This window comes from Novispirillum itersonii subsp. itersonii ATCC 12639 (assembly GCF_000381985.1).
GTDB lineage: Bacteria > Pseudomonadota > Alphaproteobacteria > Rhodospirillales > Rhodospirillaceae > Novispirillum > Novispirillum itersonii.
On sequence record NZ_KB907350.1, the window covers coordinates 1 to 57671 of the forward strand.

A 57671-nucleotide genomic window follows, 5' to 3' on the forward strand; every position below is an offset into this window, starting at 1 on the left:
TCGTCAATCGCCTGCTTGCCCACCAGAACCAGATCCGGCTTCTCGCGGTCGATCAGCGCCTTCAGCGCCTTCGCAACCCCCAGCGGCTGTACCTCTTCGTCGGTCTGCACATGAATGCCCCGGTCGGCCCCCATCGCAAGCGCCGTGCGGATGGTTTCCTGCGCACCCGCAGACCCCAGCGAAACCGCAACGATTTCCGTCGCCGTTCCCGCTTCCTTCAGGCGCACCGCTTCTTCAACCGCGATTTCGTCGAACGGGTTCATCGACATCTTGACGTTCGCCGTCTCGACACCGCTCTCGTCGGCCTTCACGCGGATCTTCACGTTGTAGTCAACGACCCGCTTCACTGCTACCAGGACTTTCATTGGTCCGTCTCACTCCCAGTCAGGTGATGCCCAGCGTCTCACAGGGCTGTTACAGGGGCTGTTACAGGGGCTGTTACAGGGGCTGTTCTTCGGTCAGCGTCTCCGCACCATAGCGGTTTCGCAGTTCCAACTTCAACAGCTTGCCGGTTGCGGTATGTGGCAAATCCTCGACAATCACCACATCGTCAGGAATCCACCAGTGGGCCACCTTCCCGTCAAACCACGCCCGCATCTCAGCCGGTGTCAGATCTGCCCCGTCTTTCAGCGCGACAATCAGGCGCGGTCGCTCGCCCCATTTCGTATCGGTCCGGGCAATGGCCGCGGCTTCCCGCACTGCCGGATGCCCGACCGCAACGTTTTCCAACGTGATTGAGGAAATCCATTCGCCACCGGATTTGATGACATCCTTGGTCCGGTCAACAATTTCCATAAAGCCGTCCGCGGTCAGCGTTGCCACATCACCGGTTTTGAACCAGCCATCCCCCGTAAAGGCGCTGCGGTCTTCCAGACCAAAATATCCGGCGGCAATCCACGGTCCACGTACCTGCAGCACACCGTAAGAAACACCATCCCACGGCAGCACTGTGCCTGCATCATCGCAGATCCGCACCTCCACCCCATAGGGGGCCCGCCCCTGCTTGAGTCGATAGCGCAGCTGTTCTTGTTCCGACAGCGCGGTTTCCTGCTGCGGGGTCAGAACCGCAAAAGCCCCGAGCGGACTGGTTTCAGTCATCCCCCAGGCATGCAGCACCCGCACCCCTCTGGCGGCAAACCGGGCCATCATACTTTCCGGGCAGGCAGAGCCGCCGATAACAACCCGCTGCAGGGGGGCCAAAGATAGCCCGGCGGCCTCGGCATGATTCAGCAGCATCAGCCAGACAGTGGGCACGCCGGCGGTAAAGGTCACCCCTTCGCCAACGATCAGATCATGCACACTGGCCCCATCCAGCCGCGCTCCGGGGAACACCAGCTTGGCCCCGGTCAGAGGCGCCCCGTAGGGAATGCACCAGGCGTTCACATGGAACATCGGTACAACCGGCATAATCACATCATGCCCGGAGAACCCGAACAGATCAGGCATATTGGCCGACAAGGCATGCAGCAGGGTTGAACGGTGCGTATAGAGAACCCCTTTCGGGTCACCGGTGGTGCCGGACGTGTAGCACAGTCCCGAAGCGGTATTCTCATCGAGCTGCGGCCACTCAAACGTCTCAGCGTGACCGGCGATAAAGGTCTCATACGCCACTACGTCCGGCAGCGTTGTTGCCGGAACGGCATCCGCCATGACGATGATCTTCGGAACCGCCTTCAGGGACGGAGCCACCTTTTCCACCAGCGGCAGAAACATCGGCTCAACAAACAGCAGACGGTCTTCGGCGTGATCAATGATAAAGCGGATCTGATCGGGAAACAGGCGGGGGTTGATGGTGTGGCAGACAAACCCTGCCCCCGGCACCGCGTAATACAGCTCAAAATGACGGAACCCGTTCCACGCCAGCGTCGCCACCCGGTCCCCCGGCTGCAAACCGGCCGCGGCCAGAGCATTGGCCAGCTGGCGGGTCCGGCGGGCAGCGTCCGCATAGGTGTAGCGATGCAGGCTGCCATCATCCTGACGGGACACAATCTCTGCCTGCGGATGGTAACGGGCAGCATGTTCCAGCACCCCCGAAATCAGCAGCGGGGCCGACATCATCTGACCAAGCATTTTATCCTCCCTGACCCGGCGTGGTTTTGCCGCCGGCTTTCTTTATGCGCGGATCCCTGTGGGTGGGGGTGCGGCCTTGCCTGGCCGTCTTTCCCCCGGATTAGTCAGCTGAAGGAGACGGGCCGATTTTGCTCAGGGCCTCGTCTTCCAGCACGTGCAGCTCTGCAATAATGGTCTCGACCTCCTGCCGCATCCTTTCCATCTCAGCAAGACGGCGGCGGATCTTATCCAGACCGACGCGGTATTGCTCGGCGCCGTCCTGTCCGGAGCGGTAGAGATCGAGGTATTCCGCAATGTCTTCCAATGAAAAGCCCAGACGGCGGAAGCGCTGGATCATCTGCAGGCGGGCCCGGTCGCGGTAGGTGTAAAACCGCGCCCCGCCCATCCGGCCGGGAGCCAGCAGGCCCTTTTCCTCATAAAAGCGCAGGGCCTGCGGGGTCAGATCAAACAGCTTCGCCAGTTCCGAAACGGTATAGGTATGGTCACGGTCCATAGGCATACTCCTGACAGAAACCAAGCGTGCCTGAGCTCATAGTTAAAGTCAACTTTAACTATGAGCTCATAAGACAGATGTTTTCCCTATAGGGAATGCTTATCCCTTATAGGATCCCGGCGCGCAGAACATCCAGCAGGGGCTGGACTGCCGGATTCTGCCCTGTCCGCAGGGTCTTCAGCACCACCGGCAGCCCCGGTGCCGCCTGTAACGGTCGGAAGACCAGATCCGTCATGCCGGGCCGGAGACTCTCCGGGACCAACGCGACACCAAGATCAGCCGCCACCAGACGCAGAATCGTATGCTGGAGCTGTGGCTCAAAACGGTACACCGGCTCTATACCACCGGAAACGCAGTAGTCCTGAATCGCATTCCGCAGAGCCGGAGCAATATGTGCCGGGGCCGCGATCAGCGGCTGTCCGGCGAGATCCCCCGGCACGATCAGATCCCGTGCGGCCAAAGGATGCCCGGCAGCCACCGCCAGACACAGGCGGTCGGTAAAGACCGGCTCAACCGCAATCTGTGGCAGATCCCGGCCAGAGAATGTGATCGCCGCATCCAGCACCCCGGTCAGCAGGGCACTTTCGATCTCCATCGGCGTGATTTCAGTCAGAGACAGGCGCACATCCGGCCTCGCCGCGCTGTAACGGCGTACCAAGGCCGGGACAACACTCTGGGCAGCATGCATCATGAAACCAAGATGCAGCGCCCCGGCCTTTCCCTCCGCCACCAGCCGCGCATCGCGGCAGGCATCCTCGAACCTGGCCAGCACCGCGCGGGCATCGCTTAAAAAGCGCTCTCCCGCCGGGGTCAGGCTGACCTGACGCGATGACCGCTCCACCAGCCGCACGCCAAGATCCCGCTCCAGATTGGCAATCTGTCGGCTGAAGGGGGGCTGCGTCATATTCATCCGCGCGGCGGCATGCCCAAAATGCAGGGTCTCCGCCAGTGCCACGAAATACCGCATCTGTCGCGTATCCATTGATACCTTTTCTGCATTTATGGGCTGATCAGAATGGATTGGATCGTATCGAAACCCCTTGCTATGGGAAAGAGGGTTCCCCCTTCGTGACAAGAGTCTCCCCCCATGCTGGTTAACCTTGGTATCGTCCTGCCGATCTTTGCCTTGATCCTGACCGGCTGGATTGCCCGCCGATCCGGCATTCTTGGGCCCAATGCCACGCGGGAGGTCAACCGCGTTGTCGTCTATCTGGCCTTGCCTGCCCTGCTGTTTGACATCATGGCCCGGGCAAAACCGGCCGAAATCTGGCAGCCGGGGTTCATCATTGCCTTTACCGGCGGCTGCGCAATCATCTTTGCCGGAACCCTGTTCTGGCGTCTGTGGCAGGGCCATCATCTGGCGGATTCCGCGATTGACAGCCTGAATGCCAGCTATGCCAACACCGGTTTCATGGGGTTCCCGCTGGTGCTGGCGGTGCTGGGGCAGGAGGCCATGGCCGCAACCCTGATTGCCACCATCATCACCGTCTGCATTCTGTTCGGGTTCGCAATCGTGCTGATCGAGATCGGACTGCAATCCGAAACCCGTCGACGGGATATTGTCCGCAAGACAGCTCTGTCTCTGGCGAAGAACCCTCTTTTGATCGCCCCCGCCCTCGGCGCGGGAGTGATGCTGACCGGCCTCCCCCTGCCGCAGCCGGTGGAAAGCTATCTGAAACTGATGGGCGGGGCGGCATCACCCTGCGCGCTGGTTGCTCTGGGACTGTTCCTCGCCCAGAACTCCGGCCACAGTCCCAAGGCAGGCAATATCGTACAGTCGGCCCTGATCGCGCTGAAGCTGTTCATCCATCCGGCAGTTACCTGGGTGATTGCTTTTCCTCTGCTCGGCCTGCCCCCAGCGGTCGGCGGCACCGCCGTGCTGCTGGCGGCCCTGCCGACCGGTACCGGCCCGTTCATGCTGGCGGAGTTTTATCAGCGGGAAGCGCTGCTGACCGGGCGGGTGGTGCTGATCACCACCCTTCTCTCGGTCGCAACCCTGTCGCTGTATCTGGCCTTGGCCTGAAGCAAAAGCAGGGGGACCGGCCATCGGTCCCCCTGCTCTTCCCTCTCTGTGATCCGGGCTTCTTTATGCCGCCTGACCATGCTTCAGCACACGCAGCATCCACTCTGCCGCCACCGTCGCGTCGGTTTTCGCGCTTTCCTGTTTCAGATCCGCCAGCGCCGCATCGGCCAGCGGCTCCGGAATCAGGCCCCGGCGCAGGGCCACCAGATCCGCCTCAAAGGGAATGCCGAATTCCGGATGCCCCTGAAAACTCAGCGCCGTGTCGCCATACACCAGCACCGCATTCGGGCAGAATTCTGAACTGGCGACCACCGTCGCCGACGGCGGCAGCTCCACCACCTGATCCTGATGCATCGCTGACAGCTTAAGCGCCGACGGTGCCCCGTCCAGCAGCGGCGGTACCATGGTCAGCGGGTATTCATGGATCCCCACACCCCAGCCCTTCGCCGATTTTTCAACCCGCCCGCCGAGGGCCTGCGCCAGAATCTGGTGCCCGAAGCAGATACCGACCACCGGGCGGCGCGCCGCCACCAGCGTGCGCAACAGATCCTGCAGGCGCAGCATCCACGGCAGGTTTTCATACACCCCATGCCGTGATCCGGTGATCACCCAGCCATCACAGGCATCAGGGCTATCCGGGAACTGATCTTCCAGCACCGGATAGACCACAAACTCAAGCCCCGGATCCGCCGAGGTCAGCAGCCCCCGGATCATATCCGCATAAGAGCCGTAGGCCCCGATCAGGTCCGGCGGCGTCCGCCCGGTTTCAAGGATACCGATACGCATAGAAAGCTCCCGCTTTTACAGATCACCGACCGGCTGACGCACCGCGCCCCGGGCTTCCGCCAGCAGACACAGATAATCATGCGCAACCGTCGCCGCCGCAATGGCCGTAATTTCCGACACGTCATAGGCCGGGGCGACTTCCACCACATCCATCCCGACAAAGGCCAGCCCACCCAGACCGCGCACAATCTCCAGCGCCTGCGCCGAAGACAGGCCGCCCGGCACCGGGGTGCCGGTCCCGGGGGCAAAAGCCGGATCAAGCACGTCAATGTCAAAGGTCAGATAAACCTTCCGGTCCCCGACCCGCTGGCGGATGGCATCAATCGCCGCCTGCACGCCGTTGCGGTGAATCCACGGCGCCGACAGGATTTTGAAGCCATGGTCACTGTCATTATAAGTCCGCAGCCCGACCTGTACCGATGCCCCGGCATCAATCAGCCCCTGCTGTTTGGCGCGCAGGAACATGGTGCCGTGGTTCAGGCTGGTTTCGCTGCCATCATCCCAGGTGTCACAGTGGGCATCGAAATGGATCAGCGCCAGTGGCCCATGCACCGCCGCATGAGCTTTCAGCAGCGGATACGTGACAAAGTGATCGCCACCCAACGACAGCAGGGATGTGCCCTGACGGATAATCTTTTCCGCTTCCGCTGCAATGGTCTCGATGATGGTTTCCGGATGGTGGGGATCAAGGAACACATCGCCGTAATCCGCAACCGCCAGCGTCGCAAACGGATCAAACCCAAACGGAAACGCCAGAAGCTCAGCCAGCTGAACCGATGCGGCCCGGATCGCCCGCGGCCCCAGACGGGCCCCGCTGCGGTAGGTGACCGCACCGTCATACGGCACGCCCATCACCGCCACATCAATCCCGGTCAGGTCCCGCCGGTAAGGACGCCGCAGAAAGCTCAGCGCACCGCCATAAGTCATCTCCGCCGCCCGGCCATACGGGTCGGATTTACGGAACGCCTGATCACCGAGAATATCGTCTGTCACGTTTGCAGTCCTTTTGTGTTTGGTGGCTTGTTTGTTTGGCCCTCAGATGCCGGGCGCGGGCATCCGCCCGCTTGGCTTACGCGCGAATGGTCGCGCGGGCCCTCAATGGGCCAGTCGCTGCGCTCCACTTTTCATTCGGCTCCTCTGGCGGCAGGCGGGGGCATCCGCCCCCTTACCTCACGCGCGAATAGTCGCGCGGGGTCGCCACGGTCACAGTCCTGCCGCCGCGGCCCGTTCCTCCCGCTGGCGCATCCGGTGCAGGCGGGCTGCATTCCAGGTGAACAGCACCACCCCAATACCGACCACCACAATCATCATCGTCGCCAGCGCATTCACTTCCGGGCTGACCCCCAGCCGCACCTTGGAGAAAATCACCATCGGCAGCGTCGAGTATCCCGGCCCCGAAACGAAGGCGGAAATCACCAGATCATCAAACGACACCGTGAACGACAGCAGCCAGCCCGACACCAACGCCGGAGCAATCATCGGCAGGGTGATATCAACAAACACCCGCCACGGCCTCGCCCCCAGATCCAGCGCCGCTTCCTCAATCACCCCATCCATATCGGCAAGGCGGGACTGCACCACCACGGCCACATAGGCCATACAGAACGTGACGTGAGAGATGATCAGCGTCACCACCCCGCGCCCCTTTGGCCAGCCGAGCAGCCCTTCCATCGCCACAAACAGCAGCAGCAGGGCCAGACCGGTGATCACCTCCGGCATCACCAGCGGGGCTGATACCATGCCGGTCAGCGCCACTTTGCCCCGAAATTTATTGAACCGGGACAGCGCAAACCCCGCCAGCGTCCCCAGCACCACCGCCAGAGAGGCACTGATGAAAGCAATCTTCAGGCTGATCGCCGCCGCGCCCAAAATCTGGTCATCCTGCAACAGCTCGCCGTACCACTTCGGGGAAAAACCACTCCAGACCGTCACCAGACGGCTTTCGTTGAAACTCAGGACCACCATGGTCACAATCGGCAGATAGAGAAAGGCAAAGCCGGTCAGGGCCAGCACCTTCAGCGATGTGCTGCGGCGTCTCATCATCCATGCTCCGCTGTTTTGTTCTGGCCGTTCCGCAGCAGCATGACCGGGATCACGAGGACCACCATCATCACCACTGCCACAGCCGAGGCCATCGGCCAGTCGCGGTTATTGAAGAACTCATCCCACAGCACACGCCCGATCATCAGCGTGTCGGGCCCCCCCATCAGGGCCGGGATGACAAATTCCCCCACCGCCGGAATGAACACCAGCATACTGCCAGCCACCATCCCCGGCCGCGACAGTGGCAGGGTAACGGTCAGAAATGCTTTCCACGGTGCGCTGCCAAGATCTGCCGCCGCTTCCAGCAGCGTATCATCCAGCTTCTCCAGCGTGGCATACAACGGCAGCACCATGAACGGCAGATAGGTGTACACCACGCCGAGGTAGACTGCGAAATCCGTCTGCATCATCACCAGCGGCTGGTCGATAATGCCAAGGCTGATCAGGATGTTGTTGATCACCCCGTTATGCTGTAACAGGCCGATCCACGCATAGACCCGCAGCAGCAGCGAGGTCCAGAACGGCAGGATCACCAGCGCCAGCCACAGCGGCCGCCGCTCCGCCGGTTGGCGGGCGATGAACAGCGCCATCGGATAACCGATCAGCAGGCAGAACAGCGTCGACACCGCCGCCACCTTCAGCGATCCGGCATAGGCCGCCAGATACAGCGTATCTTCCAGCAAAAACAGATATTTTCCGAAGTTAAGCTGTAAGGTGGCCACCGCCTCGCCGTCCCAGTCCAGCAAAGCGGTATAAGGGGGCATCGCAATGGCGGTATCAGCCAGAGAGATCTTCAGCACCACCGCAAACGGCAGCAAAAAGAACACCAGCAGCCACCCCAGCGGGATCCCCGAGACCACCCCCCGCCCCAGCCCTTTCGGCACCCGAAGGCGGAGACGTTGCCCCAGCCATGACACAGCCGGTCCGGGACCGGGGCGCGACGCCACCCCCTGCCCCGGCGCGGCCTGCGCCGCCGTATGGTCGCCGCCGCTCATGCTGACAGCACCACGCCGCTGGCCGGGCCCCAGCTGCAGAACACCGGCTCCTTCGGCTGCAACGGCATCTCGTCGTAACGGTCCAGATTGGGCCGGGTGACGCGGATCATCTTTCCGCTGTTGAGGCGGATCTGAAAGATGCTCAGGTTGCCCATATAGGCAATCTCATCAATCACCCCAGCGCTGACGTTGTCAGTCTGGCCCGGGTGCTGCCGCGACAGGCGGATCTTTTCCGGGCGGATCGCCACCTCCACCTGCTGGGCCGGGGCACTGCTGATGCCATGGTTGACATACAGGGTGCATCCGGCGTCAGGGGACTCAATCCGCACATGATCCGGCTCATCCTCCACCAGCGTTCCCTCAAACAGGTTTACCGATCCGATGAATTCGGCAACAAACCTGCTGCCGGGGAATTCGTACAGATCATGCGGCTCGCCCACCTGCACGATGTGACCGTGGTTCATCACCCCCATGCGGGACGACAGCGTCATCGCCTCTTCCTGATCATGGGTGACAACGATAAAGGTGATGCCCAGCGCCTGCTGGATCTTCATCAGCTCAAACTGGGTTTCCTCACGCAGTTTCTTATCCAGCGCCCCCAGCGGCTCATCCAGCAGCAGAAGCTTGGGGCGCTTGACCAGACTGCGGGCCAGTGCCACCCGCTGCCGCTGACCGCCGGAAAGCTGATGCGGCTTGCGGCGGGCGAAAGAGCCCATCTTCACCAGATCCAGCATCTCCGCCACCCGGCGGGCGATATCGGCTTTCGGGACCCCGTCCTGCTTCAGCCCATAAGCAACGTTCTGCTCAACACTCATATGCGGGAACAGCGCGTAAGACTGGAACATCATGTTGATCGGCCGCTCATAAGGCGGCACATCGGTCATATCCTGCCCGTCAATGATGATCCGGCCAGAGGTCGGGGTTTCAAACCCGGCCAGCATCCGCAGCAGGGTACTTTTGCCCGACCCTGACCCGCCCAGCAGGCAGAACAGTTCCGAACGGTAAATATCCAGCGACACCGCATCGACAGCGGTAAAGTCGAGGAACTTTTTGGTGACCGCCTCAATCCGCACAAAGGGCTGTGCTGCCGGGTCAGTCCAAGGTTTTCGCGGATCGGCTGCCTGAGCCAAAGACGCCTGAGTCATGATCCATCCTCTCCCGCCGGTGGGTCAGCGCCCGGTTTTCAGTTCAGTCCACGCCCGGGTCAGCAGGCGGTCAAACTTCACGGTGTGGGATTTCTGTGCGAACAGCTTTTCCCGCACGGCATCAGAGGGATAGATACCCGGGTCGGTCCGCACCGCCTCATTCACCAGTGCGGTGGCGGCCTTGTTGGCATTGGCGAAATTGACCGTGTTGGTCACCGCCGCAATCACGTCCGGCTGCAACAGATAATTCAGGAAAGCATGGGCATTCTGCGGGTGGCGGGCATCATTGGGGATCGCCATCACGTCAAACCACATCAGGGTGCCCTCTGACGGAATGCTGTACCGGACCGGCACCCCGTTTTTGGCCTCCGCCGCCCGGTTGCGGGCCTGCAGCATATCGCCGTTATAGCCGACTGCCACGCAGACCGACCCGTTGGCCAGATCGTTGATATACTGCGAGGAGTGGAAATACTTCACGTTCGGGCGCAGGCCCTGCAGCACCGCTTTTCCGGCGTCCAGATCTTCTTTCTTTTCGCTGTTGGGATCCAGCCCGGCATAGTTGAGGGCAATCGCCATCACTTCCGACGGGGAGTCGAGAATGGCAATCCCGCAGTCCTTCAGCTTGGCGGAAATCTCCGGCTTGAACAGCACATCCCACGAAGTGATGGTGTCCGTGCCCAGCCGTTCCTTAATTTTATCGGGATTGTAGCCGATGCCGATGGTGCCCCAGGTATAAGGCATAGCCCGGGCATTTTCCGGGTCATGCTTAGCGATACGGGCCACAATCGCCGGATCCAGATTGGCATAATTGGTCAGTGCCGTCTTATCGAGGGTCTGGAACACTCCGGCCTTGATCTGGCGTTCCAGAAACGACGCCGTCGGCACCACCAGATCATAGCCGGACTGCCCGGCCAGCAGCTTGGCCTCCAGCACTTCGTTGGAATCAAAAACGTCGTAATTGACCTTGATCCCGGTCGCTTTCTCGAAATTGGCGATGGTGTCCGGCGCGATATAGTCGGACCAGTTAAAGATGTTCAGCACCTTTTCTTCCGGCGCGGCGGCACCGGCGGGGCTGACGGCAGGCAAAGCAAGGGCGATGACCGCCGCGGCGGTCTTGAAAGAAGTCCGGAACATGATGCCTCCATGGCCCCGGGGAACACGCCGTGTATTGTTTTTTGATCCGGCGTTTACGCTGTTCTGGGGCAGGTTTGTGTGTGTTGAAAAATCACAGAAAAGGGCGGACCGTTTCCCGGACGGGCCGCCCTGCCGTTTACACTCCCAGCTTATCGCGCAGGATGTACCACCACGCCCCGGCCACGGTCAGCGGCACCCGGAACATCCGGCCACCGGGGAACGGGTAATAGGGCAGCCGGGCAAAACTGTCGAAGCGGGTGGCGTCCCCCGCCAGCGCCTCGGCAATCAGCCGCCCGGCCAGATGGGTACAGGTCACACCGTGCCCGCTATACCCATGCGCAAAGTAAATATTTGATCCCAGCCGCCCGAAGTGGGGAATCCGGGTCAGGGTCAGGGCAAAATTGCCACTCCAGGCGAACTGGAACTTCACCCCTTTCAGGCGCGGGAACACTTTTTCAACATGCGGGCGCAGCTTGGCCTCGATATCCGCCGGTTCAGCCCCGCCATAGACCGTGCCGCCGCCAAACAGCAGACGGTGATCGGCGGTCGGCCGGTAATAATCGAGGAAGTAATTGGCATCCTCGACCGCCGACTTGGTGGGGAACAGGTCATTCATCACCTCTTCCCCCAACACTTCGGTGGTCACCACCTGCGTCGAGACCGGCATGATCTTGTCGGTCAGTTCCGGCACTGCCCCGTTGAGATAGGCATTGCCGCAGACCACCGCATATTTGGCCTTCACCGATCCCTGTGCGGTACGCACCACCACGCCTGACGGCACGGTATCCACCCCGGTGACCGGGGATTGCTCGTAGATCACCCCGCCAAGGCTTTCAACCGCCGCCGCTTCACCCAGCGCCAGATTCAGCGGGTGAATATGACCGCCGTGATGGTCGATCAGGCCGCCGCAATAAACATCGCTGTTCAGGTGACGGCGCAGCGCGGCTTTATCCAGCAGCTCCAGCCCATCATGGCCGTGACCGCTCCAGTGGGCCCGCATGTGATCCAGTTCCCGCATCTGCTTCGGGGTGAAGGCGGCGAAAACGTTGGTCGGACGGTAATCACAGGCAATATTGTAGCGTTCGATCCGCTCGCGGATGATCGCCGCCCCTTCCAGCGACATCTTGCCCAGCGCCAGCGCCGCGTCACGGCCATAGCGGTTCTCGATCACCTCAAGATCGCGGCTGTAGCCGTTGACGATCTGCCCGCCGTTGCGCCCTGAGGCCCCCCAGCCGACTTTCGCGCCTTCCAGCACCACCACCCTGAAGCCCCGCTCCGCCAGATGCAGCGCAGAGGACAGGCCGGTGAAACCGGCCCCGACAACGCAGACATCCGCATCAACGGTGCCGGTCAGGGCGGGCCGCTGCGGCGACGGGTTCGCCGTCGCCGCGTAGTAGGATTGAACATGCGGAGTCATACGCCCCACTCCCCCTTACAGCACGCCCAGATAAGATGCGTACTCGGCATCGGTCACTTTGCGGGCCATCTTGTTGCGTTCCTGCCACTTGATGGAGCGGAAGACATGGTGAACATCCTTCCCCAGCGCATCCCGCAGCACCGCACTGTCACGGAACAGTTCAATCGCCCAGTCCCAGTCCGACGGCAACAGATTATCCGGCGACCGCCGCTCATAAGCGCTGCCTTCCACCGCCGGGCCGGGATCAATCCGGTTTTCGATGCCATGCAGCACCCCGGCAATCAGGGCCGCCAGCACCAGATACGGGTTGGCATCCGCCCCGGCGACGCGGTGTTCAAACCGCCGCGCCTTGTGGCTGCCGTTGGGGATGCGCACCGACACCGTGCGGTTCTCATACCCCCAGCAGGCCACCGTCGGGGCGTGTGTGCCGGCCTGAAAGCGGCGGTACCCGTTCAGGTTCGGCGCGAAGATCAGCATCGACGGGCGCATCAGCTGCAGCACCCCGCCGACAGCGTGGCGCAGCATATCCGACCCGGCATCGGTGCCGTCATCGAAGATGTTATTGCCGTCTTTATCCAGCATGCTGCAGTGAATATGGAACCCCGACCCCGACTGATTGCCGTAAGGCTTGGGCATAAAGGTCGCATGCAGGTTATGACGGCGGGCAACGTTGCGGACAATCCGCTTGAACAGCACCGCCTGATCAGCGGCCAGCACCGGATCGGGCACATGCTCAAGGTTGATTTCAAACTGACCCGGGCCGTTCTCAACGATGCAGGTATCCCCCGGAACGCCCTGAATGTCGCAGGCGTCACGGATATCGGTCAGCACGCCGGAAAACTCTTCCAGCTCATCCATCGAATAAACCTGCGGCACTTCCAGCGGATAACCGGATTCCGGTGCGGCCGGCGGGCGGGGACGCCCGGTTTCCAGCGCATCCCCGTTCATCAGGTAGAATTCCAGCTCAGTGGCGACCACCGGGGTCAGCCCCATAGCCTTGGCCTTTTCCACCTGACGCATCAGCACCTGACGCGGATCGACCATAAACGGTGACCCATCAGGGTTGAACATCGTCAGCAGCATCTGGGCACGGGGCCGCACCGACCACGGCACGGTCACCATACCGGCCCCGCAGGGCAGACAGACACCGTCGCTGTCACCGGTTTCCCAGACCAGACCATTCTCCAGAACGTCCTCGCCCCAGATATCCAGCGCCAGAACTGAACGCGGCAGCTTCATGCCGTCGCTGAACACTTTATCAAGCGTCGCCACCGGGACGCGCTTGCCACGCAAGATGCCATTCAGGTCCGATACCAGAAGGTCTATTTCCTCGATCTTCCCCGCTCTGGCGAGGAAAGCACGGGCGTCTTCAAGCTTCATGGTCACGAAAAGCCTTCCCTTCTCCGGGGTCCGGCCGAAATTGCAGAATGAAACAGGCGGAGAGCCGGACCGGCCCCGGATGATGTGTTTATGGTCATTCCAGAAACAATGTGATCAAAAAGCCGGAGAAAGGTCAACCAACTTTTGATCACAATCTGGAATCAACCGTAGAACCCCGGTGCGGAATGTGCTTTAAACCTGCCTGCTGTTTTGTTCAGGAAACCCGCATGGCACCTAGTCTTGACCTTGCTTTGCCGACCCTTGAGCGCGGTGTCAAAGAAACCGTCAATCAATGGGTCTATCGCAGTCTGCGCCATGCGGTGATGATCGGGCGAATTCCCCCCGGTCGCCCGCTGACAATCCGCGAACTGGCCGAGGCCCTGCAGGTCAGCACCATGCCGGTGCGTGAGGCCCTCCGCCGCCTGTCTACCGAGCAAGCCCTTGAAGTCCGTGACAATCGCCGGGTGCTGGTCCCCAATATGACCGCCGCCAAGTTCCGGGAGCTGTGCGAACTGCGAATCGCCCTGGAAACCCACGCCGCCGAACGGGCGCTGCCGTGGCTGAATGAGACAAAAATCAAACAGCTGGAAGACCTTGACGCTGGAATCGACCGTGCCAATGAAAGCGGCGATCAGGAGCAGGTGACGATTCTCAATCAGGATTTCCACCGCGCCCTTTATCTGGCGAATCCGCACCAGACCGCCATGCCACTGATCGAAAGCGTCTGGTTACAGCTCGGGCCGTTTGTCCGCCTCGCCCTGTCGCGGCTGCGGGACCACTATCAGGTTGATCGTCACGGCGAGGCCCTGACCGCGATTCGCCGTCAGGACCATCTGGCGCTGCGGGTGGCGATTGAAGCTGATATCCGCGACGGCATCACCCACGTCGGCACCACCGAGCTGCTGAACGCCTACATCAACAGTGGCGGCAACAACTGATCCGGCGGAGCCGGGTCAGTTGTTCTTGTATGTTTGGTCCCTCAGGCGCCGGGCGCGGGCCTCCGCCCGCTTGGCTTACGCGCGAATGGTCGCGCGGGGCCTCAATGGCCCAGTCGGGCTGCCGCGCAGCCCTCCGTTGCCTGTCCCTCAGACGCCGGGCGCGGGCCTCCGCTCGCTTGGCTTACGCGCGAATGGTCGCGCGGGGCCTCAATGGCCCAGTCGGGCTGCCGCGCAGCCCTCCGTTGCCTGTCCCTCAGACGCCGGGCGCGGGCCTCCGCACGCTTGGCTTACGCGCGAATGGTCGCGCGGGGCCTCAATGGCCCAGTCGCTGCGCTCCGCTTTTTATTCGATTCCTCTGGCAGCAGGAGGGGGCGTCCGCATAAGCAGACAGGCTCTCCGGACCAGCGTGACAGAAAGCCCGCTGACCTTCCCGCCTCAAAGCGCAATGACAGCCGCAACCCCTGTGACGCCCACGCTTTTTAAGCCCTCTCCTCCGGTCTACGCTGTATTCTGCCGCCAGCGACATCACATCATTCGACAAAAATGTGATCACACCCGTTGACAGGCTCGTCAAAAGTGATCACATTTTACGACAGGAGGACGCATCCATGACGCACGCCAATACCCCCGATCACACCCTGTGGTCCAGCCGCGCCGCCCTGCTGGTCTCCAAGGGCATTGAAGGCCGCGCCTTCATCGACGGACAGTTCACCGACGCCGCTGACGGCACAGCCTTTGACGCTCACAGCCCGATTGATGGCCGCCTGCTGACCCGCGTTGCCGCCGGGTCCGCCGCTGACATCGACCGTGCCGTCGCCGCAGCCCGCCGTGCTTTCAATGACCGGCGCTGGGCTGGCAAGTCCCCCGCCCAGCGCAAACGCATCCTGCTGGCTTTCGCTGACCTGATCGCCCAGCACCGGGATGAACTGGCGCTGCTGGAAACCCTCGATATGGGCAAACCGATCAGCGACAGCCTCGCCGTCGATGTCCGCGCCACCGCCGACTGTTTCCGCTGGTATGCGGAGGCGATCGACAAGGTCTATGACGAAATCGCCCCCACCGCCGACAACACCCTCGCCACCATCACCCGCGAGCCGCTGGGGGTGGTTGCCGCTGTGGTGCCGTGGAACTTCCCGATGATCATGGCCGCCTGGAAGCTGGCCCCGGCGCTGGCTGCCGGGAACTCGGTGGTTCTGAAACCGGCTGAGCAGTCCAGCCTGACCGCCCTGAAACTGGCGGCACTGGCCCAGCAGGCCGGTTTGCCCGACGGCGTGTTGAATGTGGTCCCCGGTATGGGGGTCTCCGCCGGGAAGGCGATCGGCCTGCATATGGACATCGACGGGGTGTTCTTCACCGGCTCCACCGAGGTCGGTAAGTACTTCCTGCAGTATTCCGGCCAGTCGAATATGAAAAAGGTCGGTCTGGAATGCGGCGGCAAATCCGCCCACATCATTCTTGATGACTGCGGTGATCTTGATGCAGCCGCCGGATCAGCCGCCGAAGCGATTTTCTTCAATCAGGGGGAAATGTGTACCGCCGGGTCGCGTCTGGTGGTCCACCGCGCCGTCAAGGATGCCGTGGTGGAACGAATCCGCGCCCACGCTGAGACCGTACAGCCCAATGACCCGCTGAACCCCGCCACCCGTATGGGCGCGCTGGTGGATGAAAACCACACCCGCACCGTTCTGGGGTACATTGATGCCGGACGGGCCGACGGTGCCCGCATCGTCACCGGTGGCAACCGTGCCCGGACCGAAAGCGGTGGCTGCTATGTTCAGCCGACCATTTTTGACAACGTCACCAACAGCATGCGTATCGCCCGCGAAGAAATTTTCGGCCCGGTGCTGTCGGTGATCACCGTTGACAGTGCCGAAGAAGCGGTGCAGGTCGCCAACGACAGCATCTATGGTCTGGCCGCGGCTGTCTGGAGCGACAACGTCAACACCATCAACCGTGTTGCCCGCAGCCTGCGCGCCGGTGTGGTCTATATGAACTGCTATGACGCCGACGACATCACCACCCCGTTCGGCGGATACAAACAATCGGGCATCGGGCGGGATAAATCCCTGCATGCCTTTGATAAATATACAGAGCTGAAAACAAGCTGGCTGCGTCTGCGCTGACCTGCTGACGCCGGACCGGGGGCCTGATCCCGCGCCCCCGGCCTGACGCCCTGCTTCCCCCCCATCCAGATCACGCCCCGACCGGCCGGACCAAACTCCGGCGGGACCGGCCTCGTGTATCCGCTTTCCGGAGCATCCGATCATGACCCTGATCAACAAAGGCACCGCATACTGGCAGTCGCTTGACCGCGCCCATCACTGGCACCCGTTCACCGATACCAAAGGCCTGAATCAGGCCGGGGCCCGGGTGATCACCAAAGGGGAAGGCGTCTATCTGTGGGACTCCGAAGGGAATAAAATCCTCGACGGCATGGCCGGTCTGTGGTGCGTCACCCTCGGATACGGCAACGAAGAGCTGATCGAGGCTGCCACCCAGCAGATGCGCGATCTGGCTTTCTACAACACCTTCTTCAAGACCACCCACCCGCCAGCCGCTGAACTGGCCCAGAAAATCGCTGAAGTGACGCCGGAAGGGCTGGACCGGATCTTCTTTTCCAGCTCCGGCTCGGAAGCCAATGACACCGTCGTGCGGATGGTCCGCCATTTCTGGGCGCTGGAAGGCAAACCGGAGAAGAACTGGATCATCGGCCGCAAGAACGGCTATCACGGTTCGACCCTTGTCGGGGCCTCTCTCGGCGGCATGGGGCCGATGCATGCCCAGGGCGGGCCGATGGTTGCCAACATTGCCCACATCAACCAGCCCTACTGGTATGGCGATGACAGCGGCCTGTCGGAAGATGATTTCGGCATCGTCCGGGCCCGGGAACTGGAAAGCAAAATCCTTGAACTCGGGGCCGACAAAGTCGGGGCCTTCATCGCCGAACCGATTCAGGGGGCCGGTGGGGTCATCATCCCCCCCGCCACTTACTGGCCGGAAATCCAGCGGATCTGCCAGAAGTACGACGTGCTGATCATCGCCGATGAGGTCATCTGCGGGTTTGGCCGGACCGGGCAATGGTTCGGCTCGCATACGCTGGGCATCCAGCCGGATCTGATGCCGATGGCCAAAGGCCTTTCGTCGGGCTACCTGCCCCTGTCAGCGGTGGCAGTCGGTGACCGGGTTGCCAATACCCTGATCGAAAAGGGCGGTGAATTCTATCACGGCTACACCTATTCCGGTCATCCGGTGTCCTCGGCGGTGGCGCTGGCGGCCATCCGCATCATGCAGCGCGACCGTATCGTTGACCGGGTGCGTGACGACATCGGCCCCTATTTCCAGCAGCAGCTGCGTACGCTGAACGATCACCCGCTGGTCGGGCGGATCGACGGTATCGGCCTGATCGCCGGAATTGCGCTGGTGCAGGATAAGAACCCGAAAACCTTCTTCAAGGACGGTGACACCGTCGGCCTGACCTGCCGCGACCACTGTTTCAAGAACGGTCTGATCATGCGGGCCGTCGGGTCGCGCATGGTGCTGGCCCCGCCGCTGATTATCACCCGGGCAGAAGTTGACGAGCTGGTGGCCAAGGCCCGCCACTGTTTTGACCTGACCGCCCGTGACGTCGGCCTCATGTAAAGGAGGTGACACCACTGAAATCACCTGAGGTTGTGTTTCCCAGTATCCCTGTTGTCTCAAAGAGTTTGGTCGTTTTAAGTCTCTGAGTACCCGGAGGGATCCCTCCGGCCTTTATCCTGTAAGAGTATCCCAGACTATGGCGGGGTTCGCATGTGCAGCATGAGAACCCCGTTTTTTTCAATAGGATGACAGGCTTCTTTCAACGGTCTCTGAATTGACAGGGCCCGGCAGCCTGCCCATACTCGGAACGGTTCAGCAGACACCAGCAGATCCCCGGCTTTCTCTCTGCCCGGAGTATCCGATGACCCTTGCCGCTCCGCCTGCTCCCGAAAAAACCGCGCCGGTAAAACCGACAGACGACCCGCTGCTGATGCTGTTGCACTGGCAGAAGGCAGGCTTTCTCTGTGCTGTCGCCACCGTGGTCCGCACCTGGGGGTCATCCCCCCGTCCGGTCGGCAGTAAACTGGCGGTCCGGGAAGACGGTCTGATGGCCGGGTCTGTCTCCGGCGGCTGCGTTGAGGCCGCTGTGGTCGAGGCCGCGTTGCAGGTAATGGACAGCGGAAAACCGCAGCTTCTGTCCTTCGGGGTGGCCGACGCCCGGGCGTGGGAAGTCGGGTTGGCCTGTGGGGGCCGGATCGACATTTTTGTTGAGCCCCTGATCGCCTGACCGCGGGTCCGCTGATTTTTCCGGTTTGGTTTCTGTTTTCTTTTGAAAGGCTCCCGCCCGTGGATATTTCCGGCAGTTACGATATTCCCGCCCCCCGCGCCACCGTCTGGGCCGCCATCAACGATCCTGAAGTGCTGAAGGCCTGTATTCCCGGTTGCGATGAAATGACCGCCGACGGCGACAGCGGCTTCAGCGCCAGAGTCACCGCCAAAATCGGCCCGGTCAAGGCGACCTTTTCGGGCGCGGTACGGCTGGAAGATGTACAGGCCCCGGCCTCTTACACCATTACCGGCGAAGGGAAAGGCGGGGCTGCCGGGTTTGCCAAAGGGCAGGCCAAAGTACACCTGGAAGAACTGGATGCTGCAACCACCCGCCTGACCTACAGCGTTGACGCACAGGTCGGCGGCAAGCTGGCACAGGTCGGCAGCCGGCTGATTCAGGGCGCGGCCAAGAAATATGCAGACGACTTTTTCTCCACCCTCGTCACCCGCCTGTCCAACGCAACCCCGGCAGCGGAAGCCCCCGAGACCTCGCCCCCTGCCGCAGCAACCGCCCCGACACCGGCGGATCCCCATTCCCCTGCCCCTCATTCCCACACCCCCGCCACCGGCGGCGGCAGCCACTGGACGGTTTATGCCGCCGGTCTGCTGGTCATCGCCGCCGCCGCGTATCTGCTGCTGCGCTGACCCGTGTACGGCCCCTGACCGGGCCGCTGTTCCAGACACATGATTGCCCTGTCCCGTTTTCCCGTTCCGCCCGGCGTTGCCGGGCAAGAGGCCGCAAAGGCCCGGGCCGGTCCGTCCGGCAACTTCTGAACACCGGCCCCGGCTGAGATGCCACGGGCCAACCGGGAGGATTATTGATGCCTGTGTCGATCACCCTGACTGTCAATGGCAAAACCACGGCCCTGACGGTGGAGCCCAATACCCTGCTGGTGGATGCCATCCGCCAGCATCTGAGCCTGACCGGCACCCATGTCGGCTGTGATACCAGCCAGTGCGGGGCCTGTGTCGTGCATCTGGACGGTGTTTCCGTCAAAAGCTGTACCACGCTGGCGGTGCAGGCCGATGGCCGCAGCGTCGTCACCATCGAAGGACTGGCCGCCCCGGATGGCACCCTGCACCCGATGCAGGCTGCCTTTAAGGAACATCACGGCCTGCAATGCGGCTTCTGTACCCCCGGCATGGTGATGAGCGCGGTCGACCTTGCCCGCGTCAATCCAGACGCCACCCCCGACGAAATCCGCCACTGGCTGGAAGGCAATATCTGCCGCTGTACCGGCTATCATAACATCGTCAAGGCGGTGGAAAGCGGGTTGCAGGCAATGAAGACCGGCGCTTCGGCGCAGGCCGCCGAATGACGGGGAGAACGCATCATGTCCAAGACCACCGGAATCGGCGCGTCCGTCAAACGCGTTGAGGATTACCGTTTTCTGACCGGGCGGGGCCGCTATACAGATGATATGAACCGTCCGGGCCAGTGCCATGCCTATATCGTGCGCTCGCCGCACGCCCATGCCCGCATACTGTCAATCGACACCAGCGCCACAGTGGCCGCGCCCGGGGTTCTGACCGTTCTGACCGGGGCTGATATGGTCGCCGACAACATCGGCTCCCTGCCCTGCGGGTGGCTGATCCACAGCCGCGACGGCACCCCGATGAAAGAGCCGAAACATCTGCCGATCGCCGCCGACAAGGTCCGTCATGTCGGCGATCAGGTTGCCGTAGTGATTGCTGAAACCCTGCAGCAGGCCAAGGATGCCGCCGAACTGCTGGAGATCGAGTACGAGGAACTGCCCGCCGTCGTCGCCCCCGGCAGCGTCGAAACCGCCGGAACCGCGGTGCATGATGAGGCCCCGGATAACGTCTGTTACGACTGGGTGTGGGGCGGCAAAGACAAGACCGACGCCGCCTTCGCGCAGGCCGCCCATGTCACGACGCTGGATCTGGTCAATACCCGGCTGGTGCCCAATGCCATGGAGCCGCGTGCTGCGGTGGGGGAATATGACCCCGGCATGGATGAGTATACCCTGACCACCACCAGTCAGAACCCACAGCTGATCCGCCTGCTGCTGTGTGGCTTCACCATGGGCCTGCCGGAACATAAGGTGCGCGTGGTCGCCCCCGATGTCGGCGGCGGTTTCGGGTCGAAGATTTATCACTATGCCGAAGAGGTGATCGTCGTTTACGCCGCCCGCCGCCTGAAACGGCCGGTGAAATGGACGGCGGAACGGTCTGAAAGCTTCCTGTCCGATGCCCACGGGCGGGATCACCTGACCCACGTGGAACTGGCGATGGATGCCAGCGGCATTTTCCTTGGCATGCGGGTGAACACCACCGCCAACATGGGGGCCTATCTTTCCACCTTCTCTTCATGCATACCGACCATTCTATATGCAACTCTGCTGTCCGGGCAGTACAAGACCCCGGCAATCCATGCCGAGGTCAAGGCGGTGTTCACCAACACCGTGCCGGTCGATGCCTATCGCGGGGCCGGACGCCCGGAGGCCTGCTATCTGATCGAACGGATCGTCGATGTCGCAGCGCGGGAAATGGGGATCGACCGGGCAGAGTTGCGACGTCGCAATTTCATCACCCCGGAGATGATGCCCTACGACACTCCGGTCGGCCTGCAATACGACAGCGGTAACTTTGCCAGAAACCTTGAAGACGCCCTCGCGCTGATTGATTACGACGGGTTCCCGGCCCGGCGGGCTGAGTCCGCCGCCCGGGGCAAACGCCGGGGTATCGGCTTTGCCAGCTATATCGAGGCCTGCGGGATTGCCCCGTCCAACGTCGCCGGAGCCCTGGGGGCCCGGGCCGGGCTGTATGATTCTGCCGAAGTCCGCTTCCATCCCACCGGATCAGTCAGCGTGATGGTCGGCGTCCACAGTCACGGTCAGGGCCATGAGACCACCTTCGCCCAGATCGTCTCGGAACGCCTGGGTGTGCCGATGGACAAAATCGAAATTGTCCACGGTGATTCCGCCAAAACCCCGTTCGGGATGGGCACCTACGGGTCCCGCTCGCTGGCGGTCGGCGGTATGGCGATGATGAAGGCCATCGACAAGGTGATCGCCAAGTCGAAGAAGATCGCCGCCCATCTTCTGGAAGCCTCCGCCGAGGATATCGAGCAGGACGGCGGCGTGTTCCGGGTGGCGGGTACCGATAAAAGCGTTGATATCGCCGCCATCGCCGGGGCGGCCTATGTGCCGCATAACTACCCGCTGGATGAGCTGGAGCCCGGGTTGGATGAACAGGCGTTCTACGACCCGAAAAACTTCACCTTCCCCAACGGGACCCAGATCTGCGAAGTGGAGGTGGACCCTGACACCGGCGTGGTGAAAATCGTACGCTTTGCTGCCGTTGACGACTTCGGGCGGGTGATCAACCCGATGATCGTTGAAGGGCAGGTTCACGGCGGACTGGTACAGGGTATCGGTCAGGCCCTGCTGGAGCACGCTATTTATGATGAGGACAGCGGCCAGCTGCTGACCGGATCGTTCATGGATTACGCCATGCCCCGCGCCGACGATGTGCCCGATTTCGAGGTGAAAACCAACGAAGTGCTGTGCACCACCAATGCGCTGGGCGTCAAAGGCTGCGGTGAGGCTGGCACCATCGGCGGGGCTGCCTGTGTGATGAACGCGGTGTGCGACGCGCTGGACATTGGCCACATGGATATGCCGGCCAGTCCGGAGCGGGTGTGGCGGGTGATCCGCGACAGCCGCTTTGGCATGGCTGCGGAATAAGGGGACAACACCATGTACACCTTTTCTTATCAGAAACCGTCCTCTGTCGCCGATGCCGTCGCCGTCCTGACCGGGGATGACGACGCCAAGGCGGTTGCCGGGGGCATGACCCTGATCCCGACCCTGAAGCAGCGGCTGGCCCAGCCCAGCGCACTGGTTGACCTTGGCAGCGTCCCCGGCCTGACCGGGATCCGCCGTGACGGTGACGCGCTGGTGATCGGGGCGATGACCACCCATGCCACGGTGGCAGCGGATGCCACGGTACGGTCTGCCCTGCCTGCGCTGGCCGCGCTGGCAGGGGGGATCGGGGACCCGGCAGTCCGCCACCGCGGCACCTGCGGCGGATCGGTCGCCAATGCCGACCCCGCTGCTGACTATCCCGCCGCCGTGGTCGGACTGGGGGCAACCGTCATCACCGACCGCCGGGAAATTGCCGGAGATGACTTCTTCACCGGCCTGTTTGAAACCGCGCTGGAACCGGGAGAACTGATCACCGCCCTCCGCTTCCCCCTGCCGAAACGGGCCGGATACGCCAAGTTCCGCAATCCTGCCTCGCGCTATGCCGTGGTCGGGGTGATGGTGGCCGAGACCGCCGCCGGGATCCGCGTCGCGGTCACCGGGGCCGGGCCAAGCGTGTTCCGGGTGGCGGCAATGGAGCAGGCACTAAATGCCTCCTTCACCGCCGCTGCGCTGGAAGGAATCAGTGTGGATGCCGGTGATCTCAACACCGACCTGCACGCCAGCGCCGAATACCGGGCCCATCTGGTGACGGTGATGGCCCGCAGGGCGGTGGAAGCGGCACGCTGACCGCCGCTTTCCTTCCCTGCCCGCAGCGCCGGAGGAGGCCTCCTTCCCTCCGGCGCTGCCCTTCCTGCCGTTTCTTCCGACCGTACTGGAGCCGCCATGCCCCTGCCCGTTCCGGATTCCGTCGATGCCACTCTCGCCCTGCTGACCGCACAGGGGTATGTCGGTGACCGGGCGCTGGCGACCGTGCTGTTTCTGGCCCTGCGGCTGGGCCGACCGCTGTTTCTGGAAGGCGAAGCCGGGGTCGGCAAGACCGAGATCGCCAAAGTTCTGGCCAGCGGGCTGGGCCGCCGCCTGATCCGCCTGCAATGTTATGAAGGTCTGGATACTGCCGCCGCCGTTTATGAATGGAACTATCCCCGCCAGATGCTGGAAATCCGCCGGGCGGAAGCCAGCGGCAGTCCGCCGCCGGATCTGTTTTCCGACGCCTTTCTGATCCGTCGGCCACTGTTACAGGCACTGGAGCCTGACCCCGCCGGCCCTCCGGTGCTGCTGATCGACGAACTGGACCGGACTGATGAGCCCTTCGAGGCCTATCTGCTGGAAGTGTTGTCTGATTTTCAGGTGACAATCCCCGAGACCGGGCCGGTACGGGCCAGCCAGCCACCGGTTGTCATCCTGACATCTAACCGCACCCGGGAAATTCACGATGCCCTCAAGCGGCGGTGCTTTTATCACTGGCTCGATTACCCGGATTTCACCCGGGAACTGGCGATCGTTGCCGCCCGCCGTCCCGGTCTGGCCCCCGATCTGGCCCGGCAGGTGGTCGCCTTTGTGCAAAAGCTGCGGGCCATGGATCTGTTCAAGGCCCCCGGCGTGGCAGAAACCCTCGACTGGGCCAGCACGCTGGTAGAACTGAACCAGACTGAACTGACCGCGGCCACCGTCGATACCACCCTGGGGGTGGTGTTGAAATATCAGGATGACATTGCCCGCCTGATGGGGGATGAGAGCGCCCGCCTGCTGATGCAGATCCGCGCAGACCTCTCCCACGTCGAGCCCTGAGATGACAGCCGCACAGAGTGGCACTCTGGCGGAGACCGTGGTGGCCTTTGTCCGCACCCTGCGCCATGCCGGGCTGCCGCTCGGGCCGGAACGGACCCTGCGGGCACTGGAAGCGGCGCAGGCCGTGGGACTGGAGCGCCGCGACGATTTTTACTGGGCATTACACGCCACTCTGACCGACCGGGTGGATCAGCACCCGGTCTTCGATCAGTGTTTCAAAGTGTTCTGGCGGAACCCGGAGCTGCTGAAAAAGGCAATGGCGCTGATGCTGCCAGCCCTGCGGGCCGACCTGACGCCACAGGGTGATCCGCTGTCGCGCCGCCTGCAGGATGCACTGCGGCCACAGTCCCCGCCGCCCGACACCGCCGATACCGCCGAGCGGCAGGACATAGAAATCGACGCCCGGCTGGTGTGGTCGGATCAGGAAATCCTGCGCCATAAAGACTTTGAGCAGATGAGCGCCGCCGAACTGGCCGAAGCCCGGCGGATCATTGATGCCCTGCCGCTGGCCCGGATGACGGTCCCGACCCGCCGCCTCCGCCCGGCCCCCAGCGGACCGAAGATTGACCTGCGCCAGTCGTTGCGCCGGTCGCTGCGTGGGGGTGGTGACAGTCTGCCTCTGGTCCGGGCACAGCCACGGCAAAAACCACCGCCAATCGTGGCCCTGTGCGATATCTCCGGCAGCATGGGGCAGTATACCCGGCTGTTCCTGCGCTTTCTCTATGCCCTCACCAATGACCGGGCCCGCAGTGCCGGGCGGGTGCATGTCTTTCTGTTCGGCACCCGGCTGAGCAACGTCAGCCGCACCCTGCGGCGGCGGGACAGTGATGAAGCGCTCAACCGCCTGTCGCGCGATGTTCCCGACTGGGACGGCGGAACCCGGATGGGCAGCTGTCTGCGGCAGTTTAACCGCCAGTGGGGGCGGCGGGTGCTTGGTCAGGGGGCAATCGTGCTGTTGATGACCGATGGTCTCGACCGGGACGCCGGTGCCGGTCTGGAGCCGGAACTGGACCGTCTGCGCCGGTCCTGCCGCCGTCTGATCTGGCTGAATCCACTGCTGCGGTGGGACGGCTATCAACCAAGGGCCAAAGGGGCAGCCGCCCTGATCACACAGGTCGACGAATTCCGGCCTGTGCATTCCCTCAACAGTCTGGACGCTCTGGCGCAGGCCCTGCGGGGGAGATCCCCCTTGCGGAAACCGTCACCGTAACCCACGTTTCCCCCTCTCCCTCCCCCCAGAACCGGAGCCGCCGATGAAAACCGACCTGCTGACCGATCTTCTGGATCTGAAAGCCCGGCGTGTTCCGGCAGCGGTGGTGACTGATCTGACCGACGGCGCGCAATGCCTGCTGACAGCCGGGGGCCAGCAGGGGGATCTGCTGTTAACGCCGGAAGAACGGGCGACTATCCTGCACCGCATCGATCAGGACGACAGCGGCCCGCTGCCGGAGGAAAACGGGCTGCGGCCACTGTTCGTCGATGCCCATGCCCCACCGCTGCGGCTGGCCGTGATCGGTGCCGTGCATGTGGCCCAGCATCTTGTGCCGATGGCTGCCGCTGCCGGGTTTGATCTGCTGGTGATTGATCCGCGCGGGTCCTTTGCCAGTGAAGACCGCTTTCCCGGCATCCCCCTGTCGCAGGACTGGCCGGATGAGGCACTGACCGCATGGGGGCTGGACCGCCGCACCGCCGTCGTCACCCTGACCCATGACCCCAAGTTCGATGATCCGGCGCTGTCCGTCGCCCTGCGGTCAGAGGCCTTTTACATCGGGGCGCTGGGCAGCCGGCGCACCCACGCCAGCCGCTGCGAACGGTTGACGACCGAAGGGTTTGGCCCCGGCGATCTGGCCCGCATCCATGCCCCCATCGGTCTGCCAATCGGGGCAAAAAGCCCGATGGAAATTGCTGTGTCGATCCTGTCTCAGATCATCGCCGTCCGCCGGGGTGCCCCGACTTTCAACGGGGCCGGACGATGAAATTCGGCCCCTGCCCCAGCCCGGACGCTGCCGGGAGCATTCTTGCCCATGCCACCCCGGTCGGGGCGGAGCGCTGGACCAAAGGCCGCCTGCTGTCTGCCGGGGACTGTCTCACCCTCCTGCACACCGGCATCGACAGCGTCATCGTCGCCCGGCTTGATCCCGGTGATATCGGCGAAGATGCCGCCGCCGCAGCACTGGCAGCCCAGATTACCGGCCCCGGGGCCGAAGCCCGGACCGCTGTCACCGGACGGGTCAACCTGCACGCCCGCAACGACGGGGTGTTCCGGGTTGATGCCGACGCCGTCAACCGCCTGAATGCGGTCAGCGAAGCGGTAACGCTTGCCACCCTGCCACCGTTTACGGTGGTCGAGGCCGGGCAGATGATCGCCACCGTCAAGATCATCCCGTTTGCGGTGCCGTCACATACCGTTGCCGCCTGCATCGCCGCCGGAGCCGGGGACCGCACCCTATCCGTCGCCCCATGGCGACCACGCCGGGCCGGGTTGATCCAGACCACCGTCAGCGGCACCAAAGAGACAGTGCTGGATAAAACCCGCACGGTCCTGAGCGGGCGGCTGACCGCCTGTGGCGGCACCCTGATACAGGAACGGCGCTGCGCGCACCGGCAGGATGATGTGGAACAGGCCCTGCGGATTCTGGCCGCCGAGGGGTGCGATCTGTTTCTGATGATCGGGGCCTCTGCCATCACTGACCGCAGCGATATTCTGCCCTCCGCGCTGACCGGGGTCGGCGGACAGGTCGCCCATCTCGGTATGCCGGTTGATCCCGGTAATCTGCTGATGCTCGGCTGGTGGGCCGACCGCCCCGTCCTCGGTCTGCCCGGATGTGCCCGCTCACCCCGGTTGAACGGGGCTGACTGGGTCCTGCAACGTCTGGCTGCCGATATTCCTGTCACCGGACGCGATCTGATGGGGATGGGGGTCGGCGGCCTGATCATGGATGTGCCGGAACGCCCCCTGCCCCGGGCACAGGCTTCCCGTACGCCCGCAGACTGAGCCGAAGTCATAGTGAGATCCGGGAAAAATTCCGAATGCCGTATCCCCTTCGGAACCTTTCCCCGTGACGACAGTGTTACCGTTTTTGACATCCGGTTGTGTAAAGCCGGGTTGAAAACAGACAGCACCGCAGGAAAAATCCTTCTGCGGCAACGACCTGTCGGAACGAGGCATCACCTATGGGACAGATTTTCTCCGTCCTTCCCGCATCTCTGACCGCTGTTCAATTGGCAGCAGACAAGTCAGAAGTGAAACTTTATGATCCGGCCCGAACCATGACAGGCCGGTCAGCCGGGTACTGTGCGGGAGTAAGATAAGTATGGCGGAAACCACCGCAGCGCCCCTGCCGCTGGAAATCGCGGGCATGCGCAAACGTTTCGGGGCGCTGGAAGTCCTGAAAGGGATTGATCTGCAGGCCCGTAAGGGTGATGTGATCTCCATCATCGGGTCCTCGGGCTCGGGCAAAAGCACCTTCCTGCGCTGCATCAACCTGCTGGAAACCCCGGATGCCGGGGAGGTGCGCGTCCATGGCGAACTGATCCGCATGCGTCGGCGGGCAGGCGGGCAGGAACCGGCCAGTGCCGCCCAGCTGCGGCGGATCCGCACCAAACTGTCGATGGTGTTCCAGAGCTTTAATCTGTGGAGCCATATGACGGTGCTGGATAACGTGGCTGTCCCGCCCCAGCAGGTCCTCGGCAAAAGCCGGGCTGAAGCGGTGAAAGCGGCCGAGGCGCTGTTGCAGCGGGTCGGCATGTACGAACGGCGGCATTATTATCCGTCACAGATTTCCGGTGGTCAGCAGCAGCGCGCCGCCATCGCCCGGGCTCTGGCAATGGCCCCGGAGGTGATGCTGTTTGACGAGCCGACCTCTGCCCTCGACCCCGAACTGGTCGGCGAAGTGCTGAAGGTGATGGCCAGTCTGGCCGAAGAAGGCCGGACCATGCTGGTGGTGACCCACGAAATGGGCTTCGCCCGTGAAGTGTCATCGCAGGTGATGTTCCTGCATCAGGGATCGGTGGAAGAATTCGGGCCGCCCGCCAGCGTGTTCGCTGCGCCGAAATCCGACCGCCTGAAACAGTTCATCAGCCGCAGCTTCTGACGGAATGACGGAGGCCGCCCGCCGGGCAGCCTCCGCCGGTCTGCCCCTGCCGGTACGCCGGTATTTCCGGCAGACCCAACACCGGGATCCGGTCACTGCACAAAAGACCGGGAAACGTCCTGATACCCCCCTGCCGCCACAGGTGCCGCCGGGGACCCAACCAAACGGGAGCAATCATGAAGAAGTCTCTGTTCGGCTTTGCCGCCGCCTCCATCATCGCCCTGTCCGCCGCAGCCCATGCCGCCCCGAAGGAAGTGCGCATCGGCACCGAAGCCGCCTATGCGCCGTTTGAGTTCGTCGATCCGTCGGGCAAGATCGTCGGCTTTGAAGTGGAACTGGGCGACGCCATCTGCGCCGCTGCCGAGCTGAAGTGCGTGTGGTCAAACGTGCCGTTCGACGCCCTGATCCCGCAGCTGATGGAAAAGAAGATCGACGGCATCATGTCGTCGATGTCGATCACCGAAAAGCGCCGCAAGAGCATCGACTTCACCAGCAAGTACTTCCAGGTGCCGAACGCTTTCGTCGCCAAGAAGGGCACCGCCATCGAGCTGACCAAGGAAGGCCTGAAGGGCAAGAAGGTCGGCGTGCAGTCCGGCACCACCAATGCCGACTACCTGAAGAAGTACTTCGACGGCGTGGTTGAGGTGGTGCGCTACCAGACCCAGGAAGAGGTCAATATGGACCTCGTCAACGGCCGTCTGGACGCCATGGTGGTTGACAGCGTGATCGGTACCGAATGGTTCAAGACCGATCAGGGTAAGGACTATGCGCTGGCCAGCCCGATGCTGAAGGACCCGGTGTTCGGCGAAGGTGTCGGCGTCGGCCTGCGTAAGGGCGAAACCGAACTGAAGGCCGCCTTTGAAAAGGGCGTGTCCAAGGTTCTGGCCGATGGCACCGCCCAGAAGCTGTCCCTGAAGTGGTTCGGCGTTGATATCTATAAGTAAGGGAAAACCGGGCGGGGGCCGCAGCTATGGCCTCCGCCCGCCCTTTTTCAGATTTTCGGGTAAAGTGGTGTGGAGACGCGGATGGATCCGTTCTGGTCCTACGGACTGATGATCGCCGGGGGTGCCGGCTGGACGCTGGCACTGATTATCGCGGTGATCCCGGTCGGTATCGTGCTGGGGCTGCTGGGGGCGGCGGCAAAGCTGTCATCGTGGCGGCTGCTGCGCTTTCTGGCAGAATCCTACACCACCTTTATCCGGGCCATGCCGGAACTGCTGGTGATCTTTCTGGTCTTCTTCGGCGGGGCCCGCGCCTTCAACTGGCTGCTGGCCGGGATCGGTTTTCCCGAGATACAGATTGATTTCAATCCCTTTGTCGCCGGGGTGATTGCCCTTGGTGTTGTACAGGGGGCCTTTGCCACCGAAGTGTTCCGCGCTGCCCTGCTGGCGGTGCCTGTCGGCCAGACTGAAGCGGCACAGGCCTGCGGCTTCACCCGCTGGCAGACCTTCCGCTTTGTTACCCTGCCGCAGGTGTGGCGTCTGGCACTGCCGGGGCTGGGCAACCTGCTGCAGATCCTGATCAAGGATACCGCGCTGATCTCGGTGGTCGGGCTGGCGGATATCATGCGCAATGCGCAGATCGCTGCCGGAGCCACCAAGCAGCCATTCACCTTTCTGCTGCTGGCCGCTGCGGTCTATCTGCTGTTCACCACCGTTGCCACCGCCGTCATGATGCTGCTGGAACGACGGGCAAATCACGCGTGGCGGAGGGCCTGAGATGGATTTTGAGCTGATCGCCGAGGCCTGGCCTGACCTGCTGAAAGGCGCCGGGCTGACCCTGCAACTGCTGATCCTGCCGCTGGCTGTGGCGACCATACTGTCGGTTCCACTGGCCATTGCGCGGTCATCCTCACGCTTCTGGGTCCGTATCGGGCCCGCCGCCTACACCTTTGTGTTCCGTGGCACACCGTTGCTGGTGCAGATCTTTTTGATCTATTACGGCATCGGGCAGTTTGAAAGCCTGCGGGACGGCTTCCTGTGGCACAACATCCTCAGTAACGCCTACTGGTGCGCGATGATCGCGTTCACCCTCAACAATCTTGCCTATATCACCGAGCTGATGCGCGGCGGGATCCAGACCGTGCCACAGGGCGAAGTGGAAGCCGCCCGTGCCTATGGCATGTCAGCGTTTCAGACCTACCGGCTGGTGATTCTGCCCCGGATGTGGCGGACCATTCTGCCCGCCTACAGCAACGAAGTGGTGTTCAGCCTGAAAGCCACGTCTCTGGCATCGGTGGTGACGGTGCTGGATCTGACCGGGCAGGCCAAGGTCTATTATTCACAGTATTACGAGCCCTATGATTTTTTCATCGCCGCCGGTTTCCTGTATCTGGTGATGGTGTTCGTCATCACCCGGATCCTGAAAGTCATCGAATGGCTGCTGGGGGCTGACCGCCGCCCGGTCAAACACCGGGGCGAAACCCCGGCTGCCGCCGATGTCGCCGACCCGGCCACCGGCCCCGCCGGTCCGGCTTAACCATCCCTCCCCGGAGCCCGTCATGCCCCAGACCCGGCATCTGCCGCTGTCACCGTCCAGCCTTGGCACCACCCGCACCCTGACCGTTCACCGCTTTGGTACCGCCGGGGCCCGCCCTAAGGTCTACCTTCAGGCCGGGCTGCATGCCGATGAACTTCCGGGGCTGGTGGTGCTGCAGGCCCTTCTGTCCCGGTTGCAGGCGGCAGAGCAGGCCGGACAGATCACCGGCGAGGTGGTTGTGGTGCCGGTTGCCAACCCGATCGGGTTGGACCAGCACTTTCAGGGCCAGTTGCTCGGGCGCTTTGAAACCGCGACCGGCCATAACTTCAACCGCCGTCATCTTGACCCGGTGAAGGCCCTGCTGCACCGCGCCCTCCCCCTGATGGGCGAAGATCCGGCGGAGAATGTCGCCGCTGCCCGGTCCGTCCTGCGGCAGGAATGGCTGGCCGCAGGCGGTGAGGATCCGCATGGCCGCAGTGAAGGCGACCATCTGCGTCATCTGCTCTACGGTCTGGCCTTCGATGCTGATCTGGTGCTCGACCTGCACTGCGACTGGGACGCGGTGATGCACACCTATACCTCCACCGCCAGCTGGCCGCAGACCGCCGGGGTGATGCGCCTGCTGGAGGCAGAAGCGGTTCTAATCGCCGAAGAATCCGGCGGTAATCCCTTCGACGAAGCGCTGTCCCTGCCGTGGGTCCGGCTGGCGTCCGCCGCCGGAGAACGGCCGGTCCCGATGGGCTGCCACAGCATGACGGTAGAACTGCGCGGTCAGACCGACATTTCGGATTCCCTCGCCACGGCTGACGCCGATGCCCTGCTGGCGGTGCTGACCCACTGGGGTGCCCTGTCCGGTCCGCAGCCGGAGCTGCCCGCCGCCCGCTGTGACGCGACTCCGTTAGAGGCCGTGGATATGGTGACAGCCCCGGCAGCGGGCATTATCGTCTATGCCGGTGCGGTCGGCAGCCGGGTTAAAGCCGGGGATTGCCTCGGCTGGGTCGTCAACCCGCTGGGCGGAGACGGAATTTCCGGCAGCCGGGTTCCTTTCCATTCCCGCACCGACGGGCTGATCTATGGCCGCCTGCTGCAACGGCTGGTGCGCCCCGGCGATACCATCTGCAAGGTCGCCGGGGATAAACCGCTGGCCCACCGGACCGGACCGCTTCTGACAGCATAATCCCGGTCTGACACAGCCCCCCTTGGTGAACCGTTCCGCTTCTGCCATTCTGCGCCGGTTGCGCCCGGGCCGTCCGGGCCGGGATAGACTGCGGGCCGGGATGGCATGACCGATACGGTAACTCTGGATGACATCAACCTGCGTCTGCTGACTGTGCTTCAGACGCAGGCACGGTTAACCAGCGCGCAGGTCTCTGACCATCTGGGGCTCAGCCAGAGCGCCTGTCTGGAACGCTGGCGGAAGCTGGAGAAGCAGGGGGTCATCCGCCGCTACCGTACCGACATCGATCTTGACCGCGTGACCAGCAACATCCGGGTGTTCTGCGAGGTCAGCCTTGACCCCAACCGGCCGGAAGCCCTGCGCCCCCTGATTGCCGACTGTATGGCGGTGCCGGAGGTCGTGGCGATTTACCGGAATACCGGGGCCTATGATCTTCTGGTCAGTGTGGTGTGCCGGGATGTGCGGCATTATCATGATCTGACAGATGGCCTGATTGCCCGCAATCCGGCCATCCTGCGTTTCAGCGGTCATGTGGTTCTGCACCGGATCAAAGTGTTTCAGGGGTATCCGCTGGCCACGCTGACCGGCAGGCCGCTGCCCCCGGCAGAGCCTGCCCCAATGCAGACCACCGCTGCCCCGCTACGGCTGGACGGACTGCATCTTAAAATCCTGACCACCCTGCAGACCAAAGGCCGGATCTCCAATCTGGCGCTGGCAGAGCGCGTCGCCCTGTCTCCCTCCCCCTGCCTTGAGCGGGTTAAACGGCTGGAGCAGCATGGATATATCGCTCAGTATGTCACCGAGATTGATCTGGAACGCTGCCTGCCACACCTTTATCTGATGGCAGAAGCATCGCTGGGGAATCATGGCATTGAGGAATTCCGGCGCTTTGAAGCAGCCATGTCCTCCTTCCCGGAGATCATCAGCTCTTACAAAATCGCCGGACCCTTTGATTACACCATGGATATCATCTGCCGGGACTGGGATCATTTCCGGGCTCTGGAACAGAGCCTTGCCGTCCTGTGCCCGGCCCTGTGCGGCCTGCGGGTGGCAGAAGTGAAACAGCGCCTGAAACACTTTGCCGGATTCCCGCTGCCGATGCTGACACAGGGTGATGTCTCCCTTCACTCCCTCTGGAAATCGTAAACCGACCCCAGTCCCAGCAGGCCGGTCAGTTCATCCAGCGCGGTCCGGCATTCGTCCAGCAGGGCCGGATCCTGCAGGCCGTCCACATCCAGACGGTCACGGTAATGGCGGTCAATCCACTGTTCAAGACGGTCCAGCTTTGCCGGGGTCATCAGACTGCCGGGGTTGACCGCCGCCCGCTGATCCGGGGTCAGCACCACCCGCAGACGCAGACACGCCGGGCCGCCGCCATTGCGCATGCTCTGGCGCAGATCCAGGAACACCGCCTCGCGGATCGGCTGAGAGGGTCCGACCGCAGACCCCAGAAAGTCACGCACCGTGTCCGTTTCCTGCGCCTCGACCGGCAGAATCAGCCGCATCCCCCCATCCGGATGGGCCAGAAGCTGACTGTTGAACAGATAACTGCGCACCATATCCGGCACCGGTACCGCCATCGCAGGCACCTGCACCACCTGCAGGGCCCCGCCCAGACGGGCATTCAGGTCTTCCAGCACCCGGTCATGATCGACAAAAGCATTTTCGTAGGTGAACAGCACAGAGCCACTGCCCACCGAAATCACATCATTGTGGAACACCCCGGCGTCAATCATCGCCGGGTTCTGCTGCACAAACACCACCCGGGCCGGATCCAGCCCATGCAACCGGGCGATGGCCTGCGAAGCCTCCAACGTCTGCCGGGCCGGATATGTCTGCGGTTTCGGCGCCGCCCGGTCCAGCACCGAACGGCCATAAACAAACACCTCAACCCCGGCACCACCAAAGCCGCTGCCCGCAAAATCAGGGCACAGACGCGTGTGATTGGCCGCCCCTTCATCGCCGAAATGCTCATTGCACGGCAAAGCCGGATGGTGGGCGAAATACCGCTCATCCCCAAAAGTCGCCCGCAAGGTGCGCCCGGTCACCTCATGCTCAATCGAGCGGTGCAGCATTGCCGACAGATTCGCCGGGGTAAAATGCACCCGTCCATCCGCCGTATCTGCCGACGGGGAAACCGTGGCGGCATTTGCCGTCCACATCGGTGATGCCGACAGCAGCGACAGCATCAGGGACGGAGCCTGCTTCCAGCCCTGCTCAAGAATCTGACGGTCTGTGCCGGTGAACCCCAGCCGCCGCAGGGTCGGAACATGCGGCCGCTCATGCGGTGGCAGAATTCCCTGCACATAGCCCAGCTCCAGCAGGCGGCGCATTTTAGTCACACCCTGCCGGGCCGCCTCGCGGGGATTGGAGGCCGCACGGGCATTACTGCCCGAGGCAACATTGCCCCACGACAGCCCCGCATAATTGTGGGTCAGGCCGGGCAGGCCATCAAAGTTCGCCTCAACCGTCGCAGACGGTGCAGCCTGTACTGTCATGACAGAAGTCCTTTCTGGCTAACCACCGGCCCCTCAGGCCCGGCACCACATCACAGTCTCCCCCAGCCCCACGCGTAACGCCGCACGATCCGCCGGAGACAGGGTGATCCCCCCGGCGCTGTCAACGCAGGCCACCGTCCGCAGGGCACGGAAGCGGGAAAAATCAGGAACACAGACCAACACTTCCGCCGGGTCATCATCGGCAGCATCAGCCATCACCACCGCCCGGCGGCTGTCGCGCACCGTCCGCAGATCATGCGGGTGGGCCTCCAGCACCGGTCCTGCGTCAAAAATGTCCACCGAGTGGCTGTGGCGGAAGCCTTCCTTCAACAGCAGATGCAAGGCTGGCTGCGATGCATCCTGAGCCTTGGCAATCGCCTGCCGTGCCGCCGGGGGCAGCAGATCGGAATAGATCGGGAACCGTGGCATCAGATCGGCAATAAAACCGTTCTGCCCAATCCCCGACAGAAAATCCGCCCGTTCAAAGCTCATCTGAAAAAAGTGATGCCCGACCGCATTCCAGAACGGGGATTGACCGTCGGCATCCAGCCAGCCCCGTAATTCAGCGATCACCCGTGACCCAAACCGGTCCGGCTCCAGTGCCATCATCAGGTACCGGCTGCGGGCCAGCAGCGCCCCGACCCCCGGCAGCCGTGCCGCCGGGTCTAGATACAGGGTCCCGACCTCTGCCGCCCCGGTGTAATCGTTGGCCAGCATCAACACCTCGGAATCCACCCGGATCCCAAGTTCGTGGCAATAATGACTGTGGATCGAACGCCGGAAATTCCAGAATGGCCGGTCGTAGCCAACCCCCAGATAGACGGCGGCGGTCCCGGCCAGATGCCCGGATTCTGTATCCTCCAGCACCAGCAGGAACGATTCCGTCCCCGTAGGGGTCTGCCCTGACTCTGCCTGCCCAAAACTGGCGACCGACCGCTCCACCCGTTCAGCCAGTGCGTCCGGGTTAGCGGGCAGCGTGGTCAGGCCCGTTCCTGCCCCCTCTGCCAGCCGGACCAGATCAGCCCCATCGCCGGGCTGTGCCGGACGGACCACGAAACGCTTCATCCCTGTTCCTCTGTCCCTGCAGTGTGCCCAGAGCAGTGAAACCGCAAACCGGTGTTCGCTTTTTCTGAAAACGACCGGACCGGAAACGCTGATCTCTGAGAACTTTAACCGTATCCACAGTGACATAGAGGGGGCCGTGCAGGGTTCTGAATTATGGGGGGAAAACAGAACGGCTCACGGCAGGGCAGACCGCAGTCGTCTGCAGTCACCGTCTGAACCCTGAGATAATGCGGTTCAGACATATTTTAATGCTTTTTCCGATTTTCCGGGAAAGTCAGGCCGAAACCCCATAGCGTGCCCGTACTGGTTTACGGTATCGGCTCCCGCTCCTGTTTGGCAGCTCTCGCGCCCCTGTTTTTGCCCGGCCCACCGGAACGGACGGGGCACCTGCCGGACCCTTTGCAGCGACTGATCCCGGGCGGGAGCCCTCTTTATCCCCTATAAACGCACAAATCCGCCCCTGCTCTCGTTCAGGGGCGGATCTGCGTACTCTCCCGGATCAGGATATCAGCCATTCAGTCCGTGTCAGGGGGCTCTGTTGATCCACAGCCTCACGCCGTCCGGCCTTCTTCCCGCCGGCGCTGTTACTCGCGGTTAGCGCGGGCCAGCGTATCAATCAGAGCCCGGACCTTTTCGCGCTGATTGGCCGGCATATGCCAGTAAGAGCGCACCAGTTCCAGGCTTTCGGTTTTGTTCATCAGGTCTCCGCTCGGGCGACGGCCACGCCCGCCGAGTGCCGCCGGTTCGGTGACCTCGGTGTTGCGCTTACGGCCCCGAAGGGTGTCTTCTGGCACGTCTTCGAAGAAGTAGGTGATGGACACGCCAAGGGCCTGGCAGACATCAAACAGGCGGCTGGCACTCAGGCGGTTGAGACCGCGTTCGTACTTCTGCACCTGCTGGAAGGAAACGCCAATAGACTTGGCCAGTTGTTCCTGCGTCATCCCCATCAGGGTGCGGCGCAGTTGCATCCGGGAGCCGACATGGATGTCGATCGGATCGGGGTCTTTATCGAAGTTCACGGCAAACCTCTTTGCAGCTTGATCTACCTCTTAGACCACAACCTTACAGGGCAGGTCAATGAGACATTAGAACGATACCACTGATAACCCTTTGATATTTGCAAATTGCCATGTCGATTTTTGCGGGAAATACAGCACGTTCTCAAGTCAATACAGATGCTTTGCGTTGTGCGAGATAAAATAATCATTTTGCATTTACAAAATGTATTCTAAAAATTATCACGACAAACAATTAAATTTGATTGTCTTTACAATAAAAAACCCCATACACGGAGACACATAAAAAGGGGCTGACGCAATAATCATCAGCCCCCATGCAATTATTGATCTTCAGACAGTCACTAAAAAGTTCATTTCAACGCCAAAGGGTAGAAACCGCACCTTCGCCGACCTGCCGGAATGGTCGCCGTTCCACTGGTGGCAGCCCGTTCACGCGGGCCGGAAACACCACTTCCGCCATACCACCCCCGGCTGATCCGGTCTTCACATACCCGCGATCAACAACATGCGGGTGCCGCAGCGACTCGACGGGCGTCAGAACCGGATCAAAACAACAGTCAACTGGCGTCAGAACAGCCGACCATTCATCAAGCGTGCGGGTCAAAAACAGGGCTGCGATCTCTGCGATCAGAGCGGTCTGGGGCATCGGCTCCCCTTGACGGTCAATCCAGTCCGGCCGCTCAACTGCCAGACAGAATGCCCGCCAGAACTTTGGCTCCAGCGGCGCCAGTGCGGCAAAACGTCCATCCTTGCAGCGGTACAGCCGATAGCAGGCGGCCCCACCGTTCAACAGATCAGTCTCCGGCAGGACCGGCCCCGTCAACCCCAGGGTCAGCCCCAGCGCATTCATCCCCAGCGCAGACTCAAACAACGACACATCAATGCTGGCCCCAACACCCTCACGGCTCTGCCGGACCGCTGCCGCCAAAATGGCCATCACCGCATGCATTGCCCCGGCATGGTCCGCAATCGGCGGGAACGGGATCACCGGCGTTTCTTCTGTCCCCATCAGTGACAGGGCACCGGTCAAAGCCATATAGGTCAGATCGTGTCCCGCCTGCAGTGCCAGCGGACCGGTCTGCCCGTACCCGGACAGGGCACAGTGGATCAGGCGCGGATTCAGGCTTAGCAACCGTTCTGGCCCAAACCCCAGACGCGGCAGAACACCGGGCCGGAAACTTTCCACCAACGCATCTGCCTGCTGGACCAGCCGCTCCAGTTCCGCCTTACCTTCTGCCGTCTTCAGATCAAGGTGAACAATGGTCTTATTGCCATTCAGCACCCGGTACAGCGGTGACAGCCCATCATCGGCGACCGGACCGAAGGTCCGCATCGGGTCGCCCTGTGGCGGCTCAACCTTAATGACATCGGCGCCCATGTCCGACAGCAGCAGAGTAGCATAGGGGCCGGGAATATATTGAGAAAGATCGAGAACCTTAAACCCCGGCAACAGTGTATTCAGCATTGCATTTTCCCCCTCTGATCATCGTTGGTTCTTTGTTTCTACACGTCTGTCCTGCAGGATGGCGGCGGCACCCTGCGGCGCCTGCTGCCCCTTTTCCGGGTGTCTGGTGTGCCTCAGGATGCCTGCCGCAGCCAGACCTGACAAGAACAGCCCTGTGGGGAGCGTACCGTGCCGTATTCCGTCCGCTGGTCTCAGCTGAAAATCCTCCTCAGACGTCTGCCCCTCGATACCGCCGGAGTCTTCGGGCCATCGACGGCTTCGCTTCCGACGCGGCGGGTCCGGCAGGTCATTTCCCGTCGTTTCTGGAAGCGGTACCCCGCACCGGTCAGACTTCTGGCCCGGCCACTGATCCGCCTGCTGTGGCTGATCGTCTGCCCGATCCGGGCGATCCATGACCGCCCCCGTCCATGGCGCACATCCACCCTGCTCCGGCAGATATGGCAGGGGTGGAGATCAGGGATACGCCCCTGGGATCAGCAACTGACCAGCTCTTCGGTCTTTTCCGGACTGTCAGACAGGGAAGCAGCCATTTTCTGGGCCAATCTTGCCAAATTGGAAGACCGCAGACTGGCCCTGAACAAACCGGCTCTGTCGGAAAAACTGGCCGGTTGCGGGCTCCCCGTGCCTACAACACTGGCCATACTGGGGGAGGATCAGGTGAAAGCCCTGCGTGACTGGCCGTGGCAGACCCCGGTTTTCATCAAGCTGGCGGCAGGCTCTGCCGCTCAGGGGGTGATGGCAGTTTTTCCGGCAGCGGAAGAGAACAACCTGCTTTTCATCAGTGACGGCTCGCCTCTGCCAGAACAGGTCTCAGCGGCAACAGCCCGCTCCAGACTGGCTGCTCTCGCCCGCAACGGCAGAGTCCTGATCCAGGAATTCCTGCACCCTGCGGAAGACCTGCGCACGCCCTTCCCCGGCTGCACCCCCGAACTGCGCCTGACAACAGCCCGCTACCCCGGGGGACCAGCCCGGGTCATCGCCGCGTTTGCTAAGATTCAGGCCCCACAGGCCTATACCACAACCAGCCTGAGCGGTGCCCTGATCGTGCCGATCAATCCTGAAACAGGAACAATGGGGCTCGGGCAGTTTCTGCACAGTCCCGGAGCAGGCCTGACGACAGTCCCCTGGAGTGGAGCAAGCCTGTCCGGTCTCCACCTGCCGGATTATGCTGAAGCCGTCCAGCTGGTGGAACAGGGATCCACACTCCTGCCGTCTCTGGCCGTCATTGGCTGGGACGTTCTGCTGACGGATTGCGGCCCGGTCATTCTGGAAGCCAACTCCCGGCTGTCTTCCCTGATGATCAATCTCTGGAGTGATGCAACCGGCACGCCATCCCCCCTGCCGCCTTATGTGGAAGCCTGGCTAAAAGCCGCAGAAAGCGGCGCGCTTGACAGCCCATCCTGACAAAAAAGGGGGCCCCGTAAGGAGCCCCCAGTTTTCCACTGAACACCATTTCACTCAAACAGAACCCTGATCCAGCCGGATCACACCAGTTCCGGTTCCCGGTGACGGTCCTTTTCCAGACCGCCGCCCTTACGGGTAGACGGGACAATCTCAAAGACCAGCGCGCCATCCTTCAGATCGACATGGACGCTGCCGCCATTCACCAGACGCCCGAACAACAGTTCTTCCGCCAGCGGCTTCTTGATCTGTTCCTGAATCACCCGGCCAAGCGGACGGGCCCCCATCCGGCGGTCATACCCCTTCACCGCCAGCCAGCTGCGGGCGGCAGGCGTCAGGTCGATCAGCACATCCCGTTCACTCAGCTGGGTTTCCAGCTGGATGATAAACTTATCCACCACCCGCTCCACCACTTCAGCCCCCAACGGGGCAAACGAGATGGTCGCGTCCAGACGGTTCCGGAACTCAGGGGTGAACATCCGCTCAATGGCGTCCTTATCTTCCCCGGCCCGGTCTTCCCGCAGGAAGCCCATGGCATTCTTCGCCAGCTCCTGCGCCCCGGCATTGGTGGTCATGATCAGGATAACATTGCGGAAATCGACGGTTTTTCCGTTATGGTCCGTCAGCTTCCCGTGGTCCATCACCTGCAACAGAATGCTGAACAGATCCGGATGGGCCTTTTCAATTTCATCCAGCAGCAGAACGCAATGCGGGTTCTGGTCAATGCCGTCGGTCAACAGGCCGCCCTGATCAAACCCGACATAGCCCGGCGGAGCCCCGATCAGACGGGATACCGAATGGCGTTCCATGTATTCCGACATATCAAAGCGCAGCAGCTTGATCCCCAGCGAAACTGACAGCTGGCGGGCGACCTCGGTCTTGCCGACCCCGGTCGGACCCGCAAACAGATAATTGCCGATCGGCTTTTCGACATCGCGGAGACCGGCACGGGCCAGCTTGATCGCATCGGACAGCGCTTCAATCGCCTTGTCCTGACCAAAGACCATCGTCTTCAGGTCACGCTCAAGATTTTTCAGCGCCTCGCGGTCATCGGACGAAACCGATTTTGGCGGGATGCGGGCAATCTTGGCGACGATATCTTCCACATCCTTCAGCGTGACCGTCTTCCGGCGCTTGTTCTCCGGCAACAGCATCCGCGCCGCCCCGGCTTCGTCGATGATATCAATCGCCTTATCCGGCAGCTTCCGGTCACCGATATATTTGGCCGACAGCTCTACCGCCGCCTTAATGGCTTCGTTGGTGTACTTCACACCGTGATGCTTTTCGTAATACGGCTTCAGACCATGCAGGATCTTCACCGCATCTTCCTGCGACGGTTCAGCCACATCAATCTTCTGGAACCGACGCACCAGGGCCCGGTCTTTTTCGAAGTGGCTGCGATACTCTTTATAGGTGGTCGAGCCGATGCAGCGGATCGCACCCGAGGCCAGAGCCGGCTTCAGAAGGTTGGAGGCATCAAGTGAACCGCCGGAGGTCGCCCCGGCCCCGATCACAGTATGGATCTCATCAATGAACAGAACCGCTTCCGGCAGGCTTTCCAGTTCCTTCATCACCTGCTTCAGGCGTTCCTCGAAGTCACCGCGGTAACGGGTCCCGGCCAGCAGGGCCCCCATATCCAGCGAGAAAATCACCGCCGACTTCAAAACCTCCGGCACTTCGCCATTCACAATCCGGCGGGCCAGACCTTCGGCAATCGCCGTTTTACCGACGCCTGGATCCCCGACATACAGGGGATTGTTCTTCGAACGGCGGCACAGCACCTGCACGGTGCGATCAACCTCAGCCTCGCGCCCGATCAGGGGATCAATCTTGCCGTCCATCGCCTTGCGGTTCAGGTTGACGCAATACGCTTCAAGCGCTTCGTGACCTTTTTTCACGACGTCCTCCTCAGCCGCACTTTCGTCGGCACCTTTAACGGGACGCGCTTCCGACAATCCCGGCCGCTTGGCGATACCATGGGAGATGTAATTGACCGCATCGAGACGGGTCATGTCATGCTGGCGCAGGAAATACACCGCATGGCTTTCCCGTTCGGAAAACAGGGCAACCAGCACATTGGCCCCGGTCACCTCTTCACGGCCTGACGACTGTACGTGGATCGCCGCCCGCTGCACCACCCGCTGAAATCCGGCGGTCGGTGTCGGCTCGGTGGCGTCAGGCATCACCAGACTGTGCAGCTCCGTCGCCACAAAGGTCATCAGATCCTTCGACAGCTGCTCAAGATTTACGCTACAGGCCCGCAGAACGGCCGCCGCGTCGCTGTCCTCACACAGGGCCAGCAGAAGGTGTTCCAGCGTCACATACTCGTGGCGGTGTTCTCCGGCCAGAGCCAGTGCGCGGTGCAGCGTTTTTTCAAGATTGCGGGACAACATCGGTCGATCCCCTTTCCGTTCTTAAGCGTGCCAGGCAGAGCGTTCCCAGCAAAGATGGAGACAGGCCTTACGGCTGACAACGCCCAAACTTCTAAAACAAATTTTCAAAATCAGGAGCATTCGCCCGAGCAAAGAACCTGACAGGACAGACAGCAGGGACCCTGCGGGTCCTGCGGCCGCACACCTCTTTCCCGGTGCCCGGTTACAGGCCCCTGTGTCATGATATTCTTACAGCGGTGAGCCCGCGAAGACTCCGGGGGTAACCGCCCCTCAGTCCCGCTCCAGCGTACATTGCAGCGGATGCTGATGTTGCCGGGCCAGATCCATCACCAACGTGACCTTTGTCTCGGCCACATCATAGGTATAGACCCCGCAGACACCCACGCCACGCTGATGAACGTGCAGCATGATCTCGGTGGCTTCCTCACGGTCTTTATTGAAAAACCGCTCGAGTACATGAACAACGAACTCCATCGGAGTATAATCGTCGTTCAGCATCAATACCTTATACATGGACGGCTTTTTGGTCTTCGGTCTGGTCCGCGTCGCCACACCGGTTCCCGTGCCATGGTCATCCTGATGATCGAAGTCACTCATCGAGGGGTCTATCGGCTCCGTTTACGGGGTCAACCTCACTCCGGCCCAAAGTCACCGGGAACGCTGCAGCTTTGCCAGACGTCCCCGGATCCTCCCGTTTTCCGGAGGGGGGATCCCCAGTGTAACCGGCCCCTTACAGGAAGCGAACCGGCCTTAGCACTGAATATAGGCCGGATTTTTGCGGAGCGGGAGGGGGGGCAGTTCCTCTGGACCATGGAAAACCGCATGATCCAGAGGAACTATAGGCGTTAATACATTGAAATATATAATTCTATAAACACAGACGCTCTCTCGGGAAACCCTCCCGGAGCCGTATTTTCAGGACAGAATCGGTGCCGCGTCCCTCCCGGTGGCCCGACGCGGTGCCCCCGAGGCGTGATCCACGATCCATCCACTGACTTCCCGGTAGGGCAGACAGGCCGCCTCGATAACAGACCAGACAAACTCCGCAGCCCAAACGGCGGGGTGTACGGCCCCGGTATGAACAAGACTATGCGAATCCAGTACGTCTGCTGTCGCCCCCCCGGATTTCAGGGCTGCAATTGCCATCCGCTCCGTACAGGTGAAGGCATCGGCCCACAGGTCAAGAACCCGGTTGGCCGCGTTTGTGCTTTCCGCCACATTTGTGCGGACAGCCTCCGGGATCAGCAGAAAAGGCTGCATCCCCTTTCGGGCAGCAAGAGTCGCGACAGTGTCAGAAGCAAAGGAAAATCCGGAAACGGCGGGCATGGAGGCCTCCATCGGAAAGAAATGCTGCAATGCAACATAACACATCCCAAAGGCTCCGGTCATGTCGATTGTGCAATGCACAATTCAAAAACCAGATGAGTTGCCCCAAATTTGACACACTTATGGCACAGATCGACACCCCGGTAAGGTTTTGTCCACTTTTTCCTGCTGTCATGGGCACACCAAGCAGTTTATCGGCGTGGACAGGCCGTAAATGTTTTCTTAAGGTTACGGGCGAGTCGCTAACGGTCTGCCAGAATGGCATAAACCCAGCCAGGCTTTTCCGGGACAATCGGGCAAATATGTCTGTTCCGGGGCAGAAAACCCGGCAACCGTACCGGGACAGTAACCAGACCGCCATACAATGTCACTGATCGGCCAAATCAGGGGGAAGTGCTTTGACTGCCATCCACACCTTTGACACCGGACTTCACAAGGCCCCTCGTCGGGGGTTGTCTTCCGCCGTCGCAGGTCTTCTGGCAGTTCTGACACTGACAGTTTCGCTGCTGTCGGCCACCCCTGCTTTGGCGGTGGTCTACGCCTCGATCGTGATCGACACCGAAAACGGCGCGGTCCTGCAGCAGGAAAATGCCGACGCCCAGACCTATCCGGCATCACTGACCAAGATGATGACCCTGTACATGCTGTTTGAGGCAATGGAAAAAGGCAAAGTCACCATCCGCGACCGGATGCCGGTTTCAACCTACGCCGCCGGGCAGGCCCCGACCAAGCTGGGGGTCCCTGCCGGGCGTACCCTGATGGTCGAAGATGCGATCAAGGCCCTGATCACCCGCTCTGCTAACGATGCCGCCGTGGTGATCGCCGAGCATCTGGGCTCCAACGAACCCAATTTCGCCCAGATGATGACCCGTAAAGCCCGGGCGCTGGGTATGTCGAACACCCAGTTCCGCAATGCGTCCGGCCTGCCGAATCCGGATCAGGTCACCACCGCGCGCGACATGGCCCGCCTGTCCATCGCCCTGCGCCGCGATTTCCCCCAGTATTATGACTATTTCAGCATCCGCTCCTTCCGCTATGGCAAGCAGACCATCGGCACCCATAACCGGGTTCTGCTGCAGTACAAAGGCGCTGACGGATTAAAGACCGGCTATATCCGGGATTCCGGGTTTAATCTTGCCACCTCAGCCCGCCGGGGCGGCCACTCTCTGGTCGGTGTGGTTCTGGGCGGCCAGAGTGGTGCCTGGCGCGATCAGCGGATGATGGACCTTCTCGACCGCTCCTTCGCATCCCTTGGGGAAACCGGCAGCAGCCCTGTCATGGCGTCCGCTGCCCCTGTCGATACCCAGCCCACCAAAGCCAAAGCCGCTGAAGAACGCCGCCTTGAACTGGCCCGTGTGGCGGCTGAAAAGCGGGAAAAGCAGCTTGCCGCCAAGCGGGAAGCTGCTGAGAAGAAGCTGGCGGAGGCACAGGCCAAAAAGGATAAGAAGGCCGCTGCCCTCGCCAAAGCAGAGATGGAACGGGTGATGGCCAGCGCTCCGCAGCCGCTCGGCGGCAAACAGGTCGCCACCCAGTGGGCCAAACAGCAGGAGCACGGCGGCAACCCTGGGGACTGGGCCGTTCAGGTCGGGGCCTTCACGGCTTTCTCCGCCGCCCACACGCAGGCATCCAATGCCATGGGCATCGTCCGTCCGCAGATTTCCGGGGCTCAGCTTTTGGTCACCCCGATGAATGGTGCGAATGGGCTGGTGTACCGGGCCCGACTGACCGGCATCGACAACGAACAGCAGGCCAAATCAGCCTGTAAACTGCTGAAGCAGAAAAATGTATCCTGCCTGCCGGTTCCGCCATCTAACGTAAACCTTGCCATGGTGCAGGACGGACGTAAGACCCGCTGAATCGATTCGGCGTTCAAAGAGTCGGCGTTCAAAGCAGAGAGACACAGGGGCGCATCCCACAGGGACGCGCCCCTTTTGCTTGGCTGTTCGTCCATACCTGATCAGGGGCAGTAGGCTGATACCTGCCCCGTCACCCCAATGCTTTGGCCTTCAGCCATTCAGCAGCAAGGCTCGTGCAATCGCAATAACAGGCACAGTGACAGCCTCTTCCCGAACCGACCGGCTAGATCCGGTTCAGGAGACCGGGCCGCCATCCCAACGTACTGCGAAAAAAGAAAACCCACCTGCCGCTTTCATACGGCAGGTGGGTTCTTCAAAAGGTCAGAGATGCAGCAGGAAACCTTACTTTTCGACCTGCTCGGCCCCGGCGAACGGATTATCCGCTTCCGGATCTTCCTCCTCCTCCCGGCGCAGACGGTGCTCACCAAGATAAAGCAGGATCGGTGCGGCGATGAAGATCGACGAGCTGGTAGCCAAAACGACGCCAAACAGCAGAACCCAGGCAAACTGCTGCAACGCCTCTCCGCCAAACAGGGCCAGAGGCAGGATCGACAGGAAAATGGCGATCGAGGTGGCAACAGTACGGCTCATGGTCTCATTGATCGAGCGGTCAATCAGCTCGCGCAGCGGCATCTTGCGGAACACCCGCAGATTCTCACGCACACGGTCATAGACCACGACTTTATCGTTGATCGAGAATCCCATAATTGCCAGCAGGGCAGCAATCGCCGGCAGGTTGAATTCCAGCCCGGTCAGCGCGTAGAAACCGATCACCTTGGTGATATCAAGGATCATCGTCACCACGGCGCCAACACCGAACGGCCATTCAAAGCGGACCCAGATGTAAATCAGCATGGCAATGGCAGCCAGACCCAGCGCCATCATACCATCGGAGAACAGTTCAGAGCTGACAGACGCGCCGATGCTCTCAACACGGCGGATGCTGGTCCCCGGATATTCCGCCTGCACAGTCTGCTGCACCAGCTTGACCACCTTGGCCTGCTCTTCGTCCCCGCCCGGCTGCCGTTCCAGACGGATCAGCACATCAGTAGCAGCACCGAAATCCTGCAGCTTCACCGGACCGACATCAAGCTTTTCCAGCGCGCCGCGCAGCTTGTTAAAGTCAGCCGGCTGCTCGGTGCGGATTTCAACAATCGTACCCCCGGCGAAATCAACGCCAAGGTTAAGACCCGGGTGGAAGAACAGCACAACCGAGGCAATCGACAGCGCCGCCGACATACCAAGGCCGACATTGCGGCCCTTCATGAACTGAATATTGGTGTTTTCCGGGAACAGACGCAGCTTGGTCCCCACGGCCAGCGTCACCGGGCGGGTCTTACGCCACCACGACGCCACCATCAGACGCACCAGCGTCACCGCCGTGAACATCGACACCACAATGCCGAGGCTGATGGTGATCGCAAAGCCACGGATCGTCCCCGTCCCGACGGAATACAGGAACAGCATCTTGATCAGGGTGGTGGCATTGGCATCGACGATGGTCGAGTAAGCCCGCTTGAACCCGGTCTCAATCGCCGCCATCGGGCCTTTGCCCTTGCGGGTTTCTTCCCGGATGCGCTCATTGACCAGAATGTTGGCATCAACCGCCAGCCCCAGCGACAGCAGCAGACCGGCAATACCCGGCAATGTCAGGGTTGCCCCCAGCACCGACAGGGCACCGACCGCCATGGCAAGGTTAACGAACAGTGCAATATTGGCATACAGGCCGAAGCGGCCATAGGTCATCGCCATAAAGGCAACCACCAGCACAAACCCGACGATCACACTGATGACCCCGGCGCGGATCGAGTCTGCCCCGAGATCGGGGCCAACGGTCCGCTCTTCCACCACGGTCAGCGGAGCGGGGAGCGCACCGGCACGCAGCAGAACCGCCAGATCATTGGCTGACGCCGCATTAAAGGAGCCGGAAATCTGCCCCCGCCCCCCGAGGATCGGTTCACGGATCACCGGGGCGCTGATGATTTTACCGTCCAGCACAATCGCAAACGGCTTGCCGACATTCCGGGTGGTGATGTCCGCAAATTTCTTGCCGCCGATATCATCGAAGGAGAAGCCGACCAGCCATTCGCCGGTCCGCTGATCGGTCGAGGGGCGGGCATCAGAAAGGTGCGAGCCATCCAGCTCAATCTGGCGGCGGATCAGCGCCATCTGACCGGCAGAGCGGTCATCAGCCATCGGCAGCCACTGCATCCCGGCCGGGGCCGGGCTGCCGGGACGGACCGTACTGTCCCCCAGCAGATGGAAGGTCATCTTCGCGGTCTGACCAAGCAGGGCCTTGATGCGGGTCGGGTCCGCCAGACCCGGCAGCTGCACGACGATACGGTCTTCCCCCTGACGGGCAATCAGCGGTTCCGCCACGCCGCTCTGGTCGATACGGCGACGGACGATTTCAATAGACTGCCCGACAGTCTGGCGGGCCCGTTCCTGCAAAGCCTTTTCATTTGGCACCAGCGAGACGGACGGACCATCCACGGTAATGTCAAATTCCTTCACAGTCGTCGTGCCGATCTGGATACCGGCATCAACGGTGTTCAGGGCAGTCCGGGCGGCATCGGCCTGCGCGGTATCGACCAGCGCAAACCGCACACTGGTGTCATCGGCTGTCAGACCGGTGTAACGCACCTTGGCGTCACGCAGAACCTGACGGACGCTATCCGCCTGATTCTCCATCCGCTCTTTCCGCAGGGCCGCCAGATCGACCTTCAGCATCAGGTAAGATCCGCCCTGAAGATCAAGGCCCAGATTAACCCGGTTAAGCGGCAACCATGACGGCATTGCCCCGGCGGGGAGGAGGTTGGGGGCCGCCAGCAGCACGCCGACCAGACACACCAGAAGGATGAGACCCGTCTTCAGACGGGAAAAATACAGCATGGGGACAGCCCTGTCGGTTCAGAGTGAGTTTGCCCGGCACAATAGCAGACCTTTCGCCGTGAACAACCCTGTGAACAGACCTTTTGGGGGTATTGTCACAGTGCGCTATCCGCCTGCGTCACCATGGCCTCACCGGCATATAAGGCGGATTTTCCAAAGAGCAAGAACGCATTCCACACCGCATGCCGTGGACAATCAGGGGGAACTGTGTCACTCACAGGGTCTCTCTTCTGCCCGGATATGATATCCATGCGCCCGACCCAGCTTGATACCTTCGCGATGACCACCATGGTGCTGCTGTGCGCCACCTGGGGCCTGACCCAACCCACCGTGAAGATGGCAGCCGCCGAAATCGGACCGGTCCTGCAAGGGGGGCTGCGCTGCCTGATCGCCGCCGTACTGGTGCTCCTGTGGTGTCGGCTGCGGGGAATCCGTCTGTTCGACCACGATGGCAGCCTGAAGGGTGGCCTGCTGGTCGGCGCCCTGTTTGCCGCGGAATTTGCCGCCCTGTTCAAGGGGCTTGAATACACACAGGCTGCCCGGGCCGTACTGTTTCTTTATTGCGCCCCCTTTGTCGTTGCTCTCGGCGGGCACTTTAAGCTGGGGGAAAAACTGGCCCCCGTACAATGGCTCGGCCTGACCTGCGCCTTCATCGGGCTGCTGGTCGGTATGGGCGACAGCCTGAGCCTGCCCGGCGGACAGGAGCTGATCGGAGATCTTCTTGCGCTTATCGCCGGACTGCTGTGGGCGGCAACCACGCTGGCAATCCGCATGACCCGGGCTGGTGCTGTCACGCCTGCCAAAACCCTGCTGTATCAGCTGGGCACGTCAGTTGTCGTGATGATCCCGCTGGGACTGATGATGGGTGAGACATGGCCGCACTTCGGCACCCTGTCAGAAACGGCGTGGGGCGTTCTGCTGTTTCAGGGAATTATCATCACCTTTGCCAGCTATCTGATGTGGTTTTCTTTGGTGTCGCGATATCCGGTCGGGCTGCTGTCAGCGTTTTCATTCCTGACCCCGCTGTTTGGTATGGCTTTCGGGGCGCTGCTGCTGGGCGAACGCCTGACCCTGCCGTTCCTGTCTGCCGCAGTACTGGTCGGCCTCGGCATCTGGCTGGTTAACCGGCGGCGGGTGAAAATCGCCGGTTGACCCCCGGTCAGGCTTTCCTGAAAAAACAGGGCAAAGAAGGTCTTGCGTCGTGAAACGGAATCCCCTATTTTGCCGCCCTCACGACGGCCCGGCCTTAGCCGGAAGTTGTTCTGATGGGGTGTCGCCAAGCGGTAAGGCAACGGTTTTTGGTACCGTCATACCTAGGTTCGAATCCTAGCACCCCAGCCAACTCTCTTTCCGCAGTGATCCGCTGATGCCCGGAAAGACCAGAGAAAGCCACGGTTTGCGCCGTGGCTTTTTTCGTGGCCGTCCGCCCCCATCCGTTGGCAGCCGCAAAAATTGTTGGTATTTTTTGGCCCAGATACCAACGTTCTAAGGCTGGATCCCATGCCTGCCGAAACCGTCACCGATCACTGGCTAACCGCTGCCGACGGAACCCGCCTGCGCCTGTGTGAATATGGGGAGGCCCCAAGATCGCTGCTGATTCTGCCCGGACGGACAGAACCTGTTGAAAAATATTCTGAAACTGTCGAGCGCCTGCTTCATCACGGCTGGACCGTCTTTGTCGCCGACTGGCGTGGTCAGGGCCGCTCCGGCGGGCGCCCGGCCCATAACCCGCAGATCGGCCATGCCGAAGATTTTGACATTCACGTCAGCGATCTGGCCCTGTTCCTGCGGGCCGTGCAGGCAGCCAATCCGCTTGGCCCGATCACCCTTCTTGCCCACAGCATGGGCGGCGGCATCGCGCTGCGCTATCTCCAGACCACACCGCATCCCCCGGCAGCGCTAAGGCAGGTCATCACCCTGGGCGCAATGATCACCCTGCCAAAGCAAAGCCTGCCGCATACCTGCGTGCGCCTGATCGCGGACATTGCCTGCGCGCTCGGTAAAGGGCAGCAGTATGCGCTGGGGCAAGGGGACTGGGGCAGCAAGGACCGTGACTTTACCGACAATGGCCGCACCTCTGACCCTGCCCGCTTTGCCCGTGAAGTCATTCTGCTGACCGATCATCCGGATCTGAGGGTCGGCGGCCCAAGCTGGGGATGGGTGCGCGCCGCCCTGCGCCTGTCTGCCCGCCTGGAACCCGGCTTCATCGCGCCGGTGCCCCTGCATCTGTTGCAGGGCGATCAGGATCCCTACGTTCCCCTGCCCGTGCTGCGTCGGTTTCACAGCCGGGTCGGCAACAGCACCCTGACCCTGCTGCCCGGTGCCCTGCACGAGCCGTTGATGGAACGGGATGAGATACAGGCCGCCGTCTGGGCAGTCCTTGACCGGCTGCTGCAACAGGGACCGCCATAAAAGAAAAGCGTGCCGGGATAAAACCCGACACGCTTGGGGTCATGATGACAGGGATACTGGAGTTTGTCCGCTCTGCGCACCGCTGCGCGATCCCTGCATCAGACCTGCAACTTTTCCACCCGGCAGGTTTATCCGCCGAGAGCACTCGCTTCAGAAGCCAGTGCCGTAATCTTCGCCCAGTCCCCGGCGGCCACAGCCGCATCCGGGGTCAGCCAGCTTCCGCCGACTGCCGCCACATTGGGCAGCGCCAGATAGCCGGGGGCCGAAGCCGCATCAATCCCGCCGGTCGGGCAGAAAGTCAGGTGCGGCAGCGGGCCGCCTATTGCCTTCAGCAGCGCTTTTCCGCCCACGGCTTCCGCCGGGAACAGCTTCAGCACACCATAGCCCTGATCCTGCGCTTCCATCGCTTCCGTCGGGGTGGCAACACCGGGAATCAGAGGAATCCCGCAGCTCCGCCCCGCCGCAGCCAGCCGTGACGGCAGGCCGGGGCTGATCGCAAAGGCGGCCCCGGCATCCACCGCCTGCGCCAGCTGGTCAGGGGTGCAGACCGTTCCGGCCCCAACCACCGCCTGCGGCACCGCGTCGCGGATGGCACGAATGGCAGCCAGTGCTGCATCGGTCCGCAGGGTGACTTCCAGCGCACGGATCCCACCGGCCACCAGAGCATGCGCCAGATCAACCGCCCGCGCCGCATCGCGGATGACGATCACCGGCATCACCGGTGACAGACGCAGAACTGACAGGGCATCAAGGGTCATGGCCGTCATCTCCTTACACGGCAACCGCATCGGCATCAGCCCACAGCGGATGGGCGAAAGTCATCGCCCCGGTTTCGGCGCTGGTCGCCAGCTGGCGCATCCCGCCGAACAGATCCCGCCCGATCCCGGAGACAGAGCGGGAAAAATCAGGAACAGCGACATCGCGCCCCTGCCACACCTCAGCCGGGACCAAGACGTCCAGTATTCCTGCCTCAGCATCCAGCCGCAGCAGGTCACCGTCGCGGACCTTCGCCAGCGGCCCGCCGACAGAGGCTTCCGGCGACAGATGGATCGCGGCAGGCACCTTGCCGGATGCCCCGGACATCCGCCCGTCGGTGACCAGTGCCACCCGAAAGCCACGGTCCTGCAACACGGCCAGCGGCGGGGTCAGCTTATGCAGCTCCGGCATGCCATTGATGCGCGGCCCCTGAAAGCGGACGACGGCAATAAAATCACGTTCCAGCTCGCCACGCCGGAAAGCTGCCAGCAGGTCATTCTGATCATCAAAGACCAGCGCCGGGGCTTCAACGATCCGGTGCTCCGTCTTAACCGCTGACACCTTGATCACTGCCCGCCCCAGCGGCCCGGTCAGCAGACGCAGCCCACCATCGGCGGAAAACGGCTCCGCCAGCGGGCGCAGCACTGATGCGTCCGCGCTGACAGCGGGCACATCGCGCCAGTCAAGGCCACTGTTGCTCAGGCAGGCTTCTTTGGCATGCGCCCGCAGACCGGTGCCCAGAATGGTGGTGACATCTTCGTGCAACAGCCCGCCGTCAATCAGCTCCCGCATCACAAAGCCGATGCCGCCTGCCGCCTGCACATGGTTCACATCCGCCTTCCCATTGGGGTAGGCACGCATCAGCAGCGGCACCACGGCCGACAGATCATGGAAATCATCCCACGTCAGGGCGATACCGGCGGCCCGGGCAATCGCCACCAGATGCAGGGTGTGATTGGTTGATCCGCCGGTGGCCATCAGACCGACCACCGCATTCAGGATTGCCCGCTCATCAATCACCCGGGCAATCGGGGTATAGCGGTCCGCCCCGGCGGCAATCTCAACCGCCACGGCGGCGGCGTGCTCGGTCAGGGCCTGCCGCAGCGGCGTGCCGGGATTGACGAAGGCCGTACCCGGCAGATGCAGGCCCAGCAGCTCCATCAGCATCTGGTTGGAATTGGCGGTCCCATAAAAGGTACAGGTGCCCGGGCCGTGATAAGATGCCATTTCCGATGCCAGAAGCGCATCACGGCCAACCTTGCCTTCCGCATAAAGCTGCCGGACCTTCGCCTTCTCATCATTGGCAAGACCACTGGTCATCGGCCCGGCCGGAACAAACACTGCAGGAAGATGCCCAAAACTCAGCGCCCCGATCAGCAGGCCGGGGACGATCTTATCGCAGACGCCCAGATACAGCGCGGCGTCAAACATCTGATGGGACAGGGCAATGGCGGTGCCCATGGCAATCACATCGCGGGAGAACAGGGACAGCTCCATCCCCTCGTATCCCTGCGTCACACCGTCACACATCGCAGGCACTCCGCCCGCCACCTGCGCGGTTGCCCCCAGACGCTCCGCCGCCGCCTTCAGCAGCGCCGGATACTGTTCCAGCGGCTGATGGGCTGACAGCATATCGTTATAGGCGGTGACAATCCCCAGATTGGGGCCGGTCGGACCGGTCAGCCGGGCCTTGGCCGCATCGGGCATTGCCGCACAGGCATGTGCCAGATTAGTGCAGGACAACGCCCCCCGCTGCGCCCGCCCGGCCCGCGCCTCTTCAGCAGCACGCACGCCATCCAGATACCGGCGGCGGGTCGGCCCGCTGCGGGTTATCAGGCGATCCGTTACGGATGCAAGAACGGGGTTAAGGGACATCGCAGGCTCCGGTCGGCCACGAAAGGCAGCGGGACTGTAGTTTTGCTACACCGGTTTGGCAACAATTTTTGCACCGCATCACAAAATCTTCGCCAAGATTCCTGTTGAAAGGCTGAACCTCTGCGGCACAGGATGTAACAATACTACAAAAGATCCCGGATTCTGCCAATGCCGCCCCTTCATCGCTTTCCGTCCGCCGCCGTCGCCACCGCTGCGCTGGCTGATGCCATCGCCGCGACTCTGCTGGCCTGCCTGACCCGGCAGGACCGGGCCGTGCTGGCTGTTTCCGGCGGGCGCTCCCCGGTTCCGCTGTTTCAGACCCTCAGGGAGCGGGATCTGCCGTGGCAGCGCGTTACCATCACCCTTGTTGATGAACGCTGCCTGCCTTCTGACCACCCCGACAGCAACGCCCGGCTGGTGCGGACCCATCTGCTGGCCGGTCGTGCCGCGACCGCCTGCTTCAGGCCGCTGTGGCTTCAGCCCGCAACGCCGGAGGACCTGATCAGTAACGCCATAAAACAATGGCAGACACCGGATCTAACCCTGCTGGGCATGGGCGAAGATGGGCATACCGCATCCCTGTTCCCCGGCGCGACAAATCTGACGACCGGACTGGCCGCGGATACGGCAGCCCCCCTGCTGCTGATTGATCCACCCACCGCCCCGCACCGGCGCATCAGCATGACGGCGGCGGAAATTGCCCGCAGCCGACAGGTTTTTCTTTCGATTGCCGGGGACGCCAAACTGTCTGTTCTGCAGCAGGCCCTGACAGCTCCCTCCCCGGCGCTGCCGGTTGGTGTGGTCCTGACCCGCTGCCCGACGGCACAGATTTTTGCCAGCGAGATCTGAATCCCCTCAGACTCCTGACATTTCAACCGCCAGAGCTTTTGCGCCCCCGGCCTTTTGCACCCTTGACCTTCCGGCTGAAGGCGACAACAAAGAAAACGATAAAAAACAGAACAGTCAAAGGGAGCCGACGCCCATGTCCACATCATCCTATCCACGCCTGCTGGGCGACATCGGCGGCACCAATGCCCGGTTTGCGCTGGAAACCGCCCCCGGCGTCATCGAGGCACTGCTGATTCTGCCAACCCGGGAACATCCCGGATTTGCCGATGCCCTGAAGGCTTATCTTGAGCGCACCGGCGTCACCGGGCTCCGCCATGCGGCGATCGGTATTGCCACCGCTGTCACCGGCGACCATGTCAGCATGACCAACCACCCGTGGGCGTTTTCGATCGAAGACATCCGCACCGCATTCGGCCTCGATACCTTTCTGGTTCTCAACGATTTCACCATCCTTGCTCTGTCTCTGCCGCGCCTGCCTGCGCAGGATCTGGAACAGATCGGTGGCGGTACGGCCCGCAATGGGGCCAAAGCCCTGATCGGTCCCGGCACCGGCCTTGGTGTCTCCGGGCTTCTCCCCTCTGCCGCCGGCTGGATTCCGCTGGCCGGAGAAGGGGGACATGTGGCGTTTTCCCCCTGCACCGAGGAAGAAGAGGCCCTCGCCCGCTTCGCCCGGGCCGAGCTGGGTGTCGCCCATCTCTCAGCCGAACGCCTGATCACCGGATCGGGGCTGGAGCTGATCGACCGATTCCTGACCGCGCAGGGGCAGGCCCCCGGCGTTGCCCCCCGTCCGGCCCCTGACATTTCCCGCGCCGGGCTGGACGGAAGCTGTCCGCGCGCCGTGGCAGCCCTGACCCTGTTCTGCGCCCTGTTCGGCACGGCTGCCGCCAATCTGGCCCTGACGCTTGGCGCCATCGGCGGGCTGTATATCGGCGGCGGTATTATTCCACGCTTCGGGGCTTTTTTCGCAGCCTCACCGTTCCGGTCACGGTTTGAGGCGCAGGGGCGCCTGAGTGCCTATCTGGCGCCGATCCCGGTGTATGTCATTCACAGCCCGACACCGGCCCTGCTGGGGGCCGCCAACGCCCTTGACCAGCACCTTGCCGTCACCAAAACTCTGGCCTGAGGACCGATCTGCGGATGCTCGACCGCCTGCGACAGGAACGCCCGCAGCTCTCCCCCGCCGAACAGCGGGTGGCCGACTATGTATTGGATAATCCGCAGACGGTGATGCGGGCCGCAGTCGCCGATATTGCCCGGCAGGCCGGTGTCAGCCAGCCGACGGTGATCCGCTTCTGCCGCCGTATGGGCTGTCAGGGGCTGCCGGACTTTAAACTATCGCTGGCAGGCACCCTTGCCAGCGAAACCGTGCAGGGCACACCCTACGTCCATTCCGCCGTCAATCCCGGTGATGACACCGCCACCATTCTGGGCAAACTGTTCGACAGCGCCGCCACGGCCATGCGCGCCACCCGCGACGCCCTGTCGGTTCCGGCAATGGAAGCGGCCATCGCCATGCTGACCGAAGCCCGGCGGATTGAGTTCTACGGCCTTGGTAACTCAGGGATTGTCGCAGCCGACGCCCAGCACAAATTTTTCCGCCTCGGAATTCCTTCCGTTGCCTACACAGACAGCCATACGCAGGTGATGGCAGCGGCAATCCTGCAACCCGGCGACTGCGTGGTGGCGCTGTCGCAGTCAGGCCGGTCCCCCGAACTGCTGGATGCCGCCGATGTCGCCAAATCCAGCGGGGCGACAGTCATTGCCCTGACCACCGATGCCTCGCCGCTGGCCCGGCTGGCCGACGTCGCCATCGGCATTGAAACCCCGGAAGACACGGCCAGCTTCAGCCCGATGCTGTCCCGCCTGCTGACACTGGCCGTCATCGACGTGCTGACCGTCGGTGTCGCCCTGCGTCTGGGACCCGATGCCGTCTGCCGGATGGAACAGGCCAAGCGGTCTTTGCAAGAAAAGCGGCTCAAGCTGCGATAGCTATACACGAATTACGGGTATTTGTGATTGACTGATGTCACCTCAGACACATTCAGACAAAAATCAGAATCTCCTTAAACTCTGATTCAAAATAATTTTCTCAGAATTTTTCTATTGCCCTCATACAACATGCAAAATTTTGCATAAAATGCATGCCAAAAACTACCTGGGGATGTAATTTCTCTGACAGGCTTCTGCTCAGTCATGAGCCGACGGAACAATCGGAGTCCCCGATGTCAGAGCCAACCACCATTCTCGCCACATCAGGACTGCTGCCCGGAACGTTTCCTGCGGCACTGGTCTATCTTATCATGGCGTTCCTGAACGCGGCCAATCCCGGTCCCCTCCAGAGCGGATGTCGGCTCATTCTCCCCGTCTCGCCCTCTGCCGCGCCGATCTATGCCTGCCTCCTGATTGGCAGTCAGAGTTTTCTTGGGGTCATGCTGCTGATTGCCCCCTCATGGATTCTGGCTGGCAGCGGACTGTGCTCTTTCCTGCTGTGCCGGGGGCTGGTGTTCCGGAAGCGGGCGGGTTTCCCTAAAGTATCGCTGCATCTTGGGCTCGGCTCTCTCTGGCCGGGTCCCATCGCTCTGTTTCTCGACAGCGTTCTGCTGCTCTCCCTGCTCGATACCGTCGTACGAACCGCGACGGCCTCTTTAATTCTGCCTCCGGCTGCCGGGGTCATCGGTGCGGTTTTGGTCACAGCAGCCAGCCTGCTGATCGCCAGCCGGAGTCTACAGGGCGGCCCCTTGCTCCGGCGGGGCACTCTCTCCCCCGGGGCTAAATGGCCGACCGCCATCACCGGGCCTGTGCCGGTGCAGGACCCGACCATCGTCCTGATGATTCCGTCCGACGGTCATGACGGCCAGTCCTGGCTGCGTCTGCTGCGTGCCCGGGCCGCCCTTGGATCTTTCTATCCCTTACACATCCTGACTGCCGGTACAGAGATCACCCCGTCAGAGACAGAAACGCTCACCACCCTCCCGCCGGACCGCTTTCTCGCCCTGTCAGACCGCTTCCCCTGTGCCCTGCTAGTCAGCGGCGGGGTGATTGTTGCCCGCTGGACAGAAGAACTGCCCGCAGAGTGGCTGATTCCTTACTCTGCCAAAGCCAGTCCCGAAGGCAGTCCCGCGATCCCCCCGCCCGAGAACCTCCCCCGGAACACCACAGAAAATCATAGGTATTTCTCGGCTGGCCCCGTATGATCCGAAAGTCTGCCGCGACAGGGTTTCTCTGCGTGGCGGGCTTGTCTGGACCTGACGTGACTGACACTCCATGCGCCTCTCCGCTGCATCCACCCTGTATCGCTTCAGCCTCCGGCACTGCCTCAGAGGCAGCCGGTTGGCCCTTGCCACGGCTTTCGCCGTGTCGCTGTCTGTTACAGCAGCGCAGGCCCAGACAGTCCCCCCGTCACCGGAACGGAGTGCACTGGAAGCCCGGCTGTCAGCGCTGACCACCGCCCTCGCCGGTGATGTCTGCGCCAACCCTGCCGAGGCCAGAGCCCTTCTGGCTGCCGGAACGCCCGCTGGCACCCCGGCGGGCGCCGCACCGGCTATCACCCCGGCTCCCGACAAATCCTCCGCCGCCGACATCAAAACAAGCTCGGCCCCGGCAAAGCCTCTGGAAAAGACCGCACTGGTCTCGCTGCTGAAACAGGCGGTGGTTCTGGTGGTGGCCGGAGAGAACTCAGGCTCCGGTTTCATCATCGACAGCCAGCATATTGTCACCAACAATCATGTGATCGCCGGGTCAGAAGGGCAGCCGCTGATTGTTGCCGGTGTTGGTATCGGCACCCCGCGGGAAGCCAAGGTGATTGCCCATGTCGCTGAAGAAGGC

Annotated in this window: 50 protein-coding genes and 1 tRNA gene (1 of these 51 running past the window's edge); 29 read left to right on the forward strand and 22 right to left on the reverse strand. The window is 62.1% G+C overall.

Features of this window, described 5'->3' with window-relative positions; translation table 11 throughout:
- From G365_RS22085 to G365_RS0116545, 4 genes are all read right to left on the reverse strand, one after another.
- Positions 1-365, reverse strand: a 365-nt coding sequence (locus G365_RS22085) for an electron transfer flavoprotein subunit beta/FixA family protein (RefSeq protein WP_019646649.1), incomplete at its 3' end; no start/stop codon positions are given.
- 73 nt (positions 366-438) lie between these two features.
- Positions 439-2070, reverse strand: a complete 1632-nt coding sequence (locus tag G365_RS0116535; protein ID WP_019646650.1) for a long-chain fatty acid--CoA ligase — start codon at positions 2068-2070, stop codon at positions 439-441.
- Positions 2071-2170: 100 nt separating this feature from the next.
- Complete coding sequence (locus G365_RS0116540) at positions 2171-2563, reverse strand: MerR family transcriptional regulator (RefSeq protein ID WP_019646651.1); 393 nt, start codon at positions 2561-2563, stop codon at positions 2171-2173.
- A 106-nt stretch (positions 2564-2669) separates the two neighbouring features.
- Positions 2670-3545, reverse strand: coding sequence for a LysR family transcriptional regulator (locus G365_RS0116545; protein WP_019646652.1), 876 nt, complete (start codon positions 3543-3545; stop codon positions 2670-2672).
- 105 nt (positions 3546-3650) lie between these two features.
- Between G365_RS0116545 and G365_RS0116550 the strand changes: the two genes are divergently transcribed.
- On the forward strand, positions 3651-4586 hold the full coding sequence (locus G365_RS0116550; protein ID WP_019646653.1) for an AEC family transporter: 936 nt from the start codon (positions 3651-3653) through the stop codon (positions 4584-4586).
- 63 nt (positions 4587-4649) lie between these two features.
- On the opposite strand, the gene G365_RS0116555 is transcribed toward G365_RS0116550, so the two are convergent.
- The 8 genes from G365_RS0116555 to G365_RS0116590 all read right to left on the reverse strand — a co-directional run bounded on the left by G365_RS0116555 (position 4650) and on the right by G365_RS0116590 (position 13486).
- On the reverse strand, positions 4650-5372 hold the full coding sequence (locus G365_RS0116555) for a GMP synthase (protein WP_019646654.1): 723 nt from the start codon (positions 5370-5372) through the stop codon (positions 4650-4652).
- 15 nt (positions 5373-5387) lie between these two features.
- Positions 5388-6365, reverse strand: coding sequence for an agmatinase (gene speB, locus G365_RS0116560; protein ID WP_019646655.1), 978 nt, complete (start codon positions 6363-6365; stop codon positions 5388-5390).
- Between the two features lie 210 nt (positions 6366-6575).
- Complete coding sequence (locus G365_RS0116565) at positions 6576-7412, reverse strand: ABC transporter permease subunit (RefSeq protein ID WP_019646656.1); 837 nt, start codon at positions 7410-7412, stop codon at positions 6576-6578.
- Positions 7412-8410 (reverse strand): ABC transporter permease subunit, encoded by a 999-nt coding sequence (locus G365_RS0116570; protein WP_019646657.1) that lies wholly within the window; start codon positions 8408-8410, stop codon positions 7412-7414. The genes G365_RS0116565 and G365_RS0116570 overlap by 1 nt, the downstream gene beginning before the upstream one ends.
- Positions 8407-9555, reverse strand: coding sequence for an ABC transporter ATP-binding protein (locus G365_RS0116575; protein ID WP_019646658.1), 1149 nt, complete (start codon positions 9553-9555; stop codon positions 8407-8409). Before G365_RS0116575 ends, G365_RS0116570 begins: the two co-directional genes overlap by 4 nt.
- 24 nt (positions 9556-9579) lie before the next feature.
- Positions 9580-10689: a polyamine ABC transporter substrate-binding protein gene (locus tag G365_RS0116580; RefSeq protein ID WP_019646659.1), complete on the reverse strand. Its 1110-nt coding sequence runs from the start codon at positions 10687-10689 to the stop codon at positions 9580-9582.
- 136 nt (positions 10690-10825) lie between these two features.
- Positions 10826-12106 (reverse strand): NAD(P)/FAD-dependent oxidoreductase, encoded by a 1281-nt coding sequence (locus G365_RS0116585; protein WP_019646660.1) that lies wholly within the window; start codon positions 12104-12106, stop codon positions 10826-10828.
- Positions 12107-12121: 15 nt separating this feature from the next.
- Complete coding sequence (locus G365_RS0116590; protein ID WP_019646661.1) at positions 12122-13486, reverse strand: glutamine synthetase family protein; 1365 nt, start codon at positions 13484-13486, stop codon at positions 12122-12124.
- A 227-nt stretch (positions 13487-13713) separates the two neighbouring features.
- On the opposite strand from G365_RS0116590, the gene G365_RS0116595 reads away from it, so the two are divergent.
- From G365_RS0116595 to G365_RS23195, 18 genes are all read left to right on the forward strand, one after another.
- Complete coding sequence (locus G365_RS0116595) at positions 13714-14424, forward strand: GntR family transcriptional regulator (RefSeq protein ID WP_026345445.1); 711 nt, start codon at positions 13714-13716, stop codon at positions 14422-14424.
- A gap of 608 nt (positions 14425-15032) precedes the next feature.
- Positions 15033-16547, forward strand: coding sequence for an aldehyde dehydrogenase (locus tag G365_RS0116600; RefSeq protein WP_019646663.1), 1515 nt, complete (start codon positions 15033-15035; stop codon positions 16545-16547).
- A gap of 142 nt (positions 16548-16689) precedes the next feature.
- Entirely contained in the window at positions 16690-18063 is a 1374-nt protein-coding gene (locus G365_RS0116605) for an aspartate aminotransferase family protein (RefSeq protein WP_019646664.1), read from the forward strand.
- Between the two features lie 301 nt (positions 18064-18364).
- Entirely contained in the window at positions 18365-18730 is a 366-nt protein-coding gene (locus G365_RS0116610; RefSeq protein ID WP_019646665.1) for an XdhC family protein, read from the forward strand.
- A gap of 59 nt (positions 18731-18789) precedes the next feature.
- Entirely contained in the window at positions 18790-19416 is a 627-nt protein-coding gene (locus tag G365_RS0116615) for a CoxG family protein (RefSeq protein WP_019646666.1), read from the forward strand.
- A gap of 176 nt (positions 19417-19592) precedes the next feature.
- Positions 19593-20090: a (2Fe-2S)-binding protein gene (locus tag G365_RS0116625; RefSeq protein WP_019646668.1), complete on the forward strand. Its 498-nt coding sequence runs from the start codon at positions 19593-19595 to the stop codon at positions 20088-20090.
- 15 nt (positions 20091-20105) lie between these two features.
- A complete protein-coding gene (locus tag G365_RS0116630; protein ID WP_019646669.1) occupies positions 20106-22481 on the forward strand; it encodes a xanthine dehydrogenase family protein molybdopterin-binding subunit in 2376 nt (791 codons plus the stop codon).
- Between the two features lie 12 nt (positions 22482-22493).
- Positions 22494-23288: an FAD binding domain-containing protein gene (locus G365_RS0116635; RefSeq protein WP_019646670.1), complete on the forward strand. Its 795-nt coding sequence runs from the start codon at positions 22494-22496 to the stop codon at positions 23286-23288.
- Positions 23289-23384: 96 nt separating this feature from the next.
- On the forward strand, positions 23385-24290 hold the full coding sequence (locus G365_RS0116640; RefSeq protein WP_019646671.1) for an AAA family ATPase: 906 nt from the start codon (positions 23385-23387) through the stop codon (positions 24288-24290).
- 1 nt (position 24291) lies between these two features.
- The gene (locus tag G365_RS22090; RefSeq protein ID WP_019646672.1) at positions 24292-25500 is read left to right on the forward strand and encodes a vWA domain-containing protein; all 1209 of its coding nucleotides are present in this window, start codon (positions 24292-24294) and stop codon (positions 25498-25500) included.
- Positions 25501-25543: 43 nt separating this feature from the next.
- Positions 25544-26266: an XdhC family protein gene (locus tag G365_RS0116650; protein ID WP_019646673.1), complete on the forward strand. Its 723-nt coding sequence runs from the start codon at positions 25544-25546 to the stop codon at positions 26264-26266.
- On the forward strand, positions 26263-27285 hold the full coding sequence (locus tag G365_RS0116655) for a molybdopterin-binding protein (protein WP_019646674.1): 1023 nt from the start codon (positions 26263-26265) through the stop codon (positions 27283-27285). Before G365_RS0116650 ends, G365_RS0116655 begins: the two co-directional genes overlap by 4 nt.
- Positions 27286-27604: 319 nt before the next feature.
- Complete coding sequence (locus G365_RS0116660; RefSeq protein ID WP_019646675.1) at positions 27605-28384, forward strand: ATP-binding cassette domain-containing protein; 780 nt, start codon at positions 27605-27607, stop codon at positions 28382-28384.
- A gap of 176 nt (positions 28385-28560) precedes the next feature.
- Complete coding sequence (locus G365_RS0116665) at positions 28561-29328, forward strand: lysine/arginine/ornithine ABC transporter substrate-binding protein (RefSeq protein WP_019646676.1); 768 nt, start codon at positions 28561-28563, stop codon at positions 29326-29328.
- An 81-nt stretch (positions 29329-29409) separates the two neighbouring features.
- Positions 29410-30102: an ABC transporter permease gene (locus G365_RS0116670; protein WP_019646677.1), complete on the forward strand. Its 693-nt coding sequence runs from the start codon at positions 29410-29412 to the stop codon at positions 30100-30102.
- Between the two features lies 1 nt (position 30103).
- The gene (locus G365_RS0116675; RefSeq protein WP_019646678.1) at positions 30104-30862 is read left to right on the forward strand and encodes an ABC transporter permease; all 759 of its coding nucleotides are present in this window, start codon (positions 30104-30106) and stop codon (positions 30860-30862) included.
- A gap of 22 nt (positions 30863-30884) precedes the next feature.
- The gene (locus G365_RS0116680; RefSeq protein ID WP_026345447.1) at positions 30885-32039 is read left to right on the forward strand and encodes a succinylglutamate desuccinylase/aspartoacylase family protein; all 1155 of its coding nucleotides are present in this window, start codon (positions 30885-30887) and stop codon (positions 32037-32039) included.
- 105 nt (positions 32040-32144) lie between these two features.
- Positions 32145-33185, forward strand: a complete 1041-nt coding sequence (locus G365_RS23195) for an Lrp/AsnC family transcriptional regulator (protein WP_019646680.1) — start codon at positions 32145-32147, stop codon at positions 33183-33185.
- On the opposite strand, the gene astB is transcribed toward G365_RS23195, so the two are convergent.
- The 4 genes from astB to G365_RS0116705 form a co-directional block, all read right to left on the reverse strand.
- Positions 33164-34537, reverse strand: a complete 1374-nt coding sequence (gene astB, locus G365_RS0116690) for an N-succinylarginine dihydrolase (protein ID WP_019646681.1) — start codon at positions 34535-34537, stop codon at positions 33164-33166. The genes G365_RS23195 and astB overlap by 22 nt on opposite strands.
- 33 nt (positions 34538-34570) lie before the next feature.
- On the reverse strand, positions 34571-35602 hold the full coding sequence (locus G365_RS0116695) for an arginine N-succinyltransferase (RefSeq protein ID WP_019646682.1): 1032 nt from the start codon (positions 35600-35602) through the stop codon (positions 34571-34573).
- Positions 35603-36186: 584 nt separating this feature from the next.
- Positions 36187-36621 carry a helix-turn-helix domain-containing protein gene (locus G365_RS0116700; RefSeq protein WP_019646683.1) on the reverse strand — a complete coding sequence of 145 codons (435 nt, stop codon included), beginning with the start codon at positions 36619-36621 and terminating at the stop codon, positions 36187-36189.
- Positions 36622-36976: 355 nt separating this feature from the next.
- On the reverse strand, positions 36977-38086 hold the full coding sequence (locus G365_RS0116705; protein WP_019646684.1) for a CaiB/BaiF CoA transferase family protein: 1110 nt from the start codon (positions 38084-38086) through the stop codon (positions 36977-36979).
- 168 nt (positions 38087-38254) lie between these two features.
- Between G365_RS0116705 and G365_RS0116710 the strand changes: the two genes are divergently transcribed.
- Complete coding sequence (locus G365_RS0116710) at positions 38255-39490, forward strand: sugar-transfer associated ATP-grasp domain-containing protein (protein WP_019646685.1); 1236 nt, start codon at positions 38255-38257, stop codon at positions 39488-39490.
- Positions 39491-39570: 80 nt separating this feature from the next.
- Here G365_RS0116710 and clpA read toward each other — a convergent pair whose 3' ends face one another.
- The 3 genes from clpA to G365_RS0116725 all read right to left on the reverse strand — a co-directional run bounded on the left by clpA (position 39571) and on the right by G365_RS0116725 (position 43206).
- The gene (gene clpA / locus G365_RS0116715; RefSeq protein WP_019646686.1) at positions 39571-41880 is read right to left on the reverse strand and encodes an ATP-dependent Clp protease ATP-binding subunit ClpA; all 2310 of its coding nucleotides are present in this window, start codon (positions 41878-41880) and stop codon (positions 39571-39573) included.
- Positions 41881-42150: 270 nt separating this feature from the next.
- Positions 42151-42477: an ATP-dependent Clp protease adapter ClpS gene (gene clpS / locus G365_RS0116720; protein ID WP_019646687.1), complete on the reverse strand. Its 327-nt coding sequence runs from the start codon at positions 42475-42477 to the stop codon at positions 42151-42153.
- Positions 42478-42795: 318 nt separating this feature from the next.
- Complete coding sequence (locus G365_RS0116725) at positions 42796-43206, reverse strand: hypothetical protein (protein WP_155976342.1); 411 nt, start codon at positions 43204-43206, stop codon at positions 42796-42798.
- A gap of 398 nt (positions 43207-43604) precedes the next feature.
- On the opposite strand from G365_RS0116725, the gene G365_RS22100 reads away from it, so the two are divergent.
- Positions 43605-45062, forward strand: a complete 1458-nt coding sequence (locus tag G365_RS22100) for a D-alanyl-D-alanine carboxypeptidase (protein WP_245554772.1) — start codon at positions 43605-43607, stop codon at positions 45060-45062.
- 342 nt (positions 45063-45404) lie between these two features.
- Here the strand turns inward: G365_RS22100 and secD are convergent, their stop codons facing one another.
- Complete coding sequence (secD, locus tag G365_RS0116735; protein WP_019646690.1) at positions 45405-47954, reverse strand: protein translocase subunit SecD; 2550 nt, start codon at positions 47952-47954, stop codon at positions 45405-45407.
- Positions 47955-48203: 249 nt separating this feature from the next.
- Between secD and G365_RS0116740 the strand changes: the two genes are divergently transcribed.
- The 3 genes from G365_RS0116740 (at position 48204) to G365_RS0116750 (ending at position 50366) form a co-directional block, all read left to right on the forward strand.
- Positions 48204-49106, forward strand: a complete 903-nt coding sequence (locus tag G365_RS0116740) for a DMT family transporter (protein WP_019646691.1) — start codon at positions 48204-48206, stop codon at positions 49104-49106.
- A gap of 114 nt (positions 49107-49220) precedes the next feature.
- Positions 49221-49295, forward strand: a tRNA-Gln gene (locus tag G365_RS0116745).
- 159 nt (positions 49296-49454) lie between these two features.
- The gene (locus G365_RS0116750) at positions 49455-50366 is read left to right on the forward strand and encodes an alpha/beta fold hydrolase (protein ID WP_019646692.1); all 912 of its coding nucleotides are present in this window, start codon (positions 49455-49457) and stop codon (positions 50364-50366) included.
- 128 nt (positions 50367-50494) lie between these two features.
- On the opposite strand, the gene eda is transcribed toward G365_RS0116750, so the two are convergent.
- Both eda and edd read right to left on the reverse strand, forming a co-directional pair.
- On the reverse strand, positions 50495-51124 hold the full coding sequence (eda, locus tag G365_RS0116755; RefSeq protein ID WP_019646693.1) for a bifunctional 4-hydroxy-2-oxoglutarate aldolase/2-dehydro-3-deoxy-phosphogluconate aldolase: 630 nt from the start codon (positions 51122-51124) through the stop codon (positions 50495-50497).
- A 13-nt stretch (positions 51125-51137) separates the two neighbouring features.
- Positions 51138-52997 carry a phosphogluconate dehydratase gene (edd, locus tag G365_RS0116760; RefSeq protein WP_019646694.1) on the reverse strand — a complete coding sequence of 620 codons (1860 nt, stop codon included), beginning with the start codon at positions 52995-52997 and terminating at the stop codon, positions 51138-51140.
- 168 nt (positions 52998-53165) lie between these two features.
- On the opposite strand from edd, the gene pgl reads away from it, so the two are divergent.
- The 5 genes from pgl to G365_RS23200 form a co-directional block, all read left to right on the forward strand.
- On the forward strand, positions 53166-53846 hold the full coding sequence (gene pgl, locus G365_RS22105; RefSeq protein ID WP_019646695.1) for a 6-phosphogluconolactonase: 681 nt from the start codon (positions 53166-53168) through the stop codon (positions 53844-53846).
- Positions 53847-53979: 133 nt separating this feature from the next.
- Complete coding sequence (locus G365_RS0116770; RefSeq protein WP_019646696.1) at positions 53980-54969, forward strand: glucokinase; 990 nt, start codon at positions 53980-53982, stop codon at positions 54967-54969.
- Positions 54970-54983: 14 nt separating this feature from the next.
- Positions 54984-55835 (forward strand): MurR/RpiR family transcriptional regulator, encoded by an 852-nt coding sequence (locus G365_RS0116775; protein WP_019646697.1) that lies wholly within the window; start codon positions 54984-54986, stop codon positions 55833-55835.
- Positions 55836-56068: 233 nt separating this feature from the next.
- Positions 56069-57040 (forward strand): hypothetical protein, encoded by a 972-nt coding sequence (locus G365_RS0116780; protein WP_019646698.1) that lies wholly within the window; start codon positions 56069-56071, stop codon positions 57038-57040.
- Positions 57041-57176: 136 nt separating this feature from the next.
- Positions 57177-57671 carry the 5' portion of a S1 family peptidase gene (locus G365_RS23200; protein ID WP_019646699.1) on the forward strand. Its footprint extends 450 nt past the window's final position, so only the first 495 of its 945 coding nucleotides appear in the window; the start codon lies at positions 57177-57179; its stop codon lies beyond the right edge, outside the window.

Excerpts from the sequence above, each read along its gene's own strand:
- G365_RS0116535 (WP_019646650.1), bottom strand. The coding sequence starts at position 2,070 with ATGCTTGGTCAGATGATGTCGGCCCCGCTGCTGATTTCGGGGGTGCTG.
- G365_RS0116540 (WP_019646651.1), bottom strand. The coding sequence starts at position 2,563 with ATGGACCGTGACCATACCTATACCGTTTCGGAACTGGCGAAGCTGTTT.
- G365_RS0116545 (WP_019646652.1), bottom strand. The coding sequence starts at position 3,545 with ATGGATACGCGACAGATGCGGTATTTCGTGGCACTGGCGGAGACCCTG.
- G365_RS0116550 (WP_019646653.1), top strand. The coding sequence starts at position 3,651 with ATGCTGGTTAACCTTGGTATCGTCCTGCCGATCTTTGCCTTGATCCTG.
- G365_RS0116555 (WP_019646654.1), bottom strand. The coding sequence starts at position 5,372 with ATGCGTATCGGTATCCTTGAAACCGGGCGGACGCCGCCGGACCTGATC.
- G365_RS0116565 (WP_019646656.1), bottom strand. The coding sequence starts at position 7,412 with ATGAGACGCCGCAGCACATCGCTGAAGGTGCTGGCCCTGACCGGCTTT.
- G365_RS0116570 (WP_019646657.1), bottom strand. The coding sequence starts at position 8,410 with ATGAGCGGCGGCGACCATACGGCGGCGCAGGCCGCGCCGGGGCAGGGG.
- G365_RS0116575 (WP_019646658.1), bottom strand. The coding sequence starts at position 9,555 with ATGACTCAGGCGTCTTTGGCTCAGGCAGCCGATCCGCGAAAACCTTGG.
- G365_RS0116580 (WP_019646659.1), bottom strand. The coding sequence starts at position 10,689 with ATGTTCCGGACTTCTTTCAAGACCGCCGCGGCGGTCATCGCCCTTGCT.
- G365_RS0116585 (WP_019646660.1), bottom strand. The coding sequence starts at position 12,106 with ATGACTCCGCATGTTCAATCCTACTACGCGGCGACGGCGAACCCGTCG.
- G365_RS0116590 (WP_019646661.1), bottom strand. The coding sequence starts at position 13,486 with ATGAAGCTTGAAGACGCCCGTGCTTTCCTCGCCAGAGCGGGGAAGATC.
- G365_RS0116595 (WP_026345445.1), top strand. The coding sequence starts at position 13,714 with ATGGCACCTAGTCTTGACCTTGCTTTGCCGACCCTTGAGCGCGGTGTC.
- G365_RS0116600 (WP_019646663.1), top strand. The coding sequence starts at position 15,033 with ATGACGCACGCCAATACCCCCGATCACACCCTGTGGTCCAGCCGCGCC.
- G365_RS0116605 (WP_019646664.1), top strand. The coding sequence starts at position 16,690 with ATGACCCTGATCAACAAAGGCACCGCATACTGGCAGTCGCTTGACCGC.
- G365_RS0116610 (WP_019646665.1), top strand. The coding sequence starts at position 18,365 with ATGACCCTTGCCGCTCCGCCTGCTCCCGAAAAAACCGCGCCGGTAAAA.
- G365_RS0116625 (WP_019646668.1), top strand. The coding sequence starts at position 19,593 with ATGCCTGTGTCGATCACCCTGACTGTCAATGGCAAAACCACGGCCCTG.
- G365_RS0116630 (WP_019646669.1), top strand. The coding sequence starts at position 20,106 with ATGTCCAAGACCACCGGAATCGGCGCGTCCGTCAAACGCGTTGAGGAT.
- G365_RS0116635 (WP_019646670.1), top strand. The coding sequence starts at position 22,494 with ATGTACACCTTTTCTTATCAGAAACCGTCCTCTGTCGCCGATGCCGTC.
- G365_RS0116640 (WP_019646671.1), top strand. The coding sequence starts at position 23,385 with ATGCCCCTGCCCGTTCCGGATTCCGTCGATGCCACTCTCGCCCTGCTG.
- G365_RS22090 (WP_019646672.1), top strand. The coding sequence starts at position 24,292 with ATGACAGCCGCACAGAGTGGCACTCTGGCGGAGACCGTGGTGGCCTTT.
- G365_RS0116650 (WP_019646673.1), top strand. The coding sequence starts at position 25,544 with ATGAAAACCGACCTGCTGACCGATCTTCTGGATCTGAAAGCCCGGCGT.
- G365_RS0116655 (WP_019646674.1), top strand. The coding sequence starts at position 26,263 with ATGAAATTCGGCCCCTGCCCCAGCCCGGACGCTGCCGGGAGCATTCTT.
- G365_RS0116660 (WP_019646675.1), top strand. The coding sequence starts at position 27,605 with ATGGCGGAAACCACCGCAGCGCCCCTGCCGCTGGAAATCGCGGGCATG.
- G365_RS0116665 (WP_019646676.1), top strand. The coding sequence starts at position 28,561 with ATGAAGAAGTCTCTGTTCGGCTTTGCCGCCGCCTCCATCATCGCCCTG.
- G365_RS0116670 (WP_019646677.1), top strand. The coding sequence starts at position 29,410 with ATGGATCCGTTCTGGTCCTACGGACTGATGATCGCCGGGGGTGCCGGC.
- G365_RS0116675 (WP_019646678.1), top strand. The coding sequence starts at position 30,104 with ATGGATTTTGAGCTGATCGCCGAGGCCTGGCCTGACCTGCTGAAAGGC.
- G365_RS0116680 (WP_026345447.1), top strand. The coding sequence starts at position 30,885 with ATGCCCCAGACCCGGCATCTGCCGCTGTCACCGTCCAGCCTTGGCACC.
- G365_RS23195 (WP_019646680.1), top strand. The coding sequence starts at position 32,145 with ATGACCGATACGGTAACTCTGGATGACATCAACCTGCGTCTGCTGACT.
- astB (WP_019646681.1), bottom strand. The coding sequence starts at position 34,537 with ATGACAGTACAGGCTGCACCGTCTGCGACGGTTGAGGCGAACTTTGAT.
- G365_RS0116695 (WP_019646682.1), bottom strand. The coding sequence starts at position 35,602 with ATGAAGCGTTTCGTGGTCCGTCCGGCACAGCCCGGCGATGGGGCTGAT.
- G365_RS0116705 (WP_019646684.1), bottom strand. The coding sequence starts at position 38,086 with ATGCTGAATACACTGTTGCCGGGGTTTAAGGTTCTCGATCTTTCTCAA.
- clpA (WP_019646686.1), bottom strand. The coding sequence starts at position 41,880 with ATGTTGTCCCGCAATCTTGAAAAAACGCTGCACCGCGCACTGGCTCTG.
- clpS (WP_019646687.1), bottom strand. The coding sequence starts at position 42,477 with ATGAGTGACTTCGATCATCAGGATGACCATGGCACGGGAACCGGTGTG.
- G365_RS0116725 (WP_155976342.1), bottom strand. The coding sequence starts at position 43,206 with ATGCCCGCCGTTTCCGGATTTTCCTTTGCTTCTGACACTGTCGCGACT.
- secD (WP_019646690.1), bottom strand. The coding sequence starts at position 47,954 with ATGCTGTATTTTTCCCGTCTGAAGACGGGTCTCATCCTTCTGGTGTGT.
- G365_RS0116740 (WP_019646691.1), top strand. The coding sequence starts at position 48,204 with ATGCGCCCGACCCAGCTTGATACCTTCGCGATGACCACCATGGTGCTG.
- G365_RS0116750 (WP_019646692.1), top strand. The coding sequence starts at position 49,455 with ATGCCTGCCGAAACCGTCACCGATCACTGGCTAACCGCTGCCGACGGA.
- eda (WP_019646693.1), bottom strand. The coding sequence starts at position 51,124 with ATGACCCTTGATGCCCTGTCAGTTCTGCGTCTGTCACCGGTGATGCCG.
- edd (WP_019646694.1), bottom strand. The coding sequence starts at position 52,997 with ATGTCCCTTAACCCCGTTCTTGCATCCGTAACGGATCGCCTGATAACC.
- pgl (WP_019646695.1), top strand. The coding sequence starts at position 53,166 with ATGCCGCCCCTTCATCGCTTTCCGTCCGCCGCCGTCGCCACCGCTGCG.
- G365_RS0116770 (WP_019646696.1), top strand. The coding sequence starts at position 53,980 with ATGTCCACATCATCCTATCCACGCCTGCTGGGCGACATCGGCGGCACC.
- G365_RS0116775 (WP_019646697.1), top strand. The coding sequence starts at position 54,984 with ATGCTCGACCGCCTGCGACAGGAACGCCCGCAGCTCTCCCCCGCCGAA.
- G365_RS0116780 (WP_019646698.1), top strand. The coding sequence starts at position 56,069 with ATGTCAGAGCCAACCACCATTCTCGCCACATCAGGACTGCTGCCCGGA.